Source organism: Ruegeria sp. YTSA075 (genome assembly GCF_059610245.1).
The window spans coordinates 1-53,247 of the sequence record NZ_JBXWNG010000015.1 but is presented as its reverse complement, the minus strand read 5'-3'; the positions used below and the strand labels follow the sequence as shown (position 1 = coordinate 53,247).

Genomic DNA, 53,247 nt, shown 5'->3' with positions numbered 1-53,247 from the left:
GCCACGAACCGCATTGTGGGGCGCGTCACAGCTTCACAGATTGCTTCGGCATCAATGGCGTCAGACTTGCCGCGTTTGACGTAGGCCTTCACATACATTGCAGGCATTAGCCGGACTTCATGGCCCAGCTTTTGAAACTGCCGCGCCCAATGGTGACCTGATCCACACGCCTCCATGCCGATGAGACAAGGCTCAAGCTTCTCGAAAAATTGTAAGAGTTGCGCCCGCCTGAGAGACTTGTTGAACGCAACGCTTCCATCCTCTGTGATCCCGTGCACCTGAAAGATGTTCTTGGCCAGATCTAGGCCGACTGTAGTAACCTGCATTGGGTGGCTCCTTCCTAGCAGTGATAGACAACTGCATTATGGCGCATTGCGACGCCGGTGGAGCAGGAGCCATCCACCCCATCCGCTATGGTGACGCTGCATTGCAGAGCTTTAAGTGCGGAGAAAAGTCCGCAAAGGGCCGCCCTCGTTATGCGAAATCATTCTCCAGGCCCATATGCCGCATCAGCACCAGCGGCGGCGGTGAGCCCCTTACTACCTGTTTTCTGTAGTGCAGCGAATGTCGGCTACTTAGAGGGTTTGCTAAAGGGATCAAATATCTGGCTGTGGATTTGTCAATTTAACAAACGAACGTTAACTTGCTCCCGTTTCTTTCATCGCCATTGGGGGCCCTGGAAACAGCGGTGGGTCGACGAGCGTTGTAATCTCGACGCCAAGTGGTTATGTAGCAGGTACTAGAGTTCTGGTTTTCTGCGGCTTGGGCATACTGTCTGCTGGAGTGAGCTACGTTCTTCCATCATGACAATTCAGCTGTCACGTCCTCCAATTGGGATCTGATGTTGGGGAAGGTTGCCGATGTTATCGCGCACGACCAACTCGATTGTGACACCAGTTGATCCGCTTGTGATGGAAAGACTCCAAACAGTGAGGCGGCGCTTTCTCCGCCAAAGGATCCAAAAATGACTTTTCCAGAATGGACGAAACCAGGCATCTACGGTGCCTTGGGTGGTGCGGTTGCAATCTCTATCATTGGCTTTACTTGGGGCGGCTGGACAACCAGTGGCAGCGCTCAAGAAATGGCAAAGGATCTTGCAAGCACAGAAGTGACGCTCGCGATGGTGCCGGTTTGCCTGAACAGGTCAGCAGCTGACCCCAATCGCGAAGAAATTCTGGTTAACCTTCAAGAGGCCTCTGGATTCACCCGCCGCAAGGCTCTGATGGATACGGGTTGGGCTACGTTACCGGGGTCAGACACACCCAGCCGCGACCTAGCAGACGCCTGTATCGCGGGACTTGAGCTGGATGGGTCATAGCTCACAGGCAACGCCGCAGCTGCGTCGGATGATCTGGGGATCACATTTGTCACCTGGCATTCAGATGATTGCCGCGCTGATCGTGTTCCCAATCTGTGCTCTGCTCGTATTTCCATTGCCTGCACTTGCGCAATCCGCATCGCAATCGATGCCTGAGAACGCCTCCGCCAAGAGCTACGGTGACGGGTGGAAATGTGACGTCGGATATAGACTGAGTGGTGACGTCTGCAAAGCCGTCGTAGTGCCGGATAATGCGTATCAAACCAACCGTAGCTATGGACGCGGTTGGGAATGTCTCCATGGTTTTCGCAAGAACGACGATACAGCCTGTGTTGCTGTGATTGTGCCTGATGGCGGGTTCCTTGATTCATCAGGTGAGCGCTGGAACTGTTCGCGCGGTTTTCTCAAAGTCGACGACACCTGCCAAGAAATTGTTGTACCCGAAAACGCGTACATGGCAGCTACTAGCTACGGGCCGGCGTGGGAATGCAACCGTGGGTTTGAGCCATCAGGTGATCTTTGCGTCGCCATTGTAGTACCCGCCAACGCTTATCTGAATTCAAAAGGATATGGCCGACCTTGGACATGCGAACGTGGGTTCTTTGAACAGGATGGCCTTTGCGCGGCGGTTGTGATCCCTGACCATGCATACTTTGACGATGCAACTTACGGCACGGGATGGAAGTGCGAACGGGGATACGCAAACTCGGATGCGAGCTGTAAGAAAATAGAAATCCCTGCAAATGCCCATCTGGACAGATCCGGAAACCGTTGGGAATGCAATAAGAATTTCAAGTTGGCTAAAGATCTGTGCGTTCTCGATAACTGAGGGCACGGCAGTTTCGACTGGAATATTCGATGGTGACAACAGCGTTGCCGTCGGCGTCGACCATACAAAGGAAACATCATGAAAACCGACTTTAGCGCGGCAAACACTATCCGTCGTCCCGTCAGCGGTGCTCAAGCGCCACCGTTGACAGATGACAAACAGTCAAGATCAACAGCCACCACTCAGATCGTCGTGCCGCCATCTGCGATTGTTTATTGTCAGGGCAACTTCGCCAAAATCGATGGCAAAACTGCAAATGGTCTCGTCCGCCATTCAGAGGCATACAAGATTCTGTCTGTCATCGACAGCGACCACAGCGGCAAAGACAGCGGGCTGGTTCTTGACGATACAGCAAATCACATTCCGGTCTTCGGTAATCTGGACGCTGCCGTCTTCCATGAAACAGAGATTCCCAATACCCTGATTTACGGGATGGCACCATCCAGCGGGCGACTCTCATCGGCAGATCGCGGCGTTGTTCTGGATGCGATATCCCTTGGTATGAACATCGTCAGTGGATTGCATGAATATCTGAGCGATGACATTGAGATCGCGTCCTTTGCTTCTGAACGCAATGTCACCATTCGCGATGTTCGAAAACCTAAACCCAGCAAAGATATGCGCCTGTTCGATGGCAGTATCGCCGGCGTGGACGCCTTGCGCATCGCGGTTCTTGGGACCGATTGCGCCATTGGAAAGCGGACAACAGCGACCGTATTGGCCCGCGCTTTGAACGCAAAAGGAATCAAAACTGTTCTTGTTGGTACGGGTCAGACGGGTTTGATGCAGGGCGCAAAATACGGTGTGGCAATGGATGCCGTGCCGCCGCAGTTCTGCTGCGGTGAGCTGGAAGGTGCGATAGTTGCGGCGTCAGAATCTGAACAGCCCGATGTCATATTGATCGAAGGTCAAGGGGCGTTAAGTCATCCGGCGTTTTGCACGTCCGCCTTTATCCTGCGGGGCAGCCAGCCGGACGCCGTTATCCTTCAGCACGCACCAAAACGCGCGCATCGCTGTGATTTTCCCGAAATGCCAATGCCCAAACCTGCCAATGAAATTGCCCTTATAGAGGCGTTTGCCGACACAAAAGTTATCGGCGTCACACTCAATCACGAGGGGATGTCTGAGGCCGAAGTTACAGAAACTATTGCCGCACAATCACAAATACTCGGGCTGCCTGTAACGGATGTACTCAGTCGACCGGCGTCGCATTTGCTTACCATGGTGCTTGCAGCTTATCCCGGCTTACGCCAACCAACGTCTTTGACTGCGATATGAGCACCCCCCGCATTGAGGTGCATCTAGGCAAGATACGCCACAATACACAGACTGTAGTTGAGCGCCTCGCGACACGTGGCATCAGTGTTACTGGTGTGACCAAAGCAGTGTGCGGGCATCCAGCCATCGGTCGGGCTATGCTGGACGGTGGCGCCGTGGGACTTGCAGAAGCGCGCCTTAGTAACGTTCGGAAGTTACGAAATGCGGGCATAAAATGCCCGATCACTTTGATCCGCACGCCAATGCTGAGCCAGGTCGAACAGGTCGTTCAATTCTGTGAGGCAAGTTATAACACAGAGATAACTGTGATCGCAGGCTTGGCGGGCGCGGCGATACGGAAAGACAGGGTGCACGGAGTTATCCTGATGGTCGAGATGGGTGATTTGCGTGAAGGGATTATGCCGAAGGACCTCGGCTCAATTGCGCAGAAAGTAGTGGACATGCCCGGTGTCGCGCTGAAAGGAATCGGAGCGAACTTTGCATGCCTGAGCGGGAGTGCTCCGGAGGCTGCCGAAATGGAGGCATTATCTGTCCTCGCGAATGACACTGAAGGCCAGTGTGGCCCATTCTTTCAGACAGTATCCGGTGGTAACTCTGCCAACTTACCTTGGGCCTTCGGTGGACACCCAATTGGTCGCATCAACGATCTAAGGTTGGGGGAAGCAATACTTCTAGGTGTTGACCCTGTTTCCGGAGAACAGATAGGCGGGATGTACACGGATGCCTTTAAGCTTGTCGCCGAGATAATTGAATCAGGGTCCAAACCTGTAACTCACCCTCAGAGCATCTGCGATCCGGTGTTCAAAAAGCTTCACCTTGTCTCTAACAGCGCCCAGAACGCGCAACTGATTTTGGCTGTTGGGCATCAAGATACTGACGTTTTTGGGCTTTCTATGCCCCTAGGAAACAGACTAATTGGCGCAACAAGTGATCATCTTGTCATCGGAACCTGCCAATCTGCGTTGAGCGTGGGATCGGAAATGCGGTTTCAATTGAACTACAGCGCGTTGATGAATGCCATGTCCTCTCCAGACGTCAAAACAAAGATGATCCGCGGCCATCCTTCGCGACGTGCGCGGGGTTCTCACTTAGCATCAGTTTGAAAATTCTCATTCGCAGAAGCGCCGTTAATGTATTCAGGAGAATAGCCATGGCTAAACTAAGGAAAACTACCGTTTTCAAACCGCAGGTTTCCAAAGCGGAAACACCGATGGACAAAACAACGCGGATCGTTAGAAAAATGATCGACGAAGACGCTGAGCAAAGAAAAATCAAGAACGACCGGCTTCGCATCGCCCGGCTTGAAAGAGAAGCGAACACATCCGTTGCATCCCGCGCGCCAAAACCCGTCAAAAAGTGACGAACGCATCTTTGGGCCCTTAGCGGCTATCTTCGCCCGGCGATCAAGCGTGGAACGGCCTGTTTTGCGCAGAAGAAACGAGTTTCCAACTCACCTGAGGAAGGACGTCGGCCTTCCGCCGGAGGTTGAACACCCGCCTCCTTCGCACTATCGGTTCCCATTCTAAAGAATCGACCATGCAAGGGCAGCTTGCTGCCCTTGCTCTCAACGATCGTTCCGTGTCCGGAGTGATGCGTTAACAAGAAAGAATAGCGCACCATTCGGATCGTAAAAAACTGGGTGGAGTGTGCGATCCGGATCATTCGTGTCGATCTTGGCCAGTTTTCCACCCAATCGTTCTGTGTCCCGACAGGCGGCGGTGGCGTCTTCAACTTTGATGCTCGGAATCCAGCAGGCATATTTTTGTTCCTGAGGCAACCCGCGCAACTGCTCGGCAATTTCATAGCCGGACGGTAGTGAAATGATAGTATTTCGTAGCAGTTCGCTGTCGTACCCGGAAACCCATCCAAACAACTCCGAATAAAACTCACCAGGGAAATCTGCTGAACACGATAGATACCCGTCTACTCCAAATTGCCGCTCCTGCACCGGATGGGAGTGTCGGGACCGGCAGATACCGACCAAGGCTCCTAAAGGGTCCCTCAAAAGACAGTTGCGACCAACGCCCGGCACCTCGAATGGAGGTCTCACAACGGTTCCACCGAGTCTCTCAACTGCCGACGCGGATTGATCTACATCTTCGACCTCCACATAGGCGATCCATCCGTCGTCATAGTGTTGCGGTGTCTCTACAAAGCCTGCGCCAACCTCTTCTTGTGCTAAGGCGAGCACAAATTCCTTCTCACCGCCGCCCCAGGCAAAATCCATCGTGTGCTCGGTCAAAAAGCTCCAGGAGGCAAGGTCTCTATAGAAGTCCATTGAGCGTGATCGGTCGCCCGTGAAGAGATCATGCCAAACGAATCGGCCGACCTTGTTACATGTCATAGCGGTGAACTCCCATTATCCCCGCAATTTATACAATACTGGCCTGCGGTCGACTTGACCCAGGTCAACAGCCATGATCGCGTTTGCTGAAACCCATGCTACCAATGAAAAAGCCGCCATTCACTGCGGCCTGACTTTCTGTCGGATTGAACCCTCTACAGACCTTCGCAGTTTTGTGCTTCTCTTGTTGCTCGCGACCCGATCCAAGCCTAATATTTCGTGCTTTGCAGTTCCAGCTTTTAGGGTTGAAGTTGGCCTTTGGACAATGACCGCTAAAGCTGCTCTCAAAAAAGGAATGTTCGATGGAGCCGAGTCTGATATTCGCAGACTTAGGCGGAGCGAATTGCGATTGGTGAAAAAGCCAGAACGGCCCAAAAGAGACATCTGGCTAACCTTCGCTTCGCTGCGGCGCCGCCCGTCATTCCCGACTTTCGCGGCAAGCGCGAAATCGAAGGCTACCCGAACTCGCGAAACGCGGGACAAAGCGGGTATTCGCTGCGGATTAATCCAATGTCTGGGTCGATGAGGCTCGTACTTGATACGTGTTCATGAATCCAGCAAAACCATTAGAATTCTGCAACTATATTTCAGTGGACTGTTCGGAATGTTTTCCCCAATAGATAGTTATGAAGAAACGCCTCATTGATATTGTCTCCCTTGACGCATTAAGGGTCTTTGCATGCGCGGCCCGTCTGATGAGCTTTTCGGCAGCGGCACAGGAGTTGTCGGTCACACAGGCCGCTGTCAGCCGGCGTATCAAACATCTTGAGCAGGTTTTGGGATTTAGTCTGTTCTATCGCAATGGACGACAGCTGTCGCTGACTGTCAAGGGTCAGCGACTGTTTCTGCGCGCGGGGGCGTCGTTGGAGTACCTCGGCGTGGAACTTGACGATCTTACTGCGCAAACAGCAACCTCTACGGTGTCGGTCGCGGCTTCCGCCGCCGTGTCCCAACTTTGGCTGTCGCCGCGACTGCGCCGGTTTATTGATCGTTATCCCGAGGTCTCTGTTCAGCTGACAACGACCGACAATCTCAGCGAATTGGGGTTGGCTGACAGTCAGCTTGCGCTCATATATTCAAGGGGTACGCATCCAGATTGGACCTTGACCTTGCTGTTTGAGGAAGTGCTGATACCAGTCGCCTCGCCCGCCTATTTAGAAGCCACAGGGCGCACCGGGCAGCCGTCAGACCTATCCCCAGAGGATGTGGGTAGTATGGATCTGTACGACTATCATCGAGCGGGCGTGCACACGATGACCCTGCGAGATTGGTTTGAGCAGAAAGCGGCAGATGCGCAGGGAAATGAGCCGAGAGTTGTTTTTCCAACCTACATGATGGCGGTCGATGCGGCGCTGCGCAGTGAAGGGGTTGTCCTAGGCAGCCGGGCCTTGGTTCAACCCTATTTGGACAGTGGGTATCTGGTGGAACTGACCGGGGAGGTCATGATCACGGACTTTGGCTATTACCTGGGCGTGCCACGTCGATCACCCATGAACGAAGCCGAGAACAACCTTGCAGGTTTCCTGCTGTCAGAGCGGGTATCATAACTTTGAGTGCAGGCTAACGCCTGAGAATTTCTGAGATTTGGATCAAGCCAGCGGGATGCTATGCCTGAGCCATGTCGACGGTCTGTCATCATGAATTGAATGAAATCATCGCGCTGAAAGGCGGGCGGTTTCGAATGGGCGCCAAGCGAAGTTGCCAAAAGGATGATGGAGAGGAGCCGGTGCGCACCATTTCCGTGTCGGCCTTTCGCTTGACCGCATCAGCCATCACCAACCAACAGTTCCGCCACTTTGTTGAGGACACAAACCATGCCACCACCGCAGAGAGTTCTGGCTGGTCCTTTATGTTTGATCCGGCAGGCGCAAGCCTGGAAGAACCCGGATCCTGGTGGCGTAGGACAGAAGGTGCATGTTGGCATGCGCCGACCGGGCCCGGTTCGAATGTCGACGCGTTAGGAGATCATCCGGTTGTCCATGTTTCCTGGCATGACGCTGTGGCATTCGCCGACTGGGTTGGCGGGCGTCTGCCAACCGAAGCGGAGTGGGAGTATGCGGGTCGCGGCGGCCTGGATCAGAAACGCTATCCCTGGGGGGATGCCTCGCCCACCGACAGCTACCGCTGCAATATCTGGCGCGGCAAGTTTCCTCAGGAAAACACCGCGGCTGGCGGGTTTGCCAACACTTGCCCAGTAACGGCCTTCAAGCCCAACCGCTTTGGCTTCTATAACATGGTCGGTAACACCTGGGAATGGACGGCCGATTGGTTCAGCCGCGACTTCCACGTTCTGAGCCGCATCACAGACGACCCCCAAGGCCCGCCATTTGGGGAAGGCAAAGTGCTGAAAGGCGGCTCGCACCTTTGCCACAAATCCTATTGCGCCCGCTACCGCCTGTCTGCACGCAGCGCATCTGCCCCTGACATGACAACCGGGCATATCGGATTCCGCGTTGCATTCGATTCAAAGGAGACCACCCCATGAAAGCCATCGTTGTGATGTTCGACACGCTCAGCCGTCACTTTCTTCCAAGCTACGGCAATGATTGGGTACATGCGCCAAATTTCAAACGCCTATCTGATCGGGCGGTGACCTTTGATACCTCTTATGTCTGTTCCATGCCCTGCATGCCCGCGCGCCGGGACTGGCATACGGGTAGGCCCAACTTTTTGCACCGCAGCTGGGGGCCGCTGGAACCGTTTGATGACAGCATGCCCAAGATGCTAAGCGATGCCAGCGTGCACACCCATCTGACCACGGATCACAATCACTATTTCGAAGACGGCGGGTTGAACTACCACACCCATTACACCACCTGGCAGTATTGGCGTGGTCAGGAAGGCGACCCGTGGATCGGCGACCTGAATGAGCCGGAAATTCCCAAAGGCGCCTTTGGGAAAAACGGCATCTACTCGGAACCCGAGGTGTTCGACGCCTATCGCAAGGCGTTCCCCGAGGAAAGCCAAGCGTCGATGCAGCGGCTGCGCTATCTGACCCGGCAGGATTGGGTCAATCGCGGCTTTATGAATATCGAAGAAAACCAGCCGCAGGCGCGGACATTCAAGGCGGGTCTCGACTTCATCGACAAGAATGCGGACCACGACAACTGGATGCTTCATATCGAAACCTTCGACCCGCACGAACCGTTTTACACGCTTGACCGCTACAAAGAACTCTACAAAGAGCATTATGACGCCTATGATGGCCCGTTCTTTGACTGGCCGATGTATGCGCGGACAACTTATCATCCTGAAGAGAACAAGCATCTGCGCGTTGAGTACGCGGCTCTTGTCAGTATGTGCGACGAATATCTTGGCCAGGTCATGGACATGATGGACGCCAAGGGGCTGTGGGATGACACCATGCTGATCGTCTGGACAGATCATGGCTTCCTACTGGGCGAACATGACTGGTGGGGCAAAATGTCGATGCCCATGTATCAGGAAATCGCCCACACGCCGTTTTTCATCTGGGATCCGCGTGCCAAAGCCTCGGGCGAGCGGCGCAACGCACTCGTGCAACCCTCGATCGACCTTGCGCCGACGCTGCTCAACTTCTTTGGACTAGAACCGTCCAAAGATATGATTGGCAAAGATTTGGCCCAGGTTATCGCAGATGACACACCCGTGCGAGATGCCGCGATCTTTGGGATGCACGGAGCCCATGTGAATGTTACGGACGGTCGCTATGTTTATATGAGGTCGCCACAAAATCCAGACAACAAGCCGCTCTATCAATACACCCTGATGCCAACCCATATGCGGTCGCATTTCGCGGTTGAGGATTTCGAGAACCTGCAGGTTGCAGAACCGTTTTCTTTCCAGAAGGGCGCGATGACGATGAAAATCGAGAACGTCACCTGGGTCGCCCGTGACAAGCAGTTCGCGACGATGCTTTGGGATACCAAGGTCGACCCTGCACAAACCAGTCCGCTGGCTGATCCGGAGGTAGAAGAGCGCCTTAAATCCCAAATGATCACGCTGATGCATGAGGCGGACTGCCCAAAGGAGCAATACGTAAGGCTTCAACTGGAGCCAAGCTGAAGCCGCTGCCTGATCTAAAAAGAGAGCAACAGCAGACGTTGGGAATTTTTGTAGAACCCTGCACTATGGGGCTCACAACAGCCGTTGGTTACACTTCGCACGAATGTCGGCTTGCGACATTCAGATCAAGTTTGTTTGGCCCGCTCCCCCTATCCTCTTCATTGTTAGTCGTAAGAAATCCCCTGATCATCAGAGAAAGATTCCCTATTAATCGATCTAGGGAAAATCCACGCAAGCCACTGTTTTTAAGAACAAATTAGAGCTCCAAACCACCGAAAATGGCCCAAATCTATGAGTTTTTCCTGTAAATTCCCTGTTAATAGGGAATTCTGCGCGAGACTGGATAGCTCGAGACTGCGTGCACAGCCACACATGTCCCTGTTTTCAGACGCTGAAAGCTTATCGCGCAATTGTCGCGTGATTTCGGGCGCTTGGCAGGCTGGGATTTCTGCAGAGACGCAATCCAGAGCAAGATCCGGGCCGATTTCATGCCGTAGTCTCTGTTTGCGATTCCGGCGGTACGAGTTTGCAGATTTCAGGGTGTTTTGTTTCAGAGCGATGCGAACTGTGCGTGCTGCTCTGACCAGACAGCAGAGAACCGCGTCTTGATAAGGTAATCCGTGGTGAGGCAATCGGGTTGTTCGCCGGCAGCGATGCGGTCAAGAACTTCAGGCGCGAGCAATGCCAGGGTTGGTCACGTCCTGAACACGGCGCTTCGACACTCCTTCGGAGTCGGCGATCTCAGAGAAGGTTTTGCCTGCGATGACCATTGCCAGCCAGCTACGCCCCTTCGCGCAGGCCTCGCCTTTACGACCTTTGCTTTCGCGACTTTGGTTTTCTGTGCGGATTCCGTCACCATTTCTCTCCACTCATTTGCGAAGGCCAATCTTTCGTCCGGTACTGAGTGGAGCTCGGCGACCCCGGGCGATGTTTCGTAACGACAGTACCGCTCTCAAATGCCTGGAAGTCCAGTGACTTGTTAGAGAAGGGGGCGGGAACCGGAAGTTCGCCGCATGTGCGAATAACCAACAACGCACACCTTAGAGCAGACATTGATATATCGATGGCGATTGTGATGTTTCCTTGATCGCAAGCGTCTGGGCTTCGGTGCTCGCTGTAGCATTTTATTCCAAGGGTGGGTCACTATAGGTGGTTTCAATTTCCAGTTTTTGCTCAGTTTGAAGTACCGAAATCACCAACTGGCCGAGATATACTGAGTTTCCATGAATTCCAGCATACCCTCGTGGCCGCCTTCGCGTCCGAGGCCTGATTGTTTAACACCGCCAAACGGTGCTGCCGGATCGCTTACCAGTCCTCGGTTCAGGCCAACCATGCCGTATTCCAGTCGTTCACACACCTGTAATGCGCGTTTGAAGTCATCCGAAAACACATAGGCCACAAGGCCGTATTCCGTGTTGTTTGCCCGGCGGATCACATCCTCTTGGTTAGTGAAGGTCTGTATGGCGGCGACTGGCCCGAAAATCTCATCATGCACGCAATCGGCGCTTTCCGGCACGTTGGAGAGGACGGTCGGCGGGTAAAAGAACCCGGTCCCGTCAGGCGTGGCACCACCACATTCAACACGGGCCCCTTTTGCGACCGCATCGACGACAAACCCGGCCACCTTGTCAAGCGTGTCAGAGTTGACCAATGGGCCGACATCAACGGACGGGTCGGTGCCATCGCCGACTTTCAAGGCGGACATTTCATCAGATAGGCGCTTCGTAAACTCCTCGGCGCGGGAGACGTGGACATAAATGCGGTTGGCGGCCGTGCATGCCTCACCCAGATTGCGCATCTTGGCCAACATCGTGCCTTCGATTGCAGTTTCCATGTCGGCATCTTCCAGAACGATGACCGGGGCGTTGCCGCCAAGCTCCATCGCGGGTTTCAGCACCTGATCTGCCGCGCCTTTCAAAAGCTTTCGGCCCACACCAGTAGAGCCGGTAAAACTCACAACGCGCACGCGCGGATCATGCATCATGTGATCCACCAAGGCACCGGTGCGCCGTGATGGTAGCACATTGACCAAACCGGGTGGAACGCCGGCCTCTTCCAACAAAGGCATCAATGCCAGCATGGTCAGCGGGGTTTCAGAGGCGGGTTTGATAATGACGGCACAACCGGCCGCTAGGGCCGGGGCGATCTTGCGCGTGCCCATGGCGGCGGGATAATTCCAGGGCGTCACCAACACAGCCAAGCCTGCGGGCTTATGCTGCACCATGATCCGCGCACCCGAACTGGGCGCGTGAGTAATCATGCCGTCCGAGCGCACCGCTTCCTCGGCAAACCAGCGAAAGAATTCTGCGGCATAAGTTGCTTCACCCACTGCGTCCGCGCGTGCCTTGCCGTTTTCCAAAGTGATCAAATGGGCAAACTCTTCCAGGCGATCTGTCATCAGCTCCCAAGCTTTGCGCAATACCTCAGAGCGTTCGCGCGGCGTTCGCGCGGCCCAATCTGCCATTGCCGCTTCGGCAGCATCCAACGCGGTATCTGCATCTGCGATTTCGGCTGACGCGACCGATGCAATCACCTCTTCGGTTGCGGGATTGATGACGTCAAATCGTTGACCTTCCGCGCCGGCGTGCCAATGGCCATTGATATATAGATTGGTATTTTTCATGGTGAGTCCGTTCAGGTCAGAGCAAATAGTGCAATGGGTCGGCCAGTCTTTCGGCAAAACCTGATATCAGCGCGATAGCGTCCGCGTCCTCCAACTGGTCCGACGTGAATTCAAGGCTGAGACGCAGCATGTCCCTTTCGCTTGCGACGCTCAGAACCGGAGTGTCAGGGGGACCTAGTCGCAACCCGGTGATGGGGCTGTCTGTCATGTCTCTCAATACCAGATCCGGGTGGTTATCCGGCACTTCGATCTGATAGAGCAGGCGCGTTTTGTCTGGGTTCTTCAGAACTGTGGTTACGCCGGTCAGATTTGAGAGAGCTATTATCAGGTCCACTTTGTCAGACGTCACAGAACGCAGTGCTCCAGAGGCGAAACTGGCCCACAGCGCGATGGGTGAAATAGTTATTCCACCGTCTTCTAGCATCCAGTTGAGGAAGTCATCCGTGCCGGTTCGTGACACACATGCTGTGATCTGAGAAAGATGGGCCGAAGTGGCTGCGTTGCTGCCGGTTTTGGGTAACGTTCGAAGCACCTCAATGTCGGCAACATGATAAGGCTGTGGATGCCCGGCCAATACCAGCCGGTTCAGGTCCAACCCTGCCTCATGGGCAAGGCGGCGCGCTTTGGGCGAGGCGAGAATGCGTTCGTTCTCTGCGACCGGTGCGACGGCGATGTTTGTGTTTTGACGCGACCCAATGGGTGGATCAGTGACCATGGGCATCGGAATTGCAGTTGCGGGTTCTGCGTCCTGCTTGTGCACGACTTGGGTGTTACTGTCGTCCTGCGTCTGACCTTCTCCCTCGGCAGTGTCCGAAATCAGGGCGATGATCTGACCCACGGGTACTTCTGCACCTGCTTCGGCTTTCAGGTCGGTCAAAAACCCATCCGCAGGTGCCTCTACTTCCATAGTCGATTTGTCGGTTTCCACTTCGAACAGCGGATCACCCAAGCTTACGGCCTCGCCCGGTGCTTTCAGCCAATTGACCAAAAGACCCGTGTCCTGCGCCATGCCGAGCGCCGGCATGATCACCTCATGCGGCATGGAACATGTCCCCCGCCATAAGCCTGCGGGCGTTCTCAGCAACACCTTCCGGAGTTGGAACCGTCATGTCCTCCAATGCGGGCGAGAACGGGATGGGCACGTCCATGGCCCCCATCCTCAGCACCGGTGCGTCAAGGTGGTAGAACGCCTTTTCATTGATGCGGCTGGCAATTTCGCCCGTCACACCATAGCTCTGGTGCCCTTCATCCACCACAATCACCCGGCTCGTCTTGCGGGCAGAGGCAAGCAGCGTTTCCTCGTCCAGCGGAACAATTGTGCGTGGGTCGATTACCTCGGCCGAAATCTCTTCGGCCGATAAAATCTCAGCGGCTTTCTCACAAACCTGAACCATCGAAGATGTGCCGATCAACGTAATGTCGGTGCCGCGGCGTTTGACATTGGCCTCACCAAAGGGAATGAGGAACTCTTCTTCGGGGACCGGTGCCTTGTCGTTGTACATCAGCTTGTCTTCGAAAATCACAACCGGGTTGTCGTCGCGGATTGCTGTTTTGAGCAGCCCCTTGGCCTCGTAGGCCGAGGACGGTAGCGCCACTTTCAAACCCGGAATATGGGCGACAAGCGCATGCAAGGATTGGGAGTGTTGCGCAGCGGATCGTCGGGTCGCTCCCAGATTTGTGCGCAGAACCAATGGCGCGTTCATTTTGCCACCGGACATATAGTGAATCTTGGCGGCCTGATTGCAGAGTTGGTCCATGACCAGAAAGATGAAATCGCCAAACATCAGATCAACGATGGGACGGGTGCCTGTCATGGAGGCGCCGACCGCAAGCCCCATGAACCCCGGTTCCGCAATTGGCGTGTCGACCACGCGATCGGTGCCAAATTCTTCGACCAGACCGGAAAGGATCTTAAAAGGTGTTCCGGCTTCGGCCACATCCTCACCGATGATGAATGTGGTGGGATCGCGCCGCATTTCTTCGGCAAGCGCTTCGTTGACGGCCTGAGACAGAGTAATTTCTCGCATATTCCGCTCCTCAAGCCAGCGCGTGTTTGACGTCGGTGAAAACATGCATGTCGACTTCGGCACCATCCGGATAGTCTGCGTTCAGGGCGTATTCGACAGCGGCGGTTGCTTCGGATTTGATTTCAGCGTTCATGGCCTCAATCTCGTCTTCCGTGGCGATACCTTCTGCGACCAGCCAGGACCGGAACCGCGTGATCGGATCGCGGTTTTCCTTCCAGTGCTTTTCCTCCTCTTTCGACCGGTAATATTCGCGATTGATATCGCCTACGTGGTGGCCGTGATAGCGATAGGTTATCAGTTCAATGAAGAACGGACCCTCGCCCTTGCGCGTGCGCCCGACCAACTTCTCGGTCAGCTCATTCACGGCCAGCACATCCTGCCCGTCGACCTGATGGGCCTCGATGCCAAAGGCTTCGGCGCGTGCCGTGATGGCGCCTGCCGCGATTTCATCCGTTCGGGTATATTCCGAATACCCGTTGTTTTCGCAGGCATAGATCACCGGCAATTTCCACAAAGCGGCCATGTTCATGACCTCGTACATCAGCCCCTGAGCGGTGGCCCCATCGCCAAAGAAACAGACAGTGACGTCATCCTTGCCCAACAGTTTAGCTGAAAAGGCAGCTCCTGTTGCGATACCCATCGACCCGCCAACAATCGCGTTCGCGCCAAGATTCCCATTGGACTGATCCGCGATATGCATGGATCCGCCTTTGCCGCGGCAATAGCCTTCTTCCTTGCCCAGCAACTCGCAGAACATTTCCTTGAAATCGGCGCCTTTGGCTACGCAATGGCCGTGGCCACGGTGGGTCGAGGTAATTTTGTCGGTGACCCGCAAAGCTTCGCAAATACCAACTGCCACGGCCTCTTCACCGGAATACATATGGGTCAGCCCCGGCATCTTGGCCGACAGGTACAACTGATTTGCATTGTCTTCGAATGTTCGGATGCGAACCATCTGGGCGTACATTCGCAGATAGTCCTCAGTGTTGGTCTTTGCGGCGCTCATGATAAACTTTCCTAAGAAGTGACACCGGCCCTAAAGGACCGGTTGGATAAGCGTCAGTAGCGGTTGGCGATTGGCAGGTCTTCGGCCGGGAAAAGGCTGATCACTTCGCAACCGGTTTCGGTGACCACAACCTCTTCCTCGATCCTCGCGGCAGAGTATCCGTCGGTCGCCGGGCAATAGGTTTCTAGCGCGAAGACCATTCCCGTCTTGATCTCCATTGGATGATCAAGGCTGACAGCCCGGCTGATGATCGGCCGTTCATGCAACGCCAGACCCAGCCCGTGACCAAATTGAAGGCCAAAGGCAGACGCTTCGTCGGGAAAGCCGAACTCCTCGGCTTTTGGCCAAACTTCCGCCACCTTGTCGGTGCTGACCCCCGGTTTGATCATCGAAATCGATGCGTCGATCCATTCGCGCGCCTTCACATAGGCGTCGTTTTGGGACGGCGTGGACCGGCCGATGTTGAAAGTCCGATAGTAACAGGTGCGATACCCCTGATAGGACTGCAGAATATCAAAGAATGCCTGATCACCAGGACGGAACAGCCTGTCGGTGAAGTTGTGCGGGTGCGGGTTGCAGCGTTCGCCGGAAATAGCGTTGATCGCCTCAACATCGTCGCTGCCCATCTCATAAAGCATCTTGTTGGAAAGCGCGACGATGTCGTTTTCACGCACACCCGGTTTCAACTCTTCGTAAATCATGTGATAGACGCCATCGACCATCGAGGCGGCTTGCGTCAGCAGCTGGATTTCATCCCAGTTCTTAATCTCGCGTGCTGCCAACATGATTTGTTGGCCGTCGACGACATTGATGCCCTCAGCCTTGAGCGCTTCGAACATCGCGGTTTCGGCATAGTCCACGCCAACCGGCATGTCCCCCATCCCCGCGTCGCGGATAAGCCCGGCGATTTCCTTGGCATATTTGCGCATCAACCCAAACTCGGGCGGGATGGTGCCCCGCATGCCGACGACACCTGCACGGCAATGATCCGGCACCAGCCAATCCGAGTATTTCTTGTGGTGCATCGCAGCGGACCCGAAATCCCAGACATAGGGCGCGTCGTCGCCGGTCAGCAGGCAGAACCGGCACATCTTGTCGCGTTCCCATTCGCCGATCTTGGTGGCCGAGACATAGCGAATGTTGTTCACATCAAAGAGCAGGAGCGTGCCCGCATTCGACGCTTTCAGCGCCTGACGCGTGCGTGCCAGCCGATAGCGGCGCAGGCGGTCATGATCAATTCGACGCTCAAAGTCGACGGATGTATGACCCCATGCGGGCAATCGTCCTTCCCATTGCCAGTTGGGTTCAAGATCCTGCGGGGTCAGCAGGTTGGGCATGAGTGCTCGGGACATGACGGCTCCTTCAGGTGGTCGAACCACCGATATATTGTGTAGGGTCTGCGCAGTGGTGCGGTGTTACTGAATGCACCAGCCGCCATCGATGTGGATCATCTGGCCGGTCATATAATCGCTGTCATCGCTGGCCAGGAACGACGCGGTGCCGACGATGTCATTGGGGTAAGAAACCCGTTTGACCTGAAGCGCATCGCGGACGATGTCTTCATAGGCCTGGCCCTCGCGTTCCTTGAAACCGATATCGACCAGATCCTTGTCGAGCTGTTCCCAGAGTGGGGTGACCACGACGCCGGGCGCATAACCGTTGACCGTGATGTTATGTTCGGCCAGGGCAACGGCACCGCAATGGGTCAGGGCCAGACAGCCATATTTCGAGGTGCAATACACCGTCACATCCACAAGCGGTTTGCGCGAAGCGATTGAACCGACGTTGATGATCTTATAGGGATGTCCCTCCATCGGGCCTTGCTTGATCATCTGACGTGCAGTTTCCTGCATCCCCAACCACATCGCCTTGGTGTTGACGTTCATGATCATGTCCCAGTTGTCTTCATCGATATCCATGAAGAACCGGGGTTTGTTCAGGCCCGCGTTGAACAGACCCACGTTGATACTGCCAAAGGCGTCGACGGTCGCAGCAACAGCCGCCGCATTGTCTTCGCGCTTGGTCACGTCCATTTTGACCGCGATCGCGCTGCCGTTGCCTTTGGCATTGATGCCATCCGCGACTTTCTGCGCTTCTGCGTGATCAACATCCCCAATGCAGATATTTGCACCCTGAGACGCAAAGCTCTCGGCATTCGCCTGTCCCATGCCGCGAGCGGCACCAGTAATCAGAATGTTCTTACCTTTCAGGCGATTGGGGTCCATGATCTTCTCCTTGGGGTTCTATCTTCGGCGCTTGCCACTTAGCATTTCATCAGCGCGGTTCTGCGCACGGCGCAGGGCCTCTTTCGGGGGTATGATCCCACGCAGCATGTCGTGGAGTTCCTCTCCGCAGATACGAATGACATCACTGATTTCGGGTACGGGTGGGCGTGGCCAGAATTGCAGTTCATCGCGCCAGGACATCGCGTCGACTGCTTCGAAGATCGGCGAGGATCGTCGTACCTCAGGGTCGGCACCAACTGAATAGCGTGGGTTGGTCCGGCTGCCGTTCTGGACGTACAGCTTCTGAGCCTCGGGGGACGTGAAGACCCTTAAAGCTTCTGCTGCTGCGGCACGACGCTCGACCGGCAGATTGGAGGGGATGCCCATCACATAACCGCCGACCGGTGCGACCTGAGTGGCGCCACGTCCTGCAGGATGTGGAAGGAAACCGGTCTGACCGTGTGCGGGCGAAGACGGATCGCTTTCGAAATAAGGCGCCAACAGCGTGTAGCCGTATGCCATCGCGACCTTGCCTGCGGCAAAGGGACGGATACGTTCGTACCACGACATAGACAAAATGTCGGGCGGTGAGTAGTTGAGCAGCTCCATCAGATACTCGGCAGCACTTAGCCCCACGGCCGTGTCGATAGTGAATTGATAGGCATCTTGATGCAGGTCTTCGGTGTCAAAACCGCCGGCGATCTCATTTAAATCAACGATCGGCTGCCCGAAATCCGAAAGCGTCGTTAGGAATGTATGTCCAAGCGCTGTCCCACGCGCCGCGTTCCACGCTATGCCATACCGCCCATGTTGCGGATCGTGGAGAGCCTGTGCCGCAGTCAGAAGTTCGTCCGTTGTCGCAGGCGGTTCAAGCCCCGCATCGGCAAACTGATCGCGCCGATAGAACAAAAGCTCTGGTGTGGTTTGCGCCGGGACACCATAGGCCTTGCCGCCCCAATGTGCCGCTTTCCAGCCTGCGGTATGGAAATCGGCCGGATCCAGCACTGCCAAATCCATCACGCCCTCTAACGGCAGCAACACGCCTTTTTCGACAAACTCTCCGATCCAGGGAAGATCTACTGCGATAATGTCATATCGGCTGGTTGGGCGTTCTGCGTTTTTGAGCGCTTCTTCCCGCAAGCGATCAATTGAAAAGGCGCGTTGCTGGATCGGTGATCCGATCACTTGTTCAAATTGCCGCTTGAGCGTTTCCATCACCATAAAGGTCGGGTCACCATGCACCAGAACGCGAACCCCACCAGCCAGTTTCAGGGGTTCACCCAGAACTTGCAGCGGTGGTATCGATTTGGTCGCCATGTAAGATCCGCCAAAATAATAGTCGGTGGACTCTGCCCGCTCTTCGCTTGTTCCAAATTCGATTTCGGCCAGGCGCCGTATGCGAGTGGACAGCTGCATCCATCCCTCAAGAAGATGTTCGCTGGGATGAAGCGAGAAGCTTTTGCCGGAACTGGTGCGCGGGCGCTGTTCGATCAGGCCTGTTTCGATCATTTCCTTCACGCGGCGCGACGCAGTGGCATATGGAATGTGCGACGCCGATATGAGAGACGTCGGGGTGACGGTTTTACCCTCAATGTGATTTCGGATCAGGAAAAGGGACATCAGGAAAAACGGGTTCGGGGCAAAGACCTCGATCACATCTTCCAGCTCTTCGCAAAAGCTTTCCAGAAACGAAACAACCTGAAGCATTTCGGTCTTGTCCTGATAAAAACCTTGCTGAAATGTCGAAGCTGAGCCGTCCATGGGTTTGTACCGCTTTGCACCCTGATCATAAGGTTGGGCCGAGTCTGGCGCTGGATTGTTCGATTTGGACAAATTCGATTCGCTCATATTGCCCTCCCTCTCAAAATGTTCAGAATGATCTTGGTGCAGTATCGCTTAGATATCCGTTCTGGATACCACGATTCTCAATTTGGATATTTTCGGGGGGTCTTAGCGCGGAAGTTTTCGCGAACCTGTCAGGGCTAATCCGATCTACGGATGATGATTCCCGCGGAGGAAAAACGGGAGTTGGCAAGACCAAGAATTTACCCGGGAGGAAACCGAATGAATATCCGCAAAACTCTTGTGGCGACCACTGCCCTGGCCCTGACGGCTTTCGGTGGGGCAGCTATGGCTGATACAATGACTATTGGCATTACACAGAACAATGTCGGCGTCGACAGCTATCAGACCACATATGAAAAAGCCTTTATCGCAGCCGCCGAGGCGAACAGCGATGTCGATGTTGTCGTTCTGGATGCAGGAGGTGACGTAGCCCGTCAGATTGCCCAGATGGAGGACCTGATCCAACAGGAAGTGGATGCCATCATCATCTGGCCAACCAATGGCGAGGCCGTGATCCCGGCGGTACGCAAAGCGCACAAGGCCGGTATCCCCGTTATTGTCACCAACTCAAACATTGCCGAAGCGGGTTTCCCGTTCGTCGCCTCCTTCTCTGGCCCAGACAACATCACACAAGGTTCGCGTTCAGCGGAAATCATGTGCGATAAGTTCAAGGACATGGGCATCGAAAATGAAGCACGCGTCGTCCAGATCTCGGGGCAGCCGGGGTACACCACGGCCATCGAACGCCAAAAGGGTTTTGATGATCGCCTGCCGGAAGTATGTCCCAACGTGACGCTGGTTGAAACCCAACCTGGCGACTGGAACCGTGAGAAATCCCAGAAGGTCATGGAAGCTTTCCTTGTGAAATATGATGACATCGATGGGGTCTATTCCGGCGATGACAATATGGGCGTGGGCGCATTGAACGCTGCAAAAGCCGCTGGTCGTGAAGGCATCATCTTTGTTGGGGCCACAAACTTCGCTGTTGGCTACGAAGCTATGGAACGTGGTGAATACTGGGGCTCGATCTACCAGTCACCCGTTGACGATGCCAAGGCTGCATTGAAAACAGCGATCGAAACGCTGGAAGGGAAGGAACTGCCGTTCCTGAACTACTTCGACACACCGAAGATCACACAGGACAACCAAGGCGAGTTTACCAAGCCGGTTTTCTAAGTCTCTCCCCAGAAGCGCGGAGCCCATTGGGCTCTGCGCAGTTTCATCAATTCAAATGAACAGGGAGAAACCCATGGGGCGAGTCTCTGGACGTTCCTGTATTGTCACGGGGGCAGCTCAAGGCATCGGCCGCGCCATTGGCGAGGCGCTGCTGGAACAAGGCGCGGATGTCTGTTTCGCTGACATAAACGGCGACAAGGTGGCAACGGTTGCCGCCGAAAACAGACAGAGAGCCAACAGCCATGGCGGTCAGGTCACCCATGCCGCCGTCGATGTGACCAATCGCGAACAGGTCCGCGCCATGATCGACCATACGGTGGGCCTGTTTGGAAAACTGGATGTGAAATTCAACAATGCCGGCGTGAACAAGCCGATGAATTTCCTCGATGTGACAGATGAGAACTGGCATTTCATCATGGGCGTCAACGGGTTGGGATGCATGATCGGCATGCAGGAGGCCGCACGTCAGATGATTGCTCAGGGAACTGGTGGCAAAATCATCAATACCGCATCAATTGCCAGCCGACAGGGATTCGACAATGTCGCGCCCTATTGTGCCTCAAAATGGGCTGTTGTTTCGCTGACCCAGTCAGGCGCGCGCGATTTGGCAAAGCATGATATCACGGTGACGGGCTTCGCCCCCGGAGTGGTCGCGACGGAAATGTGGGAAGAGGTCGACCGCGACCTGATGGAGATCGGCGCCGCCGAGCGCCCTGGGCAAGCGATGGAGGAGTTTTCGGCTGAAATATTGCGCGGACGTGTTGCCCAGCCTGAGGACATCACCGGAACGACGACATTCCTTGCGTCGCGGGACAGCGACTACATGACCGGTCAGATCGTGATGATTGATGGCGGCATGACACTGGTATGAATGCGCGGCGCTCGGTGAGTGCTGTAGTAAGACTAAACCTCCGGCTTGCCGGAGACGGGGAGAACAGGATGGCGCAACTGAAGAAATCCGACATTGGGGGAATACTGGCTCGGCAGGGGATCCTGGTTGCTTTTGTCGTGTTCATTATCGGATTTACGTTGGCGAACCCCAGATTTCTGGATCCGGACAACATTATGGGCGTGATCCGCTCATCTGCCATTCTGGGTGTCATGGCGCTGGGAGTGACCTTTGTTGTGATCAGCGGTAATCTTGATCTGTCCGTTGGCTCAATGATGTCCTTTTCAACTATTGTTGTCCTGGACCTTCACGACAAGATTGGGCCAACGCTGGCGATTCCTTCGATGTTTGCCATGACAATGTGCCTGGGCGCCCTGATCGGGTTTCTTGTTGGTTACCTGAAACTCAACTCGCTGATTGTGACGCTTGGAATGCTGTCGGCCATCCACGGGCTGACGCTAACCTATTCTGGCGGCAAGAACATGGATATCGCCGACAAGGAAGGTACCTGGTTCAGCGTTTTCGGCCAGGGTGACGCGTTGGGTGTTCCCGTCCCAATTCTGTTGTTTGTTCTGTTGGCCGCTTTTCTGGGTATCGTGCTGGCCAAAACCCCGTTTGGCCGCAAGGTCTACGCAGTGGGGGGCAACGGCGTAGCTGCAACCTTCTCGGGCATTCGGCGCGCGCGCGTTGTTTTCGCCTGCTATCTTGCGTCTTCCTTTTGTGTCGCAACGGCCGGTCTTATTCAGGCGAGCCGTTCGATGGGCAGCCAGAACACCGTGGGGCAAGGTCTGGAGCTTGAAGTGCTGGCTGCTGTCATCCTCGGAGGCGCGTCTTTGTTGGGCGGGTCCGGAACAATCTTCAAGACGGTTATTGGCGTCCTGATGCTTGGGTTCATCCAGAACGGGTTACTGCTGGTCGGTCTGCAATTCTATGTCCAATACGTCGTGACCTGGGTGATCATTATCCTGGCGGTATGGCTCGATATCGCGGCCAAGCGCGGCAAACTCTGGTCACAGATCGCGTAAGGGAAACGGATACATGCAAGCTGGTACTCTGAGCACTTTCCTGAAGCGAGGCGCCATCTGGGGTTTCATCGTCTTCGAGCTGATCTTCTTCAGCGTTGCGGGAGAATATTTATCACTCAGTGACAAGGCCTTCATGGATCTCGACAACATGCTGCTGTTGTTTAAACAGTCTGCTCCAATCGGGATCATCGCGATGGGTATGACCATCGTCATGATCAATGGCAATATTGACCTAAGCGTCGGAGCGACCTTTGCACTCTGCGCAATTGTCTTGCTGGACAGTCTGACATGGCCTGTTTTTGCAGATCTCGGGGATTGGGTCATTCCAATCTCGTGGAGTCTGGCGTTGCTGACCGGCATCGTGCTGGGCGCCATCAACGGATTGATCGTCTGGAAAACAGGGGTCGATGCATTCATTGTGACGCTTGGTTCGATGCTTGGCTATCGTGGTCTGGTGTTCATGTACAATGGCGAGCAACCGACAAGCCATCTGAACTGGACATTGGTTGATTTCGCTGAGGCTCAGTTTCTTGGCCTGCACACGGCCACCTGGTTCCTTCTGGCGGTGACCGTGGTGATCTGGTTCGTGATGAACCGCACCATCCACGGACGCAATGCCTATGCCATTGGCGACAACCGCGAGGCGGCGGTGAATGCGGGTATCAGGGTCGGCCCACACATGATGCTCAATTTCATGATCATCGGGTTTCTGGCGGCCCTATCGGCCGTGGTGTTTTATTCGGAAAGTGGATCCGTGAACCCGAACGATGGTGAGCTGTACGAGTTGTGGATTATCACCGCGGTGGTTCTGGGGGGCACCAAGCTGACCGGTGGTGCTGGCTCGGTGATCTCAACCTTTGGGGGCGTGCTGGCGATCCAGCTTTTGCGCAAAGGCTTGGGGCATATCGGCGCAGACACCTCAACCGTCAATCTGGTGATTGGTCTAATCCTGATTGCAGTTCTCTATCTCGACAAGCAACTGAACCGCAAAGGTGCAGAGGAGCTCAAGACATGACCGAACGCACACCCGCCCTGCGTCTTGAAGGGATCGTGAAGACATTCCCCGGTGTTCGCGCGCTTGACGGCGTTTCCTTTGCGGTCATGCCCGGCGAAGTGCATGCGTTGATGGGGGAAAACGGCGCCGGGAAATCAACATTGATGAAGGTTCTGGGGGGGATTTATCAACCCGATGAAGGTCAAATTCTGATCGAAGAGACTCCCACCGCCATGACCTCACCTCTGGAAGCCAAGGCCAAGGGTGTTGTGTTCATTCACCAGGAGCTCAGCCTCGCAGACGAATTGTCCGTGGCCGAGAATGTCTATCTCGGTGAGTTGCCGCGCAAGTCTTACGGGCGGGTCGATTGGGACAAGCTTTATGCCGATACAGCAAACATTCTGGATCGGCTGAAGGTTGGCTTTACGCCCAAGACCCTCGTCGGGGATCTGTCCATCGCCAACAAGCAAATGGTCGAGATCGCCCGCGCCCTGACCGTAGACGCCAAAGCGGTGATTTTTGACGAACCCACCGCATCACTGACGGACACGGAAAAAGATGTTCTGTTCGACGTGATCGCCGATCTGAAAGCGCGTGACGTGGGCATCATTTACATCTCACACCGGATGGAAGAGATCTTTCGCATTACCGACCGAGTCAGTGTGCTTCGGGACGGACAGCACACGGGCACCGCAATCACAGCAGAAACGGATGAAGAATCCGTCACCCAGATGATGATCGGGCGCAAGTTGGACCTGTCCCGCAACGTCTCGCACCACGAATTGGGGGACGTGGCTTTGGAGGTGCGAAATCTGAGTTGCGGCGATCTGTACCAAAACGTCAGTTTCAAGATCAGACGCGGCGAAGTGGTTGGATTCTATGGGTTGGTCGGCGCAGGGCGTACCGAGATTGCCGAAACCTTGTTTGGATTGCGCGATCCATCTGCCGGACAAATCCTGCTTGATGGGCAAGAGATACGCATCCACTCACCGTCAGACGCGATTGAGCGGGGTATCTCGCTGGTCCCAGAAGACCGCAAAGGTCAGGGGTTGGTCTTGGGCATGAACTGCAGGGACAACATGACCCTGCCTCAGGTGGATGATCTCAAGGCTGGTCCGTTTGTGGCCGAAGGGGCCGAGGTTTCGATCTTTGATCAATACCGCGACCGGCTGGACATCCGAACGCCCGGTTGGCGGCAACTTGTCGGGAACCTGTCCGGTGGCAACCAGCAAAAGATCGTCATCGGCAAATGGCTGTCCATGCACCCGAACGTGCTGATTGTTGATGAACCGACACGCGGGATCGATGTCGGTAGCAAAGCCGAGATTCACAACCTGATCCGGGATCTTGCCGCGCAAGGATATGCGGTGATCGTCATCAGTTCGGAGATGCCTGAAGTGTTGCACGTCGCGGACCGGATCTACGCTATGTTCCAGGGGCAGATCACACAGGAATTCACGTCTGAAGATGTGACCGAAGATAGTCTGGTTCGGGCTATCTCGGGCCTCTCTGACAACGGCACGACGCAGGTCGCGTGATGCGGGTTGGTTTTGCAGGATTGGGTCGCATGGGGCGCCGGATGGCAGCCAACTGTGCCCGGGCAGGGCATGACGTCACGGTCTGGAACCGCAGCACCGGTCCTGCGCAGGATTTTTCACAGAGTGTTGGCGGCGGAATTGCCAACACTCCTGCAGAATTGTCCCGAGTTTCTGATGTCACGGTCTCGATGCTCGCAGACGATGCAGCCGCACGGGCAGTCTATTTCGGAGATGCAGGTCTGATCTCGGCACCGGGCGCGCAAATATTGATTGAGATGGGCACAATGAGCCCGGCTTTGGTTTCCGAGATTGCAGAGGCTGCCGAGACTACCGGAAAACGCTTTGTTGATGCGCCGGTTTCCGGGGCGACCAACGCCGCCGAAGAGGCCACGCTTCTGATTATGGCAGGCGCTCATGCTTCGCTCGCTCAGACGCTGTCACCCCTTTTTGACGCGATGGGGCGCAAGACCATCTGGTTGGGACAGGTCGGCGCTGGCGCGGCCATGAAACTTGCGGTGAATTTGTTGATCCACGGTATGAACCAGACGGTCTCTGAGGCGCTCTGCCTTGCCGAGCGCGCTGGCATTGCCACCGATCTCGCATTTGATGTGATCGAAAACTCTGCCGCTGCGGCGCCGATGTTGAAGTTTCGCCGCCCAATTTATCTGAACGAAGCAAGTCAGGCTGTAACGTTCACAGTTGCGCTGGCACGCAAGGATGTCGGGCTCGCTCTGGATCTGGCGCAGGATGTCGGTGTGCCGATGCCACAGGCCAAGACTACGTTTGAGGTGCTAAAAAACGCCGAAGTACAGGGCTTCGATGCGCGCGACATGGCGTCCATCTTCAACTACATGCGAGGACAATCGGGATGAAAGCCGCACTTTTTGTTGGAGGCTGGAAAGGTCACGCCCCCAAGCAATTCAGCGATTGGTACGAGGCGCTTCTGAAGGACAACGGGTTCGACGTGGATGTCTACGACACGTTGGAGCCTCTGGAAAACCCGGATGAACTGGCCGATCTGGATCTGATCACACCGATCTGGTCATCCGCCAGATCGGGCCACAAAGACAAATACGGGAACATGACCAAACCGCAGGAAGACGGGCTTTTGAAGCTGATCGGGGATGGATGCGGGTTGGCAGGGTGGCATGGCCATATGGGCGACGCGTTCCGCGACCGACCAACCTACCACTTTCTGATCGGAGGTCAGTTTGTTGCTCACCCGCCGGGATGGCCTGACAACCTTCAACCGCGCGAGGATTACATCGATTATGATGTGACCATCTGCAAACCCGATGACCCAATCGTTGAAGGGATCAGAAGCTTTCGACTGACAACCGAGCAGTATTACATGCTGGTTGATCCCTCTAATGACGTGCTGGCGACGACAACCTTTTCCGGGGATCATCTGTGGTGGATCGAGGGGACAGTCATCCCGGTGATTTGGAAGCGCCGATGGGATAAGGGTCGCGTTTTCTATTGCTCAATCGGGCATGAGTTGGACGACTTGAAACAGCCTCAGGTCACCGAGATTATTCGCCGGGGTGCAATTTGGGCCGCTGACGGAAAACGATAGTGCCGCAATCAGGCTTGTTTGCTAAGCCAAGTCGGCGGCTGCTATTTCAATCTAACGGTTTTCCGTTTCCGAGATGCCTCGACTTTGCCCTTCGACCAACGACCGTTTTGGGGATATGCTGCAGTGCTTAGATGGACCGGCATGCTATAGTCAGCTCTGGGCCGTCCACATCGCCACGGTCTGGGTCGTCCAAAAACGATGCTGTGTTTGCTCCGATGGCGGAAAAGAGCCCAACCTGTGAATTCGAGTTTTATGCCGCGTGCGCGCGCCGCGTAGAAATCGCTGCAACTGCGTCAATCTCGATGCTGCTGTGCGGCGGGAACACCGGCCATTCATACAAACCGCAGCGGACACCACGCACTCAAGGATCCAGTTGCGGGACTTTGCCGACATTGACGTTTGGCCACTTTGCTGACGCAGCATTCATTGGTATGCGCTGCAGTCTTTATGCTGCATTGCAGCCTAACTCACTATAGCTGTCATTGCTGAGAGGAACCGCGGGGTCCCGGGGATGCCATACCCCGCCCGTCGTTAGGCGGGCTGAAAGCAGAATAGGGTGTTACGGTCGATTGGGTACTGGATTGTTATCAGCCGGAGCCGACTCCTTGTTTAAGCTGTTGGATATCTGCACCTGCAGTATCGATAGAAATTAGTCTATTCGTGATTGCTTTTGCGAAACGATCCGGGCTTCCAGGTGCAAACTGTAAGCTAAGGGAAGGTTCTGATATCTCCAGTTCAAGAACAACAGGAGCACCGTTTTGGTCCTCGACTAAATCAACGCGAGCATAAAGTAGCGGTGAATCCAATCCGAAGATCTTGGTCACTGCCTTTAGCGCACTAATTCCTACTTCCCGTTCATCTGGAGAAGCTGCCCGCGCTGAGCGCATGTCAGTGCTTGGAACATTTACTGTGCCGTCGGGCATTAAAAGTGCCGCTTTTCGGATAGCATGACTGTAGTGGCCGTCGAAAAAGATCATGTCCGTTTCGCCGAGCTCATCAATCGACGTGAGGTATGGTTGAATGATGACGCTGTGGCCGGTTGCGAAAAGCGTTTCGGCATGCCGTATGGCAGCTTCGATATTTTGGCGCGAGAAGCGACCAACGTTCTGGGAATAAGCGCCAACTGTTGGCTTTATGACAAGTTCATTGCATTCCGGGTGATCTTCCAGGAAGGATTGGAGGCGGTCACCGATCTTCGCATTTGGAGGCAAGATTTCTGTCGGCACTATAGGGACATCGAGCGCTTCGAGGTCTTTCAAGTACGTTTTGTCCAAACCCCAACTGATTACTGCCAGAGGATTAATGAGATGAGTCTGCGCATCTACATGAGCGCACCAATCTCGAAATCTCTTGAGATGTTTGGTGTAGCTCCAAGGCGAGCGTAGCAGAACGGCATCATACTTTCCCCAGGGAACGCTGGGATCAGTCCATTCAACTATTTCGGGCTGTACTCCTTGAGCAACGCAGGCATCAATCAGCAAGTCCATATCGAAGTCGATTGGCAAACTTTCTGAATCGGTGACGAGAGCAACATGCTTCATTTTTTCAAACCTTATTGACTGAGAATGCGGGGGGTGTTCACCACGGAATAATCCGGTCGAGATGGACATATGATCCGGAAGGTCCATCCGATCCAAGCAGCGCCATTTGGACGCTAGTACGGGCTCCTTCGGGTATCTCCAGATCACCTAGCCCATCGTTCATGTCGGTTTTTGTGTAACCTGGGTGAACGGCATTCACTTTGATCGGCGTATCCCGCAGCTCGTATGCAAGATGCGCGGTCCAGGAATTGACCCCGCATTTCGACGCACTGTAAGCAGGCAATGACTTGAACATGTCACTATAGGCATAAGAGCTGCGATCGCTATGGGTTCCAACTGAACCTAATAGGCTAGACACATTGACAATGCGCCCTGCTTCGCTGTTTCGGATCAGTGAGAGCAGAGCTTGTGTAACTTCAACTACGCCGAAGAGGTTAGTTTCGAACGTCTCCCGCCACTTCCACATGGGTTGTACAGATGGCGCGATACCATAGTCCTCAATTCTTATGGCTGCGTTGTTGACCAATATATCGAGCCGACCAAAGGTGCTGGCAATCCATTCCGCTGCGTGACTAACCGATTCTGGGTCGGTCACGTCCAACTGGATTGGAGTGGCAATCAGTTTTTCGCCGCAAAGCATATGAGCCGCAATATTGGCGTGCTCAAAGCTTCTACCGGACAGCAGAACGTGAGCACCTGATTGTGCGATCTGACGCGCTATTTCGAATCCTATTCCACGGTTGGCTCCGGTCACCAGAGCAATCTTTCCAGCATCTTTTTTCATAGGACGAATTCCTCCCTTGCTGCCACAATTGGTGCTGCGCGAACGACCGGAGGCTTTCGCCCGAGATCGGAAAGGAAGCTAGCGATTGGTACCCCGAATGATGGAATATCGACGAGGAAGGCGTCGTGGCCCTGATGGCTATCCAATTCAGTAAATTGGGTTCTTGCGTCAGCGGCGCGTAAGCCATCGGCGATCTGGCGTTGTTGATACAATGGAAATAGAATATCTGTATCCGTGCCCAGGACCAAAGCGCGTTCCAGTGTGAGTTGTGACAAAGCTCTGTCGGCACACCCGTTCGCTTGGTCTGCAATATCAAACAGATCAATGCACTGGCTCAAGTACAGATAGGAATTCGGATCAAACCCCCGCAGGAATCTCCTTGCATGGAATTCAAGATAACTCTCGACGGCGAACTCTGGGCGACATTGCATTCCGCCTCGTTGGCTGGCCGAACCACTTGCGGTCACATTTCGGCCAAATCGCGCTTGCCACTCAGTCGCAGACCGATAGGTGATAAGCCCAAGTTTTCGAGCAATCGACATGCCCGCAAGCGGGTAACTCTCGTTGCTGTACTGTCCAGACCGCCAGTTTGGATCGTCTTGGATAGCCTGTCGCTGGAGCGAACGCACGGCTAACGCGAACGGAGATGCATGCGCGGCGCTCGAAACACTAATATGAGTACGAGCGAGACCCGGATGACGAGAAATCAGAGATAGTGCACTCATCCCGCCCATTGAACAACCAATCACACATGCCAAGGTCTCGATTTCAAGGGCGCGCACGGCAAACGCTGCCGCATCTGCAATGTCTTCGATGCTGAGTTGAGGGAAATCAAGTCTGTACGTGCGAGTATTGTCGGGAACAAGAGATGCTGGACCGGTAGAGCCCTTACAACTTCCCAACGAGTTGACACAGATTACAAACCATGTGTCGGTGTCGATGGCTTTGCCAGGACCAACCATACGTTCCCACCAGCCGGCTTCCCGGTTCGTCGGCGAAGAGGCGGCGTGCGCATCCGGTGACAATCCCGTCAGTATGAGAATTGCGTTGTCGCGCCCCCGCGAAAGTGTCCCCCAAGTTTCATAGGCTAGGATACCTCCCATGAGACACCCTCCGCGTCTCATGGGAAACTCCTCAGGTAACGACAAGAAGCGACTGCCAGGCGGGATAAATTCACGACTGGAATGGGTGGGTAGCTTGGTCAATGGCTGTTCCAGCATTGCATATGTCCTCCTTCTCTGACGAGAACGCGTGAGCGTGAGGTGTATAGATCAGGCTGTTTCCAACTCGCGGTCCAGTGAATCAAGCCACTCGTCATCCGACCCTTCGCTCACATCTTCCATGAGGAATGTGGATAGATAACGTTCACCTGTATCCGGCAGCATGGCCAACAAAACAGAACCACGCGGAGCGGTATGGGCGACCTCAAGAGCCGTCGCGAGCGTTGCCCCAGCTGAAATGCCAACAAAGATGCCTTCTTCAGCAGCCAGCCGACGAGCTGTGTCGCGTCCGACTGTTTCGTTTATGGGTTGAAGGTGGTCGATGACGGTCTGGTCCATGACGCTTGGTACGAAGTTTGGCGCCCACCCTTGAATTTCATGCAGATTCCACGACTTTCCAGCCAGAACCGCGGCGTTCTCTGGTTCCGCGCAAACTACTTGCACATCTGGTCGAGCACGTTTCATCATTTGACCAACACCGGTCAATGTTCCGCTGGTACCAAAGCCGGTTACGAAATAATCGAGACGCTTTCCTGCGAAATCACTCAGAATTTCGGTTGCGGTCGTTTCACGATGGTAGGCTGGATTTGCAGGGTTATCGAATTGCCGTGCCCGGAACCACCCGTGCTTGTCCGCCAGGTCATCAGCGATTTTGTTGCCTCCACTGCTGCCCAATTCACCAGGAAAAAGCAGCACCTTGCCGCCGTATGCTCTGATCAGCTTGCGCCTTTCGAGTGAATAGGTATTCGACATTACAGCGACGAATTTGTAGCCACGAGCTGCCGCCACCATAGCCAGCGCTATGCCCACGTTGCCGGACGTGCATTCGACGATTGTGTCGCCTGGTTTCAGTAGACCTTTTGATTCAGCATCGAGGACTACGGCGAGCGCAAGCCGGTCTTTCACCGAACCGCCTGGATTGAAAGACTCCACCTTGACGTAGATGTCTACATGCTCTGGTGGGATTCGGTGCAGCTTTACAATCGGCGTCCGGCCAATGGTATCTAGAATGCTATCAAATAGTGGCATAAGCGAATTCTCCTTCAAAAACAAAGGCTGCAGGGCCTGTCATTGTGATTGGTGCCTGATGATTGTCAGGCCAAGATATCTGAAGCGTCCCACCAGGCATCGAAACTGAGACATCTCGACCGACCCGGCCTTGCTGCATCAGGTACGACGCAGCAGCGCAGGCACCGCTTCCACATGCGAGGGTTTCCCCTGCGCCAAATTCGAAGACACGCAACCGCAAGTGATCTGGATCAACAATTTCTACGAAACCGACACAGATGGTTTCTGGCAGTTCAGGTATCTTCTGAAGCAGCCGTCCGACTGTTTTGACGGGTGCACCCTTTATGTCCTGAACCTCGATCACGGCATGTGGATTGCCCATGGACACTGTGCCAAAGCGAATGACATTGCCCTCAGGTGTTTCGAGTGAATAGGGAGGGCTTTGTTTCTTAAAGCCGTGAAGGGGTAGTACGTCCGGATCGAAAGACGGCGGTGCCAACTTGACAGAGTATGTATCGCGACCGAGCGACATGATTTCGAGTGGCCCGGACGGGCTATCAAGTTCGAAAGCATCAGAAGCGGTGAGCCCGGTCCTTTGAGCCCATGCAGCGATGCATCTGGCACCATTTCCGCATTGCTGTGAGGTTTGCCCGTCAGAGGTCCAGATACGGAACGAGACCAATGCGCGAGGTGAACGTGGCGGCTCAATCCCTAGCACGAGGTCGCACCCGATCCCGGTGTTTCGATCGGACATTGCCGCACATAATTCGGGCGTTGGCTCCGAACGTCCCCGCAGATCAAGAACGACAAAGTCGTTGCCGGCACCGTGCATCTTGGTGAATGGGATGTGCTCAAGCCCGGTCAAACGACTACCTCCGGCTCAAGCAAAGGCTCGATTATGCTCAGGATGTGCTTCAACGGTGCGCGACTCTCGGATTCCGAAAGCGGTGCGTGGAACTCTGCAAGTTCCAAGCCGACAAGTTGACCAGAGGGAATCGCCTGGAAAATCTCGCGCAATTGTTTCGGCAGAAACCCGTGCGGTACACTGTAATCGGCAGGTATGTGGCCGGGCTCCATTACATCCCAATCAACATGAATCCAGACTGGTGCTTTTCCCACGGCCTCGCGTACGGCGTCAGGCGTCGCCTCTTCGGGCGGCAAAATTCGGACACCGGACCTACGCAGATGCGCGAGCTCTTCGGGGTCGATGTCGCGTGCGCCGACCAAAATCACCTGATCAGGGCGTAGCCCTTTTCCGTGCCCACTGTCCCAAAGACCACAAGCCCCGGCCAGCACCATACCACCCAAATATCCAGAGCCTGTCGTATCCGGCGTGTTGAAATCGCCGTGTGCATCGACCCAAAGCAGTATGGCTTCCGGATATCGCTCAGCAAGGGTTGGCAGCGAGCCAAGACTGGCCGAGCAAGTATTGGCGACCATGATAGGTGTTCGGCTTGCTTCGATGCTGTCCGCGATGGCGGCCTGCAGGCAGACCAAAGTCTGTTCTGCCTCTGGAAGGCTGAGCGTCCAGTCGTCAGTTTTCGCAGGCTCAGGCGTTCCGAAATACTTCCCTTTGAGTCCAAGGGCTTCTTCCAGCATTCTCGCGGTCTGCAATGCGCCCTCGATTGTGCGTTCTTTGCGATCTGCTATTCTTCCTTGGGAAACTATGAGTTCGAACATATCTAGTGTGTCCTTTTGGGATCAGGTTGGAATTTCTGAATCAGGCGAGTTCAATCGACGTTAGGTTGTTTCAGTTCCTTTCTCTCCAGCTCGTCCAGGGGCCAAATGTTCACCGGTATGTGGGCATTTCTGGGTGATGCTGGGCGATCGGGTCGATTTGAAGGGGCATCTATCTGTACGGATCTCGTTTTTGTCGGTGAGGCTGTACTGCCACCACTCGAGGCTATCTTCCCCATAGGACCCAAGTTGAGGACAGTGTGGCTGACCATCGTAAGTAAGAATTCGTTCGCGGATGTTCGCCCGGGCTCTTCGACCGGCAGGGGTATCGCCTGCAACTTTGTCAAACCGCTCGCGCGGATTAATGACCAATTTGAAATGTTTCCCTAAATTTCGGCTCGCCCGCCTTTGGTGAGCTGGATTGCTCATATTGCAAAAAATTGGCATCCCGCTAAAGCACATCGACCAAGCCGTCGAGCCGGGGTCAGACGGTACATCCTGGGGCCAAGGTTGATTGTCCAATGAATGAAGGCGTAGGAGCGTTCGCCATCCAAAGGCGTGATATTCTTCGACGCTGCGGGCCGAGATAGCGTTTTCTGAAAACGCAACGACCAGTGGATAGGCCGTGTTTAACTCGCCATTCCAATCTGAACTCACCTCGACAAAGGCCATGAGCCCCTTTGCCAAACGTTTCATATCTTCCAGGCCATTTCCTTCGACAAAGATAAACTTCAGCAGGCCCTTACGGATCGCGTTCTTTGAAAACACACACGGAAATCCGTTTTCGTTGGCCAGGCGGTCGTAAACGTCGTCGTAGGCTTCCCTGTGCCATCCCTGCGCAGTTGCCGCAACGTAAGGTTGCGATTGCAATACTGTGACACTCGTTGTGACACGCTGTTCAGTGCTCAATAAATCATTAACATCTGTTGTCATGGCTTCAAATTTTCCCTTGATGAAATGGGTGCGATTTACCCTGACCTGCGACAACGTATTCGCGGCTTTAGCCTGATTTGACCGCCGGTGCCGACTCGCCGCGGAATGTTGGCTCTTCGGTTAGGTTTGCGGGTTCGGTACGGCCGGTCGATCTGCCTAACCATCCAACCGCAATTGTTACGGCGACGAGCAGCGAGGCAAAAACCGACATTGCTGTGAGAAGGCCAAACTTATCGGCCATGGCGCCACTTGCAATCGTTGGCAGCGAAAACCCAACATACGCATAGACAAACAACCCGGCAGCGGCGCGTGCGCGGTTTTCCGGCGCGCGGATTGCAAACTCCGATAGGCTCGACAGATATGTAAATCCATAGCTAGCCGAACTTGTGATCGCCGTTCCTGCAAGAACCAGCCAGATTTCCTGGAGCCCGACGCCAACCAACACCATGAGAAAGCCGAGCGGCACGAGAACAAATCCAACTCGCAATGCGCTTATGTTCGTCAACCTACGGGCCAGCGGCTGCGACAGAAACCCAACGAAGATGGCCAGGAATATGACCAACCCAGTATATGCCCCGAGTCCCTGCGTATGAAGTTGCAGCGGAACAACTGCAATGGTCATACCGGTGGTAGACCAGGCAAGCGCCAGCGCCATTCCGTATTGCCATGTTCTTTCAGGAAAGACAGGCAAACGCAGCATGGCCACTTTTTGCGGGTTGTCTGCTTTGGGTAGAGCAAGCACTACCAGCGCCAAAATTGGGGCAACAAGGAATAGAGCGACAAAGCTGACAGGCATAATGCTTGGACCCCACTGGGCGAGGCTGAGACCAGTTGCCAGCGCGCCGCCCCCAAAACCCAATGAGGTGGCGGACGTTACCAGCAATGTGGCTTGTCTCGTACGATCTTGACTGAATAGCTCAGCCATGTATGCCGTCCCGGCTGTGGTAGCGAATCCTGTGGAAACCCCCAGAACAAAACGGGCAAATACCAAGGAGGGCCACGTAGGAGCGACAACCAACAGTGCCGTTCCGCCGACGCCCAAGGCTAGCGCCATCGCCACTGGTAACCTGCGACCAATTCGGTCTGACATGCCGCCGAGCAAGATCAGCGTGGGCATCAAACCTGCTACATACGCGGCGAAGCCAATCGTGACCGCGGTTGCCCCAACACCGCTGTTCTCCGCATATACAGAATACAGCGGAGCTTGCAGATTTACTGCATAGGTTGTGGTAAACAACGCGAACGCGAGAATCGCGTGGCTAATGGTCTCTCGCATGGTGACATCCTTCAGAAAACTAAACCTGAGGTTGACACGGAACCGCCGTTATCACAATTATTGCATTGTACTAAGGACAGCGGAAAAGTGCTGAGGCCAAACATGGTTTATCTGGACCTAGCAGAAAAATTGGTAGCGCAGATCAAATCCGGTGAAATCCCCCCTGGAACGCGCCTGCCAACACACAGGGCCTTTGCAGAGCAAAACGGAGTGGCTTTAGCGACAGCAACGCGTGCGTACAAAACACTGAAGCAAAGGGGCTTCATTGTAGGGGAAGGCGGACGTGGCATGTTCGTCAGAAACCCGGAATTACCGCTCACCCTTGGAATCGAACAGTTTGAGGATGCGCCGCCGATTGACCTGGTGTTCAACATGCCAGCCGATCCCGGTGACGGGGACGTCCTGCGGTCCGGTTTGCGTTGGCTCGCCAGACGCGGAGACCTAAATTCTGTTCTGCGCTATCAACCACATGGCGGGGTGTTGAGTGAGCGGCGGACCATCGCTGCTTATCTCTCAAACAGAGTTGGAGAGATCGATGCAGAGAACTTGTTCATCACATCCGGCGCCCAACACGGACTTTCGATTGTCGCCCTGGGTCTCCTAAAGCGAGGCGACATCGTTGCAACTGACCAGCTAACTTATCCGGGGTTTCGCGCAGTAGTCGGTTTACGGGACCTTTCGCTACACTCAGTTGCTGAGAGCGAAGGAAGCATGAATCCGGAATCCTTGCTTCGTCTTTGCAAAACCAAATCAGTCCGCGCGGTCTATCTCACCCCTACCGTTCACAATCCACTAGGATCGGTGATGGACGAGAAAACGCGCCGGGAAATTGTCGCTGTCGCCCGACACTTTGACTTATTGGTAATAGAAGACGGAGCCTACGATTTTCTTGAAACTGACCCGCCGCCAAGTTTTCTTCAACTTGCGCCGGAGCGGTCCGTTTACATTGGCGGTGTGTCCAAGGTTTTGGCGACGGGCCTGCGACTCGGGTACATAGTGGTGCCTCCGGACTTGGCTGGAGCTGTGACGATGGCGATCCGGGCAACAACTTGGAACACACCCGCTGTTATTACCGCATTGGTTACGCACTGGATCGAAGATGGCTCAATCTTGGAATTTGAGAACAGGCGTAGGGAGGCCGGTGCCAGAGGGCAGCGGCTTTGCCATGAGTATTTGAACGGATACGGTATCTGTTCACATCGAAACGCTAGCTTCACTTGGGTGCGTTTACCGAAACGAAAGCGGGCTGATCCGATCGTATCTATGCTGGCGGAAAGGGGTGTCGCAGTTTCCTCGGCAGAGCCATATGCAGTGCCACCCGGCACGGATAATGCACTACGTCTGGCCTTTGGGGGAATCAGCGAGGAAGGTCTAACGCTAAGTTTAGAGAGTATCTGCAGAGTTGTAGACATGGCTTAGTTCCATAGTGAACTTTGGCTCAGTCGGGTAACAATTGAACATCACAACATCAAACCTTCCGCCTGTCGCTCGGTAGCCCAATAATCGGACGCTGGCGCGACCGCGGTAATAGTTCACTAAGTACCGCGCTTTACTCATTGCCTGATGAAAATTCGCTGCGCCCGGCACGAATGGCCGCTCGCTACGCCGCATTACCGTGCTCAAATTGATGCGCACGCGGCAAAATCTGCGCTGTTTGCACTTGCAACGAGAAAATCAAATTCACAGTGAGGGCTCTCTTCCAACCTTCTCTGCATGCAGGATCAATGACCGCTAGCAGGTGAATTGAAGCAGTGGACGTTGGTCTCGATGATTAGCAGACCACTTAACCAGATATCGCTTCACATTGTGCCGCTTCAGCGATCTTCGCGGAAGGTTATCGTGAGGCATTTCAGCCAAAAGCTGTCTGCGCGTGCCTCTGTGTTGGGAAGCACGCGCAGACTTTCGAGAATCCTGCCGGGCGTCTGGCCCGGCCTGATGGGCTCCGACGGGTTCGTCGTCCTCCCCATCGCCGCGCTTGATCCGCCCCACCGTGCGGCGTCTCCTGCGGTCTCCGCGCTTGATGGGTCCGGGTCCCCAAAAACAATTCCAATCAGTCGTGAGGGTTCAGGAAGTGAAGGCCTCGTTTTCTGTGATCTTTTCAAACGCGGGTAAGAATGCGTCATGGTGCAGCGACAAGTAGCGTGTGATCGGCTCGCTGCGCATCAGTTTCGCGATGTAACCGCGTGTCAGGACGAGATCGAGATGATCCGCGCCGTAGCTGTCTTCGACGAGGCGGACCTCCCGTTCCAGGTTTGCTGACTCACGCTCCATTAGCGCCAGCTGCTCGCGTGAAATGCCCTTGATCTTTTTCGGCGTTTCCGCTGACACCAACTGGCTCTCGGGTGTCGCGGCCAGAAGCGATCGGGCGTAGTTGATAGTGAACTTGTTCATGGCGACCATCAGTTGCGCCGCTTCAATCTGCCGGATCGGCTTCATTTTCTTCAGAATCTGAAACCCGGTCAAAGCCACTTGCTTATCTTTTAACAGTTCCGCCGCCTCATCGCAGATACCATCCAGAAGCTGGCGTTTCTGCTTCAGGGTCTTGATGTTGACATTAAGAGCGCTCGCCAAACGGGCCTCCGGTACGCCAAGAGTGAGGGCTCTCAGGATCATCTTGTGCTCTTGAATCGTCGCGAGACGAGAGATGCGTTTGTTGTAGGTGAAGGCTTCGTCGTCCGTGGAGACAAGACATCGCGCATGTGTCTGACCCTGGTCTTTCAAAATCTCGAAGCGCAGATGCCCATCAAGCAGAGTGTATTGACCAGCGTTGTATGGGTCGCGGGACACAACAATAGGTTCAACAAGGCCAATTTCCTGAACTGATGCGGCGATCTGTTTGAATTTGATGCTGGCCTTCTTTTGCGGCGTGACCACATAGAGCGGCGCGATATTCTCGAATGAGAGTGTCACCAGCTCCTGTTCAAAAGCAGCTACAACCGTCCGTTCTTTCCTGGTCACCGTCATGCGGACACCTCCTCGGATTGCGCCAACCGGTCTGCAACCTGCTTTGGCAGATTGGTTAGCCCTTCGGCGCGAAGCAAAGTGACGAAGTTTTCGTCAGCCATCAGGGTCTTGAGCGCTTGCGTCAGAAAGAGCAGTTCGCTTCGCGTCGCACTTGCTTTTCTCAGTAAAACCTTCTTTTTCTCGACATCGTTTTCATAAGTCTTGAGCAGACTTTCGACCGACAGGCTTTTACGCGGTCGTTCGCCAGTGCTCGCGCGGCCCTTGCCATGCTTCTGACGCGCCTCAACCAGACGTTTGGCCGCCAGGAGTCTGCCGCCGCGCAGAAGCTTTTTCTCATAAGCTTGCCTCAGAACACGTTGCACGCCGACGTCATCCGCGTCCGCAATGTCAACGGCAACACTGACCGGAATCTTACCGCTTTCCACTGCACGCAGAAGGCGGTGTTCATGACTTTCCAGAAGCTTTATCACGCCATGGACATACTTTTTGGACAGCTGGGTCTTGGCGGCGATTTCAGTTTCAGAGTAACCCCTTTCTTTGAGGCGCCCAATGTCTCTGAGCAAGTCCAGCGAATGGTGGTGCCTGCGCGCGAGGTTTTCCACCAGGCTCATAACAAGGCAATCTTCGCTGCTGGCATCTATGACGATCGCCGGTATTTCAGATTGGCCAAGAATCTTGAATGCCTCAAGACGGCCCTGGCCGCAGACCAATTCGTATGCTGGCTCACTTCCGTCCTCAGTCTCACGCGCAGCAACCGTTATGGGTCTTTTCAACCCAAGCTCCGCGATGTTCGCGGTAATCTCGTCGAAAACCTTTTTGTTCCTGAGCCTTGGGTTTACGACGGTAATTGCATCGACAGGAACAAGAACAGTGTGTCCGACCGGCGCATGGTCCATCACGCTGCCTCCAGTATTGGCGTACGTGCGGCCATGTCGAAGAAATGCGCCAGGTTATCGAAGCGGAATGCATCAAGGGACAAACCGTTGTTTTCCGCCAAGCGCAGCTTTGATTTGGTCATGTCAAAGGTAGGCAGCAAATAGTAGTCGAGCGGCGTTCTGTTTGACTGCCCCATCCTGACGACGATGGACATGTCGGGGAGCTGGCCGGTGTTCAGTCGAATGTTCCAGCGATACGCACCTGCGCCTGTTTGCATGCAGCGCGCAATGGCAACGGAAACGGTGAACTCGTCATTGATGATGAGAGTATCTGTATTGGGGTCATGAGCGACATCTCCGCCAACGGCTTCGACTCCGGCGATGATGTCCCGGATGATGTCGGAATGCAGGCTGCGCAATCGTCTGTTGATTTCAATGTACCGGTAATCTCTGTCAGGCTTGAAGCCGACGAGCCTGTAAGCGCGCAACAGGCTACCAAATCTGTTCTGATAGGCCCCGCTGGATGGAAGCTTTGACGCTTCATTGATGACAAAGCCCGAGAGATACCCGTTTTTCTCCAAAACCTCCTTTAGCCGATCTAGCATTTCTTCGTCGGACAACACATGGGAGCGGGCTGCAATAATTGCTCCGGCAGCGTCGAACAGGTTGGCGTCAACGATTGCTTCAAAGGCACCAACAGCGCGGACCCAATTTTCCGGATCGTTCCGGACATGGCGTTTCTTGAGTTTGAAGGAATTGCGGTTCCAGAGATTATTCCCGATGTATTTTTCGTTGGTCAGAATTTGACGCACAACCGCTGGTGACCAATCCAGATCCAGATCGGTTCGAATTTCGCGCTGGTTCAGGTCTGACGCAATCTCAGCTTCAGACCAACCGTCGTTCACAAACCTCAAGAAGATCTGGTTCACTATTGCGATTTCATCGGCCGGACCCGGAACAAGTGTTACTCGGTCGGTCTGAATACTTTTGTGTTCACCTCGCGAAAGAATGCCCTTGGTACGTCCTGCTTCATCAATCAGCATCCGCCGCAACCCGAACCCAGCTGCGCCGCCTTGTCGATAGCCCAACTCGATCAGCCGCTGCTGCCCCGCAAAGACCTTTTGCGAAAGCTCGCGACTGTATTCGCCTGCCATTGCCCGCTTTAAACCTTTGACTACGGTGGACATTGGGCTGCCATCATTCTCGAACTGTTCCGCGCAGTACTCGACCGAAATGCCCGCCCGTTTGCAGATATACTCGTAGTAGGCGCTTTCATCGGCGTCCTGGAAGCGCCCCCAACGGCTGACATCGTAAACGAGAACAGTTCCGAATTCGGTCTGGCCAGTTTCGATGTCGTCGATCAATTGCGATAGGCCCGCGCGGCCTTGAATTCTCAATCCGCTTTTACCTGCATCAGAATATGTTCGGATAATTTTGTAGCCGCGTTCATCGGCATAGCGCTGGATGGCATCGGCCTGGTTTTCGGTCGAGTAGCGCTGATGCTCTGTCGACATGCGAACGTACTTTGCGGCGTTCCGGCGGTTTTCCCTGTCTGTCTTGTTCTTCGGCCAACTCAATGCTGCGGCTCCCACCACTCAAATTTGCAAACCTGTACGGGAACTCTGCGATTCCTTTCTCAATCCTAAAGGGAGAGGTCCAGAAACATGCTTCATAAAAAGGGCAACACGTTTCATCGAAAGTGCGACGAGCGCGTTTCGGCGTCAGACTACAGGGAGGCGATCAGCGACGCTCTTTCTCAAGAACTGGGTGGGGCTGGGCGAGCTACAAAATCAACGATGCGGTGGACTGGAGCAAGTGAACGAACGGCTAAGAACTGGATATCTGGCTCACACGGACCAACAGGCGAAAACCTGATCGCATTGATGAAGCATTCAGACACAGTTTTTGCGGTTGTACTCGAATTGGCGGGACGGAGCGAAGCGATATCGATAGCACGGCTAAAGCTTGTCAGAGAAGAACTGGCCGGAATTTTGAGTGATTTAGATACGATTTGCACCGATGAGGGCGATCAAAAACCAGAATAGACTCTTTCGGTTGCTCCAACGTGATGGAAAGCCTTTGAGTCGCAAATGGCAAAACTATGTGTCGCCCGACATGCTTTGTGAGGCGACACACAGTTCTGCCACCAGCGACAGAACATTTCCTTTTTTGACCTAATATCTTTCATCCAGCACCCAGACCGATTTCGTTGATCCTGACTTCTTTTGGGAAAAATCAGGGCTGATTTGCAGATCAGACGCCGAAGCTCTGTTCGGCCAATGCTGAATACGGCCGAACAGGTTCAGAGCGCTCTTCGCTGCCAATGGCCCTTTACGGCATGAGGACCGCCTACGATGAGATCATCACAACGGCGGTCATCCAAAGCCAAATGTTGCCCGAACGCCGATGCCCGCAAGATCACCCGTTAGGAGCACGAAGACGCCCGTCAGGTCGCGCGCGACATTGCCAAGACCCCTCGGTACGAGATCTCAATGAAGCTCAGAAAGAAGGTCGAAATGCTCTTTGCCCGCCTCAAACGCATCCTGGGCCTCGGACGGCTCCGATTACGCGGACCATGTGGTGCCAATGACGAATTCCTCCTCGCCGCCACCGCCCAGAACCTCCGCAAACTGGCGAAGATCTTTACCGCACCGCAGCAAATGAGAAAAGCCTGATCAGAAAGGCACTCGCGCCCAGCTCAGGCGACCTCTTTCTGCGCCAGCAACACGTTGTTTTTCAACAGAATCTGTGGGAATCGGACATTGGCTAAGAACCTTCATCGCTGCATTGCGGCCCGTCGAACCGGCCGTTCGCTGCGAGTGCAAAATCAAAGGCTGCCTGAACTTGCGAAATGCGGACAACTTTGCCATTTCCCGCAAATGCATCAATGACCGCTTTCACACACATATATATCGAAAACAGTTCTCGGATTGCAGGGATGCCAACGGCGGTTCACCTTGTTTCTATCGGCCGCTCACCGTGCAATCCAGTGTCAACTTGTATATGTCTCATACTAGCGCTCGGGGGCTACGCATCCCGAATGGCTTTTCGGTTTCCGGGTCACGGGAGTAACCCGGAGCACCTTGGGTTCAACACCCAGCCCCATTGCAGTGTGGTCTGAAAGTGCTATAGCGCCACGAAACACTTAGTCGTTCTGACTTACCCAATACCGGGCAGCGTACGCTGCATTTTTGACGCCAAACTGAGTCCCAATCGGTATTTCGGTCGGGTTGTCTTGCCATTGTTTGAATTTCAAATCTTCACCCGCGGAGAAACCAATCGTGTCTATATATTCAACCGCGGGCAGCTGCTGAAGCTTCTGCAATACATCCTGCGATCTCTCAGACTGGCCGGTTTGAGACCTGAGATGAGCCTTGCCGCGTAAGTTGTCAGCCGGTCCTGCCAGGACCGATCCTGCGGTCAGTGCCATCACCAGTGCTGGTGCGACAATGAGTTTGTTGATTGTGTTGAAGCGTTTCATTTTCGAACTCCTCGTGTTGCTGTTACATCTCCAACCTAGGAGCGTGATCGCTTTGAGTATTGTTCGCAAAGCTCAGTGCTTTGTGATTTTCCATCAAGTCGCCCTGATGCCGCTTGGCATGAGGGTGACAGATCTACATGCAAAGGAACCAGGGCAATTCTGATGATCGAATTTGGAACGTCCCGGGTTTGCGATCACACGCAGATCCATTTATTTGCGAGGGATCGTAAACCCGAAACGGATGAAGGCACTACATCGAGCAGCAGTTTCACTGCCACTAACGAAGAATTTCTTTATATGCTTCTTTAACTTCCTGCAGCTGTTTGCCTGATCGGGTGGTTGTAACAACAATAATTGTATCTTTGTCGACTTCCGGCAAGCTGGAGGAAACCTTTGGCTCCAGGAAATCAGTTTGGGCGTTTTGTTGCGACCCGACGTGATCATGTTGGGCGACGGGTTTGGAGTGATTCCCTGACCCAAAATGTTGACCTGGCCCTGCCATGGCGGCTCCGGCTGACAGAGCAATGATCAAAGCCGGTGCGACGATGAGATTTTTAAGAGTGTTAAAGCGTTCCATTTTTGGATCTCCTTGTGTGTTTGTTACATCTCCAATCTAGGGTCGCGTCGGCTTTGGGTATTGCGAGTGGCGCTCAGCTTTTTGATATTTTCGGTCAAGTCGCGCCGATACTGCTTGGCTTGGCGCTCGCGCCTTGTTTATTCTTAACTTCAACAGAAAAAGGCCCAACTCGATAGGGCTCTTCAGCCTCTGGAATAAGGTCAGCATGACTGCAAACAATGTGAGCTCCGATAGCCAATCCTGGAATGTTCCAGGCTTTGGCGTTCACCACATCGCCAAGCTGCTGGAGCACCGTGGTTCAGATATCGTGGCACTTTTGAGGTCAGCCAACCTGCCCATCGATATTCACGAAACCCCGCCAAGCTTTGTGGATGTCCGGAATGAGATGAGGCTCTTGGAGTTGGCTATCCAAGAAACCGATGATCCTTTGTTTGCGATTTCAGCTGGACAAACATTCAACCCGAGAAAAACAACCCTGATCAGCTATGTCGTTCTGAACTCTCCAACGGTTGGAGAAGCCATTGAAAAGGCTGTCGACTACGCCCGCCTGGCACGTGGGTTTGCCAAGCTTTCCTTCTATGAGGAACGCGATGGCATGTTTTTGGAAGTAGATTCCATATCCCAGCTGGTGCGCGCCGATGGCGCACATAATGAGTTTCGAATTTCCGCTTTTCTGACCAGTCTTCAACTTGCCGCTGAAACGCCGTTACCCGTCATTGAGATACGTCTTCCGCATGAGTTGAATGAAGAAACGCAAACGCAAATCTCTGATGCTTTGTCAGTCAACGTCAAACAGAGTCAACGGGTTCCAGGCATCCTGTTTGACAAGGCCATTGTGGATATTCCGATCAGAGACGCCGACCCGGCATTGCTTTTGCACCTTGAAACACATGTGCAAACTCTGATGAAGGATCTCGCGCCGGTCATCGGTGAAACAAGCTCTTTGGTCCAAGGCGAAATAAGCTCGCGACTGTCTTTTAGTGCCCCCACGCAAGACGACATTGCGAAGACGCTGGGGATGAGCATCAGTACACTTGGACGCAAACTTGCCAAGGAAGGTACAACCTACAAACAGCTACTGGTGGACATTCGAAAACGGCTGGCAGAACAGTATCTTGATGATCCCAAACTCAGTCTTTCCGAGATCGCTTTTGCGCTTGGATACTCTGATCAGGCTGCGTTCACCAATGCCTACAAAAGCTGGACGGGCCACTCTCCGGGAAGTGTTCGAGCTTGTTAGGGCGCCCCTAGGTCTACAAAGCCGCCCAAACTGTAAACTTGGTGACTCCCCTAGCCGATTTCCGGCCAATGTCTCTGCACACGTCTCATAGACACGTTGGACTTTGTAGAAGTCTCAGGGGATCCGTATCTAGGTGATTGATGCCAGCAAAACAAATCACAGCGCATTAAATGCGGCGGTGAAACCTGACAGTGACACCGGCACTTCAAGCGTTTGACGGTCCTCTAAGGTATAAAGCGAGACCTGCACCGTGTTGCTTTGCTTCATTTGATCCACAATGCCCGCCCCAAGGGTGATGGGAACAACGCACCCGAAATTCTGACAGGTTCGCATTGGCAAATTCCACCGGGGGCCACCATCAATTGACAGTGAAATACCTTTGGTAATGTCCAACCCAAATGGCACGATCACAATACCCGACGCCGCGCCTTCGGCGTTTCTACGCAGTTCTATACGTAGCAAAAGGCCGGACTGGTTTTGCAAATTCAGGCTTTGGCTCATGGCACATTGCCGTTGATCAGCCTCTTCGGTGCAGTTCACTGTCCAGCTTTGATATTGCGTGGATGTTGTTTCCGTCGTCTGAGCCGAGGCCAAGCCCGGCACGGCGACAAGGGCGGCCCCGCTCCACGCCAGAACCCTGGATATGTTGATCATTCAGAACCGAACCTGCAAACCGAGTGTGGCTTCCAGCTCGTAGCTATCTCCAAGATCATCAAGACCCGTCAGGTAGTTCAGCGAACCAGAAAGCTCGTAACGTTCGTTCAGGATCATACGCGCGCCAAGGCCCAGTTCAATACCTGTGTCGTCGATCTCCTCGTTAAACTCCATCCCACCGGCCGAAATCCGGGTGGTCGGGTCAAACTCGTGATAGAGGTTCACAATGCCAAAATAGCTGCCAGAACCGCGACTGTTGGCAAACCATTTGTTTGCGGACAGACCCAGCCGCGCCAGAACGCTGTCGGCATCGTCAAAAACAACGTTGTTACCCGAACTGTCGGTGAAGTCATCCACGTCCAGCGAGGCATAGGTCAGTTGCGCCTGAGGGATCAGTACCAAGCCCGGCTTCACCTCGTAAGGGCGACCAACCTCAACCGAAACCGCGTATTGGTCCGAGTCGATATCGTTCTGCTCCAGCCCGGTGGCAGGATCGCTCGTATCGCTGGAGTTGTCGTTGTACTGCAGCTGTGTGTCGACATAAAAGCCGCGCGCGTCCAACCATGTTGCGCTTACGGTCAGACCCAGCGATGTCGTGTCGATTTCACTGCTGCCCTGATCGGTTCGCACCGTACTTGAGGCATCGTCATAGCTGATCGCCACCCCCCCATAGAGCGCCCCATTGGCGAATTCGGACAGCAGCGTATCTGCTCCGACTGCAATCGTATAGGTATCCGTCCGCACCGTGTTGATCCCTGCGTCCGACCGAACCGGTGCGATTTCGCTACGCCGACCGGTGAGCTCCAGCCAGACCGGGGTATCGGGGTAGGACAACACATCGCCATCCGTGCCAAAATCACGAACCCGCTGTCTGGTGGCGTCCGCTGACGGCGCAACAGGAGTTCTTGCCGCAGTGCGCGCCTGGAAACCGCGGACACGGTTTACCGATTGCAGAACCGACGGCAAAGCTTCAAATGATGCGACGCTCGATCCAACGAGGATCGGGTTGCCCGAGGCGTCCAGGCTGGACAGCGCAAAATTTCCGCTGCTGGTTTCAACCAGCCGATAGCCAAACGGGCCCGCAACCACGATTTGTTCGCCGCTGGCTGTCTGAGACGTTCCGTTCAACGTGAAGCTTCCATTTGATGCTCCGCCAACCTGGATGATCTCAATCCCGTTGATGGTTTGTGCCCCGGCACCACCGATATTGTTGACCGACACAAAACTCGTGCCCGAGGTGTCGCCTGCGATCTGAAGCATATCCGTGGCCGACCCGTCACCGCCGAGTTCGACATCCAGCAGGATGGTCCCGCCAGTGCCCGTAAAGTCGCCGCTGACGGTGATGACATCGCCCACCGCTCCGTTCTGCGCCGAGACCATACCGCCATTGGTGATGTTCCCGGTCAGACTGGTCGCTCCGGTATTCAGGCGCAAACTGCTGCCTGACTGGATTGTAAGCCCGGTTCCGGCACCGCCATCACCCGCGGTCAGGCTGTTGTCGGTCAGTGTGATCGTCGAATTATTGGTAATCTCGATCACTTCGAAGTTGGTCACGTTTGCCCCAGCCAATGCACCGCTGCTGCCAAAGCGCAAAGTGTCGACAAAGCCGTCCCCACTGGAGGAGTCATCGCCACCGTCAAACAGGGTAACGCCGCTGAAGTCACCACCGGTGAAGTCTAAGGTATCGCTGCCATCGCCCAAGGTTATGGCTCCGGTGACCGCCGCGCCCGCGTTTACGGTCACTGTGGCGTCAGACTGGTCATTGGTGATCGCATTACCGGATGTGGCACTGACGGTGCTGCCAGAATTCAGCGAGATATTGACGGCTGTGCCAGCACCGGCCTGCGTCGCAATGCCAGCGCCTGTCCCGCCGGTAACAGTACCTGACGTGGTGATCGCAATCGAGCCCGAGCCCGTGTTTTGCGCAAATATTCCAGTGCGTCCGCCACTGACGTCAACTGCGGTAATCGTTAGATCAGTCCCCGCGTTTCTTCCATTGATCCCGTCTTGAGTGTTGCCTGAAGCCGTTCCTGTGGACGTGATCGTCAAAGCGCCAGTGCCATTGTTACGCGCAGTGATGCCGAAACTTCCGCCGTTTGTATCAACGGTGGAAATTGTCATATCAGTCGCCGTTCCAGCGTTATTCGCGTACACCCCGGTACCGTTTGTCCCGGTCACAACACCTGTGACCGTTATTGTCATCGCGCCCGTTCCCGTATTGCGCGAGTAAATCCCCAAATTCGATCCCGTGATGATCGAGCTGTTGGCATCTGTAAACGAAATGCTATCGGTCGAGCGCAAATTGAGCCCATTCCCGCTAGAGACCGTGTGCCCAAACCCGGGCTGCGTTGTGATTGTCAGAGGGGATGCGCCGGAGTTCAGCGTAATGGTTGCGTCACCTCCGGATGCCGGACCCGCGCAGGAATAGGTTCCCCCACCCGACGGCGTGCAACTACCACCATATGCAACGCGGCCATAAGAGCCGACGACGGCAAGCGCCATCGATGAGGTCAGAAGAAGATTAGATTTGCGAAGCGGAGCCAACAGGCTTTGATTTTTGGGCACGGGCTACAATTTCTTTTAACTGGTTACGCCCTAATCCTAGCCAGTGTGTCCCGCTTTTCCAAGGATCAAGTTAACCAAGTGTTAACACGCGTCACCATTCTACTGCAGCGCTCAATCTGAGATTGTTCTACACACCAGCTCATGCACCAGGAAATCCATCGTTTTTTTACCGTTGCCGCAAACCACTTGCACCTATCTGTGCAGCAGAAAAAGCGATGTACAGCGCCTGACACATCATGGCACACCATCAATCTGGAAACAATTTTATCTATATTCTGATTTTGTACTGCTAATTTGGATCGTATCAAGCGAGCCCGTGAAATATCGGGGGGGCTATATCGCTGGGTGCTGCAGGCAGCCATTCAATGAAAATCCCGGCTTGGGAACAACCGCTTTGCTTGATCCCGCGGATGCATTGCCCGCGCGGGATAGCGGGACTGTTTGAGCGTATCATCCGTGCGGGCAGCTTCGGTGCTCAGCGCTTCTGGTTGTGGATGCCCCAGTTCGGAAAGCTTATGTGACAAATCCTGAATGTCCTGCGCAATCAAGTGCACGACGATCCCTTCGCGTTGCAGATACCCTGTCACCCGCAACAAGCGCCCTCCCATCACAATACGACGGAACCGGTCATAGACCTTGGGCCAGACCACCACGTTGCTGACCCCGGTCTCATCCTCCAACGTCAGGAAAATAACGCCCGAGGCCGTGCCAGGCCGCTGGCGGGTGATGACCAGGCCACACACGTTGTACCGCCCCAGCGGTACCTGTTGCAAAGAGGCATGTGTGACCAATCCCGGCAATGCGGGGCGCAGAAGTTCCATAGGATGCGCCCGCAGGGTCAGACGGGTTGAGACATAATCCTCGACCACCTCTTCCCCCAGTTGCATGACCGGCAGATTGACCTGCGGTTCGTGAACCATTTCCCCGTCAATTGGATCGTTGAACAACGGCAGAGGTTTCGGGCTTTGAATCGCCTTGACCTGCCAGAGCGCATCGCGCCGGGTCAGACCCATATCCGAAAAGGCATCCGCCTCGGCCAACCGCGTCAACACATCTGGACGAAGCCCGGCACGCAGCCAAAGCGCCTCGGGGTCCGGGTAGCCATTGCCCCGCGCGGCCACGACCCAGCCTGCATCTTCCTCCCTGAACCCCTTGATCTGACGGAACCCCAGCCGCAGGGCCAGCGCGCCATCGGGGCGGCGTTCCAGAATATTGTCCCATTCCGAATGATTGACGCAGATGGGCCGCACCTCGACCCCATGCTCACGCGCGTCGCGCACGATCTGGGCAGGGGCATAAAACCCCATGGGCTGAGAATTCAACAACGCACAGGCAAAGATCGCCGGGTGATGACATTTCAGCCAGGCCGAAACATAGGCCAGCATGGCAAAGGCGGCCGCGTGACTTTCGGGAAACCCATAATCGGCAAAGCCTTCGATCTGAGAGAAACAGCGCTCGGCCACCTCAATGTCATAGCCTTTATTCAGCATCCCCTTGATGAATTTGTCCCGGAATGTGCCGATCGTGCCCATCCGCCGGAACGACGCCAGAGAACGGCGCAAATGGTCGGCCTCTTCCGCTGTGAAGCCTGCCCCGACCACCGCGATTTGCATCGCCTGTTCCTGAAACAGGGGCACCCCTAACGTGCGTGCTGTCACCTGTTCCAGTTCTGGACCAAAAGGTTCCGGTTTCTCTTTCCCGTTGCGCCGCCGGATATAGGGTTGCACCATATCCCCTTGAATGGGTCCGGGGCGGACAATGGCAACTTCAATCACCAGATCATAAAACTCGCGCGGTCGCATCCGAGGCAGAAAGTTCATTTGCGCCCGGCTTTCGACCTGAAAAACGCCGACCGCATCCGCGCGGCAGAGCATGTCATAGGTGGCCGTGTCGCCCTGCGGCACCTTGGCGATGCTCAGATCCTCACCCTCATGCGCTTGCAAAAGATCAAAAGATTTACGCAAACAGCTGAGCATACCCAGCCCCAGAACATCGACCTTCAGTATGTTGAGCGCATCAATGTCATCCTTGTCCCAACAGATGACGGTGCGATCCTCCATCGCGGCATTCTCAATCGGGCACAGCTCATCCAGACGCCCCTTGGTGATCACGAAACCGCCGACATGCTGGGAAAGATGACGCGGAAAACCAATGATCTCACCTATCAGGCGGAGGGTTTGCATCAGGCGACGGTCGTCAGGGTCCAGCCCCAACTCTCGCACACGGTCCAGGTCAACGCCGCCATTGTTCATGCCCCAGATCTGACCGGATAGCCCTGCGGTCACATCCTGCGACAACCCCATCACCTTGCCGACCTCGCGGATCGCCGCGCGGGTGCGGAAATGGATGACGGTGGCGCATAGGCCAGCACGGTGGCGGCCGTATTTTTCATAGACCCATTGGATCACTTCTTCGCGCCGCTCATGTTCGAAATCGACGTCAATATCCGGCGGCTCACCTCGGTATTTTGACACAAACCGTTCAAAAACCATGGCAATCTGACCCGGAGGGACATCTGTAATCTCCAAGAGGTAACACAGCACCGAATTGGCTGCCGACCCGCGCCCCTGGCAAAGAATGCCTTGTGAGCGGGCAAACTGCACAATGTCATGTACGGTCAGGAAATATGCTGGGAACCGGAGGTCCGCGACCACCGCCAGTTCCTTGTGCATCAACTCGACTACCCTATCGGGCGGCCCATCAGGATAGCGGCGTTTTAACCCTTCACGCGCCAACCGTTCCAACCGAGCCTGAGGTGGTTCGTCCGTTGCGATCTCATCCGGGTATTCGTAAGACAGCTCACTCAGGTCAAAGCTGCAGCGGCTTGCAATCTCCAATGTGCGGTGCAGCGCGGCAGGATGATCCCGAAAGACACGCGCCATATCGGTGCCTGCCTTCAGCCGCCGTTCCCCATTGCGCAAGGCGCGCGTTCCTATCTGATCAATCGTAATATGTTCGCGCATACAGGTCAGCACATCGGCCAATTGTCTGCGGCTGGCCCGGTGCATCAACACATCCCCCGCCGCCACCATCGGCGCGCAGGTTCTTTGCGCCAGCCGGGCGCATTCGGCCAAATAGGCCTGATCGCTACCATCATAGCGTGGCACCGCACCCAGAAAGACATGATTGGGAAAATGCCGCCGCATGGTCTGTATATCCGCTGCGGCCTTCTGCAAGCTGCTCTGAGGCAGCGCAATCAGCATCATGCCCTTGCACGCTGCCAGCAGATCATGCGTATACAGCTCGCAGTTCCCTTTGTCCGCGCGTCGCTTGCCCAAGGTCAGCAATCGGCTGAGCCGCTTGTAAGCTGCCAGATCACAGGGCAGCACCACCCAGTCCAATGAACTGTCGCGTAGCACCAGCCGACAGCCGGCAATCAGCTTAGGCAATGTTGGGCAATCTGGCCGGGCAAGGGCTTGCCTGTGGCCAACCTCCTGCCGTGACGATGAATCCACACATTGCTCAGACTGAATCTGCAACGGCTGTCCTGTCTGCCGCTTCAACTCTTTCAGTGCCGACCACGCGCGTACAACACCAGCCAGCGAGTTGTGATCCGTTACAGCAATCGCGGACAGCCCCAGTTCAGCCGCGCGCAGCACCAGTTCTTCGGGATGTGACGCCCCGGTCAGAAAAGTGAAATTCGTGGTGACGCATAGTTCGGCATACCCGGCGCCCTGCGCATGGGCCTCCAGCATATCACGGCGAAAGGCTTCTACCGGACGGTGGGTGCGGTTCACTTCGATCATGCGAACTCTCCCTGCACAAACCAACCTGGATTCTGCGGTGTGTAAAACAGCCAGAGCCTGCGCCCCTGCAGGGTTTCCACCCGCCAGTAATCGCGTAGGCCAGAGCGCCAATTTTCGTCGGCCAACCACCATTCAGGGGCAATGCGCTCTGGTCCAGTCGCGCGGCTTGCTGTCAACGACATGCGCCGCCAGCGGAAACGCCTGGGCGGCTGTGGACCCGTTGCTGCAATCGGCTCGGGCGGGAACAGGCAAAGAGGGCGCGGATGCTGGCTGCTCCACCCCCTTGAGGCTTCACAATAGGCGGCTGATGCAATGATGAAGCTACGTTCGGGGATGTGGCTGTCAGCCGGTAAAAACCGCTGAATATTCTCCAACCCAACCCGCGTGCCCAGCCGGGTGATCAGGTCCTCCAGCTGACCCTGCCCCCACCCCGCAGCATGGCTGAGCTGTTGCACGGGCAGATCTTCGACCTCCACAGCCTCCAACCTCAGTTGGTCGATGCCAAACCCCGCATCGATTTCCCCCAGCCCGCGCTCGAACAGCGGTAGGATACGATGAGGATCACGCAAGGGCCGGGCCAGACGCAGTTCAACCTGCTGATGCTCCTGATCCACCCGGCGCAATGTCATGCACAGCCTGCGCGCGCCCATCTCTTGCGCCTTTAGCTTGGCGCATAGCTGTACCAACAGCCGTTCAGCCCCCGCCATAACATCAGCCAGCAACCCGATCGGCTCTGGCAGGGTCATGCGCACGGCATAATGGGGCGGATCGGCCAGCGGGGTAATTTCTTCCGGTTGAGCCCCTAAGGCCTGATCCAGCCGGAGCAGTACCCCGGCCCCAAAGCGCCGCGCCAGTGGTGCACGCGGGGCTGCGGCCAACGCGCCGATTGTACGCAATCCCATGCGTTGCAGATCAAGAGTTATCTTATCCTCCAGCCGCAAAGCTGCCACCGGCAATAAGGTCAAAGCCCGCAGCATATCGCCGACAGGTGCCTGCCCCTCACCGTAGTGAGCCAGCGCCCAGGCCGCACCGCGCGTGTCGCCGACCCCGATCTGCACCGACAGCCCTGCCCGTGCAAGCCGCCCGCGCATATCAGCCAGCATCGCTGCCTCACCGCCAAACAGATGCGCCGACCCGGTGATATCCAGCACCAGCCCATCGCAACCTTCCAGCCCCACCCAAGGGCAATATCGCGTCGCCCATCGGCGCAGGATATGTAGAAAGCGCAAGTCTGATTGAGGATCAGCCATACCGCTTTGCAGGGTCGGACAAAAAGCCCGCGCATCCGCATACGCCATACCCTGATGCAGCCCTTGCTCTGCCGCCGCGACATTCATGCAGTAAATGCGATTGGCATTCCGCTGCTTGAGGGTCAGAACAAAAGGTCCGTCCATCGGGCACTGGCGCAAAACCCGGTCAGTCGCCAACCGGGGAAACCACAATGAAATGATGCGGCGTTGCATCTCGTCGAACATGTCAGGCACCAAATGTTCTATATTTGTTCTTTTTAAATTTCCCTTTTTCCGGAGTCGAGTCTTTACGCTCAACGTGCAGACAAGCCCTGTACGTTTGATCGTTAAGCGAACAGTTCGGTGGACTGTTTTTAGATCGAACGGGCTGTTGGAATTTGGTTGCGGGGATCGCCTCACTGAATGACGAGCACCATCGTGAGTAAGCTTCTGAGCTTGTCAGAGCTCTTGTGGATCGCATTGTGCTGTCCCCTGACGAGCGGGTTGGTCAGCCACAGATCGATCTAGTTGGCGATTTGGCAGGAATTCTATTGATAGCCTCAAAACGCAGCAGGTCCTCGCTGAACGAGGACTTGTCTGACTTCCACCCAGATGGGTTCGAGGCGTTGGTTGCGGGAGAGGGTTTGAACCTCTGGCCTTCAGGTTATGGGTCTGACGAGTTGAAGACGTTAGGCAATTGATCGGGGGGATCAATTGAGGTCTGAACGGGGTGTTATGAT

The 53,247-nt window shown here is 54.9% G+C and carries 43 protein-coding genes and 1 pseudogene; 18 read left to right on the top strand and 26 right to left on the bottom strand.

What is annotated here, in order from left to right:
- Positions 1 to 326, bottom strand: a 326-nt coding sequence (locus AC2FGE_RS18875) for an IS110 family transposase (RefSeq protein ID WP_496820830.1), incomplete at its 3' end; no start/stop codon positions are given.
- 638 nt (positions 327 to 964) lie between these two features.
- Here AC2FGE_RS18875 and AC2FGE_RS18870 point away from each other — a divergent pair.
- The 4 genes from AC2FGE_RS18870 (at position 965) to AC2FGE_RS18855 (ending at position 4,528) form a co-directional block, all read left to right on the top strand.
- Positions 965 to 1,318 (top strand): hypothetical protein, encoded by a 354-nt coding sequence (locus tag AC2FGE_RS18870; protein WP_496820829.1) that lies wholly within the window; start codon positions 965 to 967, stop codon positions 1,316 to 1,318.
- A complete protein-coding gene (locus AC2FGE_RS18865; RefSeq protein ID WP_496820833.1) occupies positions 1,308 to 2,147 on the top strand; it encodes a hypothetical protein in 840 nt (279 codons plus the stop codon). The genes AC2FGE_RS18870 and AC2FGE_RS18865 overlap by 11 nt, the downstream gene beginning before the upstream one ends.
- 78 nt (positions 2,148 to 2,225) lie before the next feature.
- The gene (locus AC2FGE_RS18860; protein WP_496820827.1) at positions 2,226 to 3,425 is read left to right on the top strand and encodes an N-acetyltransferase DgcN family protein; all 1,200 of its coding nucleotides are present in this window, start codon (positions 2,226 to 2,228) and stop codon (positions 3,423 to 3,425) included.
- Positions 3,422 to 4,528, top strand: a complete 1,107-nt coding sequence (locus tag AC2FGE_RS18855) for an alanine/ornithine racemase family PLP-dependent enzyme (RefSeq protein WP_496820826.1) — start codon at positions 3,422 to 3,424, stop codon at positions 4,526 to 4,528. The genes AC2FGE_RS18860 and AC2FGE_RS18855 overlap by 4 nt, the downstream gene beginning before the upstream one ends.
- A gap of 461 nt (positions 4,529 to 4,989) precedes the next feature.
- Here AC2FGE_RS18855 and AC2FGE_RS18850 read toward each other — a convergent pair whose 3' ends face one another.
- On the bottom strand, positions 4,990 to 5,769 hold the full coding sequence (locus AC2FGE_RS18850; RefSeq protein WP_496820825.1) for a VOC family protein: 780 nt from the start codon (positions 5,767 to 5,769) through the stop codon (positions 4,990 to 4,992).
- A gap of 626 nt (positions 5,770 to 6,395) precedes the next feature.
- Between AC2FGE_RS18850 and AC2FGE_RS18845 the strand changes: the two genes are divergently transcribed.
- From AC2FGE_RS18845 to AC2FGE_RS18835, 3 genes are all read left to right on the top strand, one after another.
- Complete coding sequence (locus AC2FGE_RS18845) at positions 6,396 to 7,316, top strand: LysR substrate-binding domain-containing protein (protein ID WP_496820824.1); 921 nt, start codon at positions 6,396 to 6,398, stop codon at positions 7,314 to 7,316.
- Positions 7,317 to 7,387: 71 nt separating this feature from the next.
- Entirely contained in the window at positions 7,388 to 8,254 is an 867-nt protein-coding gene (locus AC2FGE_RS18840; protein ID WP_496820823.1) for a formylglycine-generating enzyme family protein, read from the top strand.
- Positions 8,251 to 9,813: a sulfatase gene (locus AC2FGE_RS18835; protein WP_496820822.1), complete on the top strand. Its 1,563-nt coding sequence runs from the start codon at positions 8,251 to 8,253 to the stop codon at positions 9,811 to 9,813. The genes AC2FGE_RS18840 and AC2FGE_RS18835 overlap by 4 nt, the downstream gene beginning before the upstream one ends.
- 1,192 nt (positions 9,814 to 11,005) lie before the next feature.
- Here the strand turns inward: AC2FGE_RS18835 and AC2FGE_RS18830 are convergent.
- From AC2FGE_RS18830 to AC2FGE_RS18800, 7 genes are all read right to left on the bottom strand, one after another.
- Positions 11,006 to 12,436, bottom strand: coding sequence for an NAD-dependent succinate-semialdehyde dehydrogenase (locus AC2FGE_RS18830; RefSeq protein WP_496820821.1), 1,431 nt, complete (start codon positions 12,434 to 12,436; stop codon positions 11,006 to 11,008).
- 16 nt (positions 12,437 to 12,452) lie between these two features.
- Positions 12,453 to 13,460, bottom strand: coding sequence for a biotin/lipoyl-containing protein (locus tag AC2FGE_RS18825; protein WP_496820820.1), 1,008 nt, complete (start codon positions 13,458 to 13,460; stop codon positions 12,453 to 12,455).
- Between the two features lie 7 nt (positions 13,461 to 13,467).
- A complete protein-coding gene (locus AC2FGE_RS18820; RefSeq protein WP_496820818.1) occupies positions 13,468 to 14,463 on the bottom strand; it encodes an alpha-ketoacid dehydrogenase subunit beta in 996 nt (331 codons plus the stop codon).
- A 10-nt stretch (positions 14,464 to 14,473) separates the two neighbouring features.
- Positions 14,474 to 15,469: a thiamine pyrophosphate-dependent dehydrogenase E1 component subunit alpha gene (locus tag AC2FGE_RS18815; protein ID WP_496820817.1), complete on the bottom strand. Its 996-nt coding sequence runs from the start codon at positions 15,467 to 15,469 to the stop codon at positions 14,474 to 14,476.
- Positions 15,470 to 15,522: 53 nt separating this feature from the next.
- Positions 15,523 to 16,821, bottom strand: a complete 1,299-nt coding sequence (locus tag AC2FGE_RS18810) for a M24 family metallopeptidase (RefSeq protein ID WP_496820815.1) — start codon at positions 16,819 to 16,821, stop codon at positions 15,523 to 15,525.
- A 63-nt stretch (positions 16,822 to 16,884) separates the two neighbouring features.
- Positions 16,885 to 17,694: an SDR family NAD(P)-dependent oxidoreductase gene (locus tag AC2FGE_RS18805; RefSeq protein ID WP_496820814.1), complete on the bottom strand. Its 810-nt coding sequence runs from the start codon at positions 17,692 to 17,694 to the stop codon at positions 16,885 to 16,887.
- 18 nt (positions 17,695 to 17,712) lie between these two features.
- The gene (locus AC2FGE_RS18800; protein WP_496820832.1) at positions 17,713 to 19,455 is read right to left on the bottom strand and encodes an extracellular solute-binding protein; all 1,743 of its coding nucleotides are present in this window, start codon (positions 19,453 to 19,455) and stop codon (positions 17,713 to 17,715) included.
- 303 nt (positions 19,456 to 19,758) lie between these two features.
- Between AC2FGE_RS18800 and AC2FGE_RS18795 the strand changes: the two genes are divergently transcribed.
- The 7 genes from AC2FGE_RS18795 (at position 19,759) to AC2FGE_RS18765 (ending at position 26,737) form a co-directional block, all read left to right on the top strand.
- Positions 19,759 to 20,715, top strand: a complete 957-nt coding sequence (locus tag AC2FGE_RS18795; RefSeq protein ID WP_496820812.1) for a sugar ABC transporter substrate-binding protein — start codon at positions 19,759 to 19,761, stop codon at positions 20,713 to 20,715.
- A 73-nt stretch (positions 20,716 to 20,788) separates the two neighbouring features.
- The gene (locus tag AC2FGE_RS18790; protein ID WP_496820811.1) at positions 20,789 to 21,586 is read left to right on the top strand and encodes an SDR family oxidoreductase; all 798 of its coding nucleotides are present in this window, start codon (positions 20,789 to 20,791) and stop codon (positions 21,584 to 21,586) included.
- A gap of 68 nt (positions 21,587 to 21,654) precedes the next feature.
- Entirely contained in the window at positions 21,655 to 22,629 is a 975-nt protein-coding gene (locus tag AC2FGE_RS18785; RefSeq protein WP_496820810.1) for an ABC transporter permease, read from the top strand.
- A gap of 13 nt (positions 22,630 to 22,642) precedes the next feature.
- Positions 22,643 to 23,644 (top strand): ABC transporter permease, encoded by a 1,002-nt coding sequence (locus AC2FGE_RS18780; RefSeq protein WP_496820809.1) that lies wholly within the window; start codon positions 22,643 to 22,645, stop codon positions 23,642 to 23,644.
- Positions 23,641 to 25,161 carry a sugar ABC transporter ATP-binding protein gene (locus AC2FGE_RS18775; RefSeq protein ID WP_496820807.1) on the top strand — a complete coding sequence of 507 codons (1,521 nt, stop codon included), beginning with the start codon at positions 23,641 to 23,643 and terminating at the stop codon, positions 25,159 to 25,161. The genes AC2FGE_RS18780 and AC2FGE_RS18775 overlap by 4 nt, the downstream gene beginning before the upstream one ends.
- Complete coding sequence (locus AC2FGE_RS18770; protein ID WP_496820806.1) at positions 25,161 to 26,033, top strand: NAD(P)-dependent oxidoreductase; 873 nt, start codon at positions 25,161 to 25,163, stop codon at positions 26,031 to 26,033. Before AC2FGE_RS18775 ends, AC2FGE_RS18770 begins: the two co-directional genes overlap by 1 nt.
- The gene (locus AC2FGE_RS18765; RefSeq protein WP_496820805.1) at positions 26,030 to 26,737 is read left to right on the top strand and encodes a ThuA domain-containing protein; all 708 of its coding nucleotides are present in this window, start codon (positions 26,030 to 26,032) and stop codon (positions 26,735 to 26,737) included. The genes AC2FGE_RS18770 and AC2FGE_RS18765 overlap by 4 nt, the downstream gene beginning before the upstream one ends.
- Positions 26,738 to 27,324: 587 nt before the next feature.
- Here AC2FGE_RS18765 and dcsG read toward each other — a convergent pair.
- The 8 genes from dcsG to AC2FGE_RS18725 are packed head-to-tail and all read right to left on the bottom strand — an operon-like array spanning position 27,325 to position 35,176.
- A complete protein-coding gene (gene dcsG / locus AC2FGE_RS18760) occupies positions 27,325 to 28,347 on the bottom strand; it encodes a D-cycloserine synthetase (RefSeq protein ID WP_496820804.1) in 1,023 nt (340 codons plus the stop codon).
- Positions 28,316 to 29,062 (bottom strand): SDR family oxidoreductase, encoded by a 747-nt coding sequence (locus AC2FGE_RS18755; protein ID WP_496820803.1) that lies wholly within the window; start codon positions 29,060 to 29,062, stop codon positions 28,316 to 28,318. Before AC2FGE_RS18755 ends, dcsG begins: the two co-directional genes overlap by 32 nt.
- Positions 29,059 to 30,282 carry a homoserine O-acetyltransferase MetX gene (metX, locus tag AC2FGE_RS18750; protein WP_496820802.1) on the bottom strand — a complete coding sequence of 408 codons (1,224 nt, stop codon included), beginning with the start codon at positions 30,280 to 30,282 and terminating at the stop codon, positions 29,059 to 29,061. Before metX ends, AC2FGE_RS18755 begins: the two co-directional genes overlap by 4 nt.
- A 51-nt stretch (positions 30,283 to 30,333) precedes the next feature.
- Positions 30,334 to 31,311 carry a cysteine synthase A gene (cysK, locus tag AC2FGE_RS18745; RefSeq protein ID WP_496820801.1) on the bottom strand — a complete coding sequence of 326 codons (978 nt, stop codon included), beginning with the start codon at positions 31,309 to 31,311 and terminating at the stop codon, positions 30,334 to 30,336.
- Complete coding sequence (gene dapF / locus AC2FGE_RS18740) at positions 31,298 to 32,122, bottom strand: diaminopimelate epimerase (protein WP_496820831.1); 825 nt, start codon at positions 32,120 to 32,122, stop codon at positions 31,298 to 31,300. The genes cysK and dapF overlap by 14 nt, the downstream gene beginning before the upstream one ends.
- Positions 32,123 to 32,151: 29 nt before the next feature.
- Positions 32,152 to 32,970 (bottom strand): arginase family protein, encoded by an 819-nt coding sequence (locus AC2FGE_RS18735; protein ID WP_496820800.1) that lies wholly within the window; start codon positions 32,968 to 32,970, stop codon positions 32,152 to 32,154.
- 60 nt (positions 32,971 to 33,030) lie between these two features.
- A complete protein-coding gene (locus AC2FGE_RS18730; protein ID WP_496820799.1) occupies positions 33,031 to 33,954 on the bottom strand; it encodes a YqcI/YcgG family protein in 924 nt (307 codons plus the stop codon).
- Positions 33,955 to 33,967: 13 nt separating this feature from the next.
- A complete protein-coding gene (locus AC2FGE_RS18725) occupies positions 33,968 to 35,176 on the bottom strand; it encodes an MFS transporter (RefSeq protein ID WP_496820798.1) in 1,209 nt (402 codons plus the stop codon).
- Between the two features lie 102 nt (positions 35,177 to 35,278).
- Between AC2FGE_RS18725 and AC2FGE_RS18720 the strand changes: the two genes are divergently transcribed.
- On the top strand, positions 35,279 to 36,595 hold the full coding sequence (locus AC2FGE_RS18720) for an aminotransferase-like domain-containing protein (RefSeq protein ID WP_496820796.1): 1,317 nt from the start codon (positions 35,279 to 35,281) through the stop codon (positions 36,593 to 36,595).
- A gap of 645 nt (positions 36,596 to 37,240) precedes the next feature.
- Here the strand turns inward: AC2FGE_RS18720 and AC2FGE_RS18715 are convergent.
- The 3 genes from AC2FGE_RS18715 to AC2FGE_RS18705 are packed head-to-tail and all read right to left on the bottom strand — an operon-like array spanning position 37,241 to position 40,607.
- Positions 37,241 to 38,140: a plasmid partitioning protein RepB C-terminal domain-containing protein gene (locus AC2FGE_RS18715; RefSeq protein ID WP_496820795.1), complete on the bottom strand. Its 900-nt coding sequence runs from the start codon at positions 38,138 to 38,140 to the stop codon at positions 37,241 to 37,243.
- A complete protein-coding gene (locus AC2FGE_RS18710) occupies positions 38,137 to 39,036 on the bottom strand; it encodes a plasmid partitioning protein RepB C-terminal domain-containing protein (protein ID WP_496820794.1) in 900 nt (299 codons plus the stop codon). The genes AC2FGE_RS18715 and AC2FGE_RS18710 overlap by 4 nt, the downstream gene beginning before the upstream one ends.
- Positions 39,036 to 40,607 carry a recombinase family protein gene (locus AC2FGE_RS18705; protein ID WP_496820792.1) on the bottom strand — a complete coding sequence of 524 codons (1,572 nt, stop codon included), beginning with the start codon at positions 40,605 to 40,607 and terminating at the stop codon, positions 39,036 to 39,038. The genes AC2FGE_RS18710 and AC2FGE_RS18705 overlap by 1 nt, the downstream gene beginning before the upstream one ends.
- A gap of 72 nt (positions 40,608 to 40,679) precedes the next feature.
- Between AC2FGE_RS18705 and AC2FGE_RS18700 the strand changes: the two genes are divergently transcribed.
- A complete protein-coding gene (locus AC2FGE_RS18700) occupies positions 40,680 to 41,060 on the top strand; it encodes a hypothetical protein (protein WP_496820790.1) in 381 nt (126 codons plus the stop codon).
- Positions 41,061 to 41,396: 336 nt separating this feature from the next.
- Positions 41,397 to 41,690, top strand: a pseudogene (locus AC2FGE_RS18695) (transposase); the annotation flags it as partial.
- A 470-nt stretch (positions 41,691 to 42,160) separates the two neighbouring features.
- Here the strand turns inward: AC2FGE_RS18695 and AC2FGE_RS18690 are convergent.
- Both AC2FGE_RS18690 and AC2FGE_RS18685 read right to left on the bottom strand, forming a co-directional pair.
- Entirely contained in the window at positions 42,161 to 42,496 is a 336-nt protein-coding gene (locus tag AC2FGE_RS18690) for a hypothetical protein (protein ID WP_496820789.1), read from the bottom strand.
- 277 nt (positions 42,497 to 42,773) lie between these two features.
- Positions 42,774 to 43,073: a hypothetical protein gene (locus AC2FGE_RS18685; protein WP_496820788.1), complete on the bottom strand. Its 300-nt coding sequence runs from the start codon at positions 43,071 to 43,073 to the stop codon at positions 42,774 to 42,776.
- Positions 43,074 to 43,278: 205 nt separating this feature from the next.
- On the opposite strand from AC2FGE_RS18685, the gene AC2FGE_RS18680 reads away from it, so the two are divergent.
- The gene (locus AC2FGE_RS18680; RefSeq protein WP_496820787.1) at positions 43,279 to 44,313 is read left to right on the top strand and encodes an AraC family transcriptional regulator; all 1,035 of its coding nucleotides are present in this window, start codon (positions 43,279 to 43,281) and stop codon (positions 44,311 to 44,313) included.
- Between the two features lie 156 nt (positions 44,314 to 44,469).
- Here the strand turns inward: AC2FGE_RS18680 and AC2FGE_RS18675 are convergent, their stop codons facing one another.
- The 4 genes from AC2FGE_RS18675 to AC2FGE_RS18660 form a co-directional block, all read right to left on the bottom strand.
- Entirely contained in the window at positions 44,470 to 44,967 is a 498-nt protein-coding gene (locus tag AC2FGE_RS18675) for an invasion associated locus B family protein (protein WP_496820786.1), read from the bottom strand.
- Entirely contained in the window at positions 44,968 to 47,469 is a 2,502-nt protein-coding gene (locus AC2FGE_RS18670) for an autotransporter family protein (protein ID WP_496820785.1), read from the bottom strand.
- A gap of 425 nt (positions 47,470 to 47,894) precedes the next feature.
- The gene (locus AC2FGE_RS18665) at positions 47,895 to 51,278 is read right to left on the bottom strand and encodes an error-prone DNA polymerase (protein ID WP_496820783.1); all 3,384 of its coding nucleotides are present in this window, start codon (positions 51,276 to 51,278) and stop codon (positions 47,895 to 47,897) included.
- A complete protein-coding gene (locus AC2FGE_RS18660) occupies positions 51,275 to 52,753 on the bottom strand; it encodes a Y-family DNA polymerase (protein WP_496820782.1) in 1,479 nt (492 codons plus the stop codon). Before AC2FGE_RS18660 ends, AC2FGE_RS18665 begins: the two co-directional genes overlap by 4 nt.
- Positions 52,754 to 53,247 lie beyond the last annotated feature (494 nt).

Excerpts from the sequence above, each read along its gene's own strand:
- AC2FGE_RS18870 (WP_496820829.1), top strand. The coding sequence starts at position 965 with ATGACTTTTCCAGAATGGACGAAACCAGGCATCTACGGTGCCTTGGGT.
- AC2FGE_RS18865 (WP_496820833.1), top strand. The coding sequence starts at position 1,308 with ATGGGTCATAGCTCACAGGCAACGCCGCAGCTGCGTCGGATGATCTGG.
- AC2FGE_RS18860 (WP_496820827.1), top strand. The coding sequence starts at position 2,226 with ATGAAAACCGACTTTAGCGCGGCAAACACTATCCGTCGTCCCGTCAGC.
- AC2FGE_RS18855 (WP_496820826.1), top strand. The coding sequence starts at position 3,422 with ATGAGCACCCCCCGCATTGAGGTGCATCTAGGCAAGATACGCCACAAT.
- AC2FGE_RS18850 (WP_496820825.1), bottom strand. The coding sequence starts at position 5,769 with ATGACATGTAACAAGGTCGGCCGATTCGTTTGGCATGATCTCTTCACG.
- AC2FGE_RS18845 (WP_496820824.1), top strand. The coding sequence starts at position 6,396 with ATGAAGAAACGCCTCATTGATATTGTCTCCCTTGACGCATTAAGGGTC.
- AC2FGE_RS18840 (WP_496820823.1), top strand. The coding sequence starts at position 7,388 with ATGTCGACGGTCTGTCATCATGAATTGAATGAAATCATCGCGCTGAAA.
- AC2FGE_RS18835 (WP_496820822.1), top strand. The coding sequence starts at position 8,251 with ATGAAAGCCATCGTTGTGATGTTCGACACGCTCAGCCGTCACTTTCTT.
- AC2FGE_RS18830 (WP_496820821.1), bottom strand. The coding sequence starts at position 12,436 with ATGAAAAATACCAATCTATATATCAATGGCCATTGGCACGCCGGCGCG.
- AC2FGE_RS18825 (WP_496820820.1), bottom strand. The coding sequence starts at position 13,460 with ATGCCGGCGCTCGGCATGGCGCAGGACACGGGTCTTTTGGTCAATTGG.
- AC2FGE_RS18820 (WP_496820818.1), bottom strand. The coding sequence starts at position 14,463 with ATGCGAGAAATTACTCTGTCTCAGGCCGTCAACGAAGCGCTTGCCGAA.
- AC2FGE_RS18815 (WP_496820817.1), bottom strand. The coding sequence starts at position 15,469 with ATGAGCGCCGCAAAGACCAACACTGAGGACTATCTGCGAATGTACGCC.
- AC2FGE_RS18810 (WP_496820815.1), bottom strand. The coding sequence starts at position 16,821 with ATGTCCCGAGCACTCATGCCCAACCTGCTGACCCCGCAGGATCTTGAA.
- AC2FGE_RS18805 (WP_496820814.1), bottom strand. The coding sequence starts at position 17,694 with ATGGACCCCAATCGCCTGAAAGGTAAGAACATTCTGATTACTGGTGCC.
- AC2FGE_RS18800 (WP_496820832.1), bottom strand. The coding sequence starts at position 19,455 with ATGGACGGCTCAGCTTCGACATTTCAGCAAGGTTTTTATCAGGACAAG.
- AC2FGE_RS18795 (WP_496820812.1), top strand. The coding sequence starts at position 19,759 with ATGAATATCCGCAAAACTCTTGTGGCGACCACTGCCCTGGCCCTGACG.
- AC2FGE_RS18790 (WP_496820811.1), top strand. The coding sequence starts at position 20,789 with ATGGGGCGAGTCTCTGGACGTTCCTGTATTGTCACGGGGGCAGCTCAA.
- AC2FGE_RS18785 (WP_496820810.1), top strand. The coding sequence starts at position 21,655 with ATGGCGCAACTGAAGAAATCCGACATTGGGGGAATACTGGCTCGGCAG.
- AC2FGE_RS18780 (WP_496820809.1), top strand. The coding sequence starts at position 22,643 with ATGCAAGCTGGTACTCTGAGCACTTTCCTGAAGCGAGGCGCCATCTGG.
- AC2FGE_RS18775 (WP_496820807.1), top strand. The coding sequence starts at position 23,641 with ATGACCGAACGCACACCCGCCCTGCGTCTTGAAGGGATCGTGAAGACA.
- AC2FGE_RS18770 (WP_496820806.1), top strand. The coding sequence starts at position 25,161 with ATGCGGGTTGGTTTTGCAGGATTGGGTCGCATGGGGCGCCGGATGGCA.
- AC2FGE_RS18765 (WP_496820805.1), top strand. The coding sequence starts at position 26,030 with ATGAAAGCCGCACTTTTTGTTGGAGGCTGGAAAGGTCACGCCCCCAAG.
- dcsG (WP_496820804.1), bottom strand. The coding sequence starts at position 28,347 with ATGTCCATCTCGACCGGATTATTCCGTGGTGAACACCCCCCGCATTCT.
- AC2FGE_RS18755 (WP_496820803.1), bottom strand. The coding sequence starts at position 29,062 with ATGAAAAAAGATGCTGGAAAGATTGCTCTGGTGACCGGAGCCAACCGT.
- metX (WP_496820802.1), bottom strand. The coding sequence starts at position 30,282 with ATGCTGGAACAGCCATTGACCAAGCTACCCACCCATTCCAGTCGTGAA.
- cysK (WP_496820801.1), bottom strand. The coding sequence starts at position 31,311 with ATGCCACTATTTGATAGCATTCTAGATACCATTGGCCGGACGCCGATT.
- dapF (WP_496820831.1), bottom strand. The coding sequence starts at position 32,122 with ATGCACGGTGCCGGCAACGACTTTGTCGTTCTTGATCTGCGGGGACGT.
- AC2FGE_RS18735 (WP_496820800.1), bottom strand. The coding sequence starts at position 32,970 with ATGTTCGAACTCATAGTTTCCCAAGGAAGAATAGCAGATCGCAAAGAA.
- AC2FGE_RS18725 (WP_496820798.1), bottom strand. The coding sequence starts at position 35,176 with ATGCGAGAGACCATTAGCCACGCGATTCTCGCGTTCGCGTTGTTTACC.
- AC2FGE_RS18720 (WP_496820796.1), top strand. The coding sequence starts at position 35,279 with ATGGTTTATCTGGACCTAGCAGAAAAATTGGTAGCGCAGATCAAATCC.
- AC2FGE_RS18715 (WP_496820795.1), bottom strand. The coding sequence starts at position 38,140 with ATGACGGTGACCAGGAAAGAACGGACGGTTGTAGCTGCTTTTGAACAG.
- AC2FGE_RS18710 (WP_496820794.1), bottom strand. The coding sequence starts at position 39,036 with ATGGACCATGCGCCGGTCGGACACACTGTTCTTGTTCCTGTCGATGCA.
- AC2FGE_RS18700 (WP_496820790.1), top strand. The coding sequence starts at position 40,680 with ATGCTTCATAAAAAGGGCAACACGTTTCATCGAAAGTGCGACGAGCGC.
- AC2FGE_RS18690 (WP_496820789.1), bottom strand. The coding sequence starts at position 42,496 with ATGAAACGCTTCAACACAATCAACAAACTCATTGTCGCACCAGCACTG.
- AC2FGE_RS18685 (WP_496820788.1), bottom strand. The coding sequence starts at position 43,073 with ATGGAACGCTTTAACACTCTTAAAAATCTCATCGTCGCACCGGCTTTG.
- AC2FGE_RS18680 (WP_496820787.1), top strand. The coding sequence starts at position 43,279 with ATGACTGCAAACAATGTGAGCTCCGATAGCCAATCCTGGAATGTTCCA.
- AC2FGE_RS18675 (WP_496820786.1), bottom strand. The coding sequence starts at position 44,967 with ATGATCAACATATCCAGGGTTCTGGCGTGGAGCGGGGCCGCCCTTGTC.
- AC2FGE_RS18670 (WP_496820785.1), bottom strand. The coding sequence starts at position 47,469 with ATGGCGCTTGCCGTCGTCGGCTCTTATGGCCGCGTTGCATATGGTGGT.
- AC2FGE_RS18665 (WP_496820783.1), bottom strand. The coding sequence starts at position 51,278 with ATGATCGAAGTGAACCGCACCCACCGTCCGGTAGAAGCCTTTCGCCGT.
- AC2FGE_RS18660 (WP_496820782.1), bottom strand. The coding sequence starts at position 52,753 with ATGTTCGACGAGATGCAACGCCGCATCATTTCATTGTGGTTTCCCCGG.